A 57671-nucleotide genomic window follows, 5' to 3' on the forward strand; every position below is an offset into this window, starting at 1 on the left:
TTCAGAAGGCTCAAACACCTGACAGCTAAATATCATGTGAACGCAAATAGAGGCCTCCGCTTATCTATGATAACCGGAGGTCTCTATGAGTCATTTTGCCTATTCAATTGTTCTGCCGCACTCCATTCCCCGAGAATTCGCAAGTCAGTTGCTGAAATCGATACCTAAGCCTCAAAGTTAAAGTGTCCTTTCTTCTTAGTTATTGTCCATTTGATCAACCTTACGACAAGTCCCTCACTACTTTTCCTTTCCTAGGGTGATGACCTGCCTGAATCTGATTTCCCGCATGCTGGATGAACGAGTGGGACGTTCCTACACTTGGCTCCTGTCGTTTAGAACGCAAGTGAGTAGCATGCTTCGCTAACGTGGTCCAATGGACTATCCCCTCTCGTAGAAGATTATCAGGCTCTTCGCTGTTACTGCACCGTGTGGTGCAGGTTGTCCTTCCTGTCTGCCTTGAATTCATAATAGCCCATTATTAAAATATTGTAAATATTCAGATTATTCAATAATTGGTCTGAATACCCCTGTTTTTTTGTTTTTTCTTGAAAATGCTAACGCATTCGTGGAATTGCTTACATTGCTTTTTGGCGATCGAATTCTTTGAACCGAGTGCCTTGATACGTTAAATTTCCTCTATCCCCCTCGACCATATAGCCAAACTGTTGGCGGCCTATCCACAGCTCCATTCTGCTCCGATCCTCGAATTCAAAAGTAACAAAGTAAGAAGTGTTCGCATTTACGTTGCTGGAACCTCCTGAGAGTTGTATTCGTTTGGAAACAACCTTGCAGTATCGATCTTGAATGGGGGCATTGTTATTGGAGGTCCAGACCGAAAGCGATTTGATAATAAGGGATAGAAAAATGCCAACCGCGAGAATAAGGATGAGGATGAAGAGGATAAGGACAAGCGTACTTAAAGCTCCTTCATGTAATCCAGCTAGCACATGTAAGCACTCCTTCGCAGTAATAATGAATATTGAATAAATAGAATGGACGCCCTCCTAATTAGAGGAAACGTTTGACGAAACGGTAGCCGGTTTCATGAAAGCCGATAGGCGATTTGGCGAATCGGGAATGGTCAGAGGACTCTACGTCAGTAAGCCACATCATGCCAGAGCAGTTATGATCACTTGCAAGCTGTTCGGCATAGTTCCTTAATTGCTCTAGAGGGGCCTGGTTACTGTCGGGATCTTGCTGAAAGGAAATAACCGAGATTTCACTGAAAGTGACATTATGCGCTGTCTGGTCTCTGCGGATACGAAAGCTTAATGTGCCTAGTATGCGATTCTTTTCTTCATAGACATAGAGCAATTCATCCGGGTTATCGCGCATGTTATGCAGCCTGTTTTCAATATGTAAAGGGGAAATCATTTTGCCGGTGAGATGAGAAACGAGTGAACTGATCGCGGAGGTATCTTGGGATGTTGCTTCACGAATACATGTAGTCATAGGTATCCTTCTTTCTAATAACAAGTTATATTGTTAATTGTACCATATATTGGAACATTAGTTCTATATTTATGAAAAAAATGTCAATTTTTTACGTATTTAAATAAAGTAAACGATCGTAAAACTTTTGTTAAAAATGGTTACACCCCTATTCATGTGTAATGGCATGTAAAAAAGCGCAGCAAGAGTTCATCTTGTTGCGCTTTTTTAGTGGCATTTATCACTTAAGCTTGTGAGAGGATCGTGTTTAACGTCGTGCGATCGCTGGCTTGCACTAACTTGATCAGCAGTTCCTTGGCCGCGGCGTAATCATCCACGTGAAGAATCGACGCCGACGTGTGAATGTAGCGTGCGCATACCCCGATTACCGCGGATGGAATTCCGCTGCCTTGCACATGCACCTGCCCGGCATCTGTGCCGCCTTGTGAAATAAAGTACTGGTATGGGATCTTATGGGTCTCCGCCATATCCAGAATGAACTCGACCATCCCGCGGTGGGTAATCATCGTGGGATCGAAGATCCGCAGCAGCGCTCCGCGCCCTAGCTGCCCGAAAGCTTGGCGGTCGCCGGTCATATCCCCGGCGGCACTTGCATCCAGCCCGTAGAACAAGTCGGGCTGAATCATGTTCGTGGCCGTTCTGGCGCCGCGGAGGCCAACCTCTTCCTGTACGGTGGCACCCGCGTACAGGACATTCGGGAGCTTCGGCCCGCCGTGAAGCTCCTTCAAGAGCTCAATCGCGAGGCCGACGCCGTAGCGATTGTCCCAAGCCTTGGCCATAATCCGCTTCGGATTGGCCAGGGGTGTGAACGGGCAGATCGGCACGATCTGCTGCCCGAGCTTGATGCCGATGGCGATGGCATCGGCCTTATCTTCGGCGCCGATGTCAATGTACATCGTCTTGATGTCTGCGGGCTTGCTGCGCGCAGCTTCGTCCAGCAAGTGCACCGGCACGGAGCCGATCACACCGATGATCGGTCCGTTCTCCGTCATGATCTGCACGCGCTGCGCGGGCAGCACCTGACTGAACCAGCCGCCGAGCGGCTGGAACTTGACCGTGCCGTGCTCGGTGATGCCGTTCACGAGGAAGCCGACCTCATCGAAGTGGCCCGCCACCATGATGCGCGGCCCAGTTTCATCGCCGCGCACAACCCCGAAGAGGCTGCCGAGCGCGTCCTGCACGAACTCATCGGTATATTTGGCTAATTCGCCGCGTACAAAGGCACGGATCTCTCGCTCAAAACCAGGTGCTGCTTGCATTTCAGTTAACGTTTGAAAAAGTGCTAAAGTTTCAGCATTCATTAGGTTACCTCACTCACTTCCTAGGGACTGTAGGACAAATATGGAACTATTTTACCACAGTCTAATAAAGAACACTCAGACAAATGCATAGATGCCTATTTACAAAACTAATGACATTAGTTATTATACTAATATAAATAGTTAATGGAGGCGTTGAATATGAATATAACGCAAATCGGACATCTGTATCAGCTGGCTTTTATGCCGAGATTTTTCCCGGTGAATTGTTACTTCGTGGAGGAAGAATCCGAATTAACCTTGATTGATGCAGCTTTACCATTCAGTGTGAAAGGTATTCTGCAAGCAGCGAAGCAAATTGGGAAACCGATTACACGTATCGTTCTCACACATGCGCATGGGGATCATATCGGTGCACTAGACGGTTTGAAAAAAGAATTGCCTCATGCCCAAGTATACATCTCCAGAAGGGATGCGAAGTTGTTGGCAGGCAACGTGGAATTGGAGCCGGATGAGCTTCAAACTCCGATTAAAGGTGGCATTCCCAAAGGAATTCAGACGAAACCTGATGTGTTGTTGGCTGACGGGGATCGAATCGGTTCGTTGCAAGCATTCGCTGCACCTGGTCATACACCAGGCTCCATGGCTTTCCTCGATGTGCGGAGCCGTGCATTGATCGCCGGAGATGCTTTTCAGGTGAGGGGCGGGGTAGCGGTATCCGGTGTGGTCAAATGGAAGTTCCCGTTTCCTGCCATGGCGACGTGGAGTAAGGAAGCTTCCTTGGCGAGTGCGCGCAGATTGAGGGAGCTAGCGCCAAGCTTATTGGCAATCGGACATGGACGCATGATTGAGCAACCAGAAGCGGTGATGGATGCAGCACTGGAAGAAGCAACAGCGAAATTTCAAAGCGCAACAGCGACAATATAGTATAAAGGGGCACATTATGGCTACTCGACAAGGATTAGATGCAGAAACAGTCTTGCAAGCGGCGATAGAACTTGCAGATCAACAGGGGATTGAGCAGCTTTCGTTAGCTGCACTAGCGTCCAAACTAACGATCAAAACACCTTCCCTTTACAATCATATCAAGGGCTTGCCTGATCTACGAAAGCAGCTTTCTAAGCGAGGCCTTATCCTCGTGAAAGAAGCGATGATCGAAGCCGTGATTGGCAAAGCTGAGGACGAAGCCTTGTTGGCTGCAGGTGTAGCTTATGTGGATTTCGCTCGGAAACAGCCTGGGTTGTACGAGGCGATCTCCGCGCTGCCCGATTATGAAGATCCTGAACTGAAAGAGGTCGGTGCGGGGGTTGTGGGTTTCCTGCTCCGCATCCTTGCGCCGTACCGACTTAGTGAAGAAGATGCCCTGCATGTGGTGCGCGGCTTTCGGAGCATGGTGCATGGATTCGCCTCCCTCGAGCATCGGAATGGTTTCCGCATGGGTCTCGATCGGGACGAGAGCTTGCGTCGATTGTTGCAGACGTATTTGCGTGGGTTGCGTGGGGATGCGGCGGGCCAATAACGGTTAACTTAATGGAAAACATACAGTTAATTTGGCTGTAAATCATCAAGCTGGACAATTAGATGGAAAAAGTACAGTTAAAATCGCCAGATTTAGTGGATCTGGCGATTTGGGATGAAATTACCTACAGAAATGCATCTATTCTTGTTTACGGGAGATATTCGGACCAATTAACACCATATAATCCATTTAAATTAGTTGATGATACCTCAGGCGCAGCTGCGTGGGGAAGCTTGGGTTGTGGATAGAGAAGCGCAAGTACGTCCTGCTAGGGCTGCTTGCGCCTTTTTATGTATAGATGCGTGGCTCACATACCTCCACCGGCAGGCCAGAATCCACGAGGCCCGTATCGATGGCGCGCCATAAGTAGAGGGAACCGAAGCTGCGATAAGGCGCCCAGCCTTCGGCGGCGATGGCTAAGTAGTTTTTATCTGAGCGCTCGGGAAGCGCATGCAGCCAACGGGCAGCACGCTGCAGACCTGCATCGCCGAGCGAGAGAATGTCGGGTCGGCCTAAGGTGAAGATTAGGAACATTTCAGCGGTCCAGACGCCGATCCCTTTGACACTTGTTAGCTGCTTCAAAAGTTCTGTGGTATCTACATCCTGCAGTTGATCCAGCATGACTTCACCGTTCAATACCTTGGTGCTAAGGTCGCGGATGTAGCGGATTTTGGGATAGGAGACTCCGCATTGGCGGATGGCTTCCTCGTCTGTGGCTAGAATGTCCTCTGGAGTAATGGAAGGGATGAGTTGTTGGACTCTCGATTTGATCGTTAATGCGGCTTTGGCTGAGAGCTGTTGGGAAATGATCGACATAACGAGAGATTCGTAGGGGCGAAAGCTTGGCGTAAGTGTGAGCTCACCGATGAGCTCGATTAATCTAGCTAATTTCGGGTCCGCTTGCGATAGGGCGATAATGGCAGGGTGCTGGTTATGAAGGGCAATGGTCGTAGTAGGCACGGTAGGCTGTTGGTGCATAATGAATCCTCCTCGGAAAAAATCAGGTTCAACAACACATGCTCGCTACATATTCTCTCAAGAAGAAGTGGATGGCTTATCCAAATGGTCTCACTTTGAGTATAATGGAAGAAAGAATGAATGCCAAAGGGGCCGGAGCTGGTATGACAGAGGAGAAACGCATAGCGTCGAGAAGGAATGTGGGGATATTCGCACACGTTGATGCGGGGAAGACGACAACGACGGAACATTTGCTGTATGTGAGTGGTCGTATTCGGGCGCTAGGCAGTGTAGATACCGGGACGGCACAGACGGATTCTCTAGACGTGGAGCGTGAGCGTGGAATTTCGGTTCGCAGTGCAACGACAAGCCTAGTGTGGCAAAATACGTGGATCAACCTGGTAGATACACCAGGTCACGTCGATTTTTTGTCGGAGGTGGAGCGCTCCTTACGCGTGATGGACGGAGCGATTCTGATTATCTCCGCTGTAGAAGGCGTGCAGTCCCAGACGGAAATGATCTGGCACGCGCTGCAATCGCTTAAAATCCCAACGCTGCTGTATATGAATAAATTAGACCGTGTCGGGGCTGACCCCGAGCGCGTCTTGCAAGAGATTCATAAGCAGCTCACGGGGATGGCGGTGCCGATCTATGCACCGCTCGGCCTAGAGGACACGTTCCGCGGCGCGCATAACGTGCTGGATGACGCGCCGCCGGCAGACGGCGCACCACATGGATTCGACCTCGCAGCCGCGGTCGAAAAGCTCTCCGAGCTCGATGAGCCGCTGCTCACGAGCTATATCGAAGGTGCGCCCATCGCGGCGCACGAGGTCAAGACTACCCTGCAGCGATACGCGCGGCAGGGGGAGGCTTTCCCTTTGCTGGTCGGCGCCTCCAGCAAAGGTATTGGCATCCGAGAGCTGCTCGCAGCGATCCTCGATTACTTGCCTGAGCCGCACGGCGATGCGGAGCAGCCGCTGTCGGCTGTGGTCTTCAAAGTCGAGCGCGACAAGACCATGGGGCGCATGGCGTACGTCCGCCTCTACGAGGGGACGATTCGTAACCGGGACACCGTCATCAACGCCACGCAGGGCGTGGAGGAGAAGGTGACCCAGATTCGCCGCATTGAGGGGCGCAAAGCCGAAGATCTCGGGGTCGTCACGGCTGGCGACATCGCGGCCGTCTGCGGCTTGACGCAGGTGCGGATCGGCGATGTGCTCGGCCGGCCGGACAGCGTGCCGTCTGCGCCGCGCATGGCGGTGCCGCTGCTGACCGTGCAGGTGCACGCCGAGAGCGACGCGCAGTACCCTGCGCTCGTTGCGGCCCTGCAGGAGCTCACGGACGAAGATCCGCTGCTCGATCTGCAATGGCTGCAGGACGAGCGTGAGCTGCACGTCAAGGTCATGGGCGCGATCCAGCTCGAGATTCTGACGAGTCTCTTGAGTTCACGCTTTGGCCTAGCGGCAAGGTTCGACCAACCTTCCGTCATCTACAAAGAAACGCCTTCGCAAACCGGCGAAGGCTTCATTGCCTATACGATGCCCAAGCCTTGCTGGGCCATCTTACGGTTTCGCATCGAGCCTGGCGCGCCAGGCAGCGGGCTCGTGTACGAGTCCCAGGTACGCGGTGAGCAGCTGCTCGTGCAGTACCAGAATGAAGTGGCGCGCCGCGTGCCGGAGGCGCTGCAACAGGGGCTGCTCGGTTGGGAGGTCACCGATGTGAGGGTGACGCTCCTCGAAGGTGAGCATCATGTGTGGCACACCCATCCGCTCGATTTTGCCGTCGCGACGCCAATGGGCATCATGCAAGGCCTTGCGCATACAGGCACGACGCTGCTGGAGCCGATGCTCCAGGTGCGCATTACCGTGCCAGAGGAATTCGGCGGTAAGGTGCTGAGCGACCTCGTGCAGATGCGGGCAGCCTTTGATCCGCCTAGCATCGCGGGAGGGAGGTTCGTCCTTGAGGGGCGGTTGCCTGTGGCTACGTCCCTTGAATATCCCGTGAAGCTAAGCGCAATGTCGGGCGGGCGCGGCGTGATTACCTCATCTTTTGCAGGGTATCAGCCAAGCCCTCCCGATGTTCATGCAGAGCGCAAACGGCGCGGTGTGAACCCGCTTGATCAGTCGAAGTATATTTTGGCCGTACGCAAGGCTTTAGCTAATTAAACTCAGAAGGTGGTAACCACCGGCCATTGACACGGTATCCCCTCTTTCAGTAAAATACAAGTAAGTTAATATCATGTGACGGAGAAATGGAGACTCACTCGGATTGCCCTTTGAATAAGAGAAGGCAAATCTTGGTGAGTCTTTTTTCGTGGAAATATAGACGTTCAGGAAATTGAGGTGAAGCGCATGTCGCTGCAGGAACAGTGTATTTTACCAGCCATCCGTAAGATGAAGGATTTAGAGAAGCTCATGAAGTCGTCTTACACGTATATCGTGCTGCTTGACAGTCATATTGGCCAGCTCAAAAGCATTGTGGACCTGAGCCGGGCCCATGGGAAGAAGATGCTGCTTCATGCGGATTTGATCGAGGGACTGAAGAACGACGAGTTTGCGGCTGAATTTCTATGCCAAAGCATTCGCCCTGCAGGCATCATTTCGACGCGTGGCAATGTGATTACGAAGACAAGGCAGAACGGCTTGCTGGCGATACAACGGCTTTTTCTGCTGGATAGCTCGGCGCTGGACAAAAGCTACACCTTGCTCGAGCGCACGCAACCCGATTACATTGAGGTTATGCCAGGCGTCATTCCGCACATTATCCGAGAAGTGAAGGAGCGTTCGGGTATTCCGATTTTTGCAGGCGGACTGATTCGTTCCATTGAGGATGTGGAGGGGGCGCTTGCGGCAGGTGCGACGGCGGTGACGACCTCGAACCATGAACTCTGGAAGCATTACGATGGCGTGACAAGGAGGCATAATGAATCATGACAACAACGGGAACTAAGCCCTCATATATTCTTTCCCTTGATCAAGGGACAACAAGCTCTAGAGCGATTTTATTTGATCAAAAAGGAAGTATCGTGCATACCTCGCAGCAGGAGTTTAAGCAGTATTTTCCGAAACCAGGCTGGGTGGAGCATGATGCGAACGAAATTTGGCTGTCGATTCAAAGTGTGATTGCGACGCTGTTGTCCGAGTCTGGCGTGCAGCCTGCCGAGATTGCCGGAATCGGCATTACGAACCAGCGGGAGACAGCGGTTGTGTGGGATAAGCATACGGGGATGCCCGTCTACCATGCGATTGTGTGGCAGTCGCGCCAGACGGCGGACATTTGTGAAGAACTGAAAGCAGCAGGCCTAAGCGACTTGTTTCGTGAGCGGACGGGGCTGCTGATTGATGCGTATTTCTCCGCGACCAAAATCAAATGGATCCTCGACCACGTCGAGGGAGCTAGAGCGAGGGCCGAGCAGGGGGATCTGCTTTTTGGCACGATGGATACCTGGATTATTTGGAAGCTCACTGGCGGCAAGGCCCATGTTACGGATTACTCGAACGCTTCGCGGACACTCATTTACAACATTCATGAGCTGAAGTGGGATGAGGAGCTGATGAGGCATTTGAACATTCCAGCAGCGATGCTGCCGGAGGTTCGTTCTTCTTCCGAGGTGTATGGACATACGCAGGAAAGTTTATTTTTCGGAGCAGCGATTCCAATTGCAGGAGCGGCTGGTGATCAGCAAGCGGCTTTGTTCGGTCAAGCGTGTTTTGAAAAAGGCATGGCCAAAAACACTTACGGCACCGGCTGCTTCATGCTGATGAACACAGGAAATCATGCGATTCCGTCGCGCAGCGGCCTTTTGACGACCATTGCATGGGGCTTGAACGGGAAGGTTGAGTATGCGCTGGAAGGCAGTATTTTCGTAGCAGGTTCGGCGATTCAGTGGTTGCGAGATGGACTGCGCATGATCAAATCCGCGAAGGATTCTGAGGAATATGCCAAAAGAGTCGTGTCCACCGAAGGTGTGTACGTAGTTCCCGCATTTGTCGGGCTTGGGACACCTTATTGGGACAGTGATGTGCGCGGCGCGGTGTTCGGGCTGACACGGGGGACATCGAAGGAGCATTTTATCCGGGCAACGCTGGAATCTCTCGCCTATCAGACCAAAGACGTGCTGCAGGCAATGGAAGATGATTCAGGTATTGAGCTGACGAAGCTTAGGGTCGATGGCGGTGTAGTAAAAAATGATTTCCTCATGCAGTTCCAAAGTGACATGCTGGGTGTGAAGGTTGAGCGCCCGGTTATTAATGAAACGACGGCGCTGGGGGCGGCTTATTTGGCTGGACTAGCGGTTGGCTTCTGGCAAGATCAGGCGGAAATTGCCGCACAGTGGCAGGTGGATCGGGCTTTTGAGCAGGAAATGGCAGCGGATTTGCAAGAAACATTGTACAGCGGGTGGAAAAAGGCGGTAAATGCCGCAATTGCTTTTAAATAAAAGCATTGCGTGGTATACTACATGTAACAAGTTCATACTCGGTTGGAGACTAGGAGAAACCACAGCGGACCTAAACGTGCAAACGTGATAGGTAGGTTGTGGTTTTTTCATATTCATAAAAAGGGAGAGATTCACATGTCAACAGGTCAAATGGAAGCTGGACAACATACGAACGTAGCAAGAAATCCATTTAGCGGATTGCAAAGAAAAGAGACGCTGGAAGCGATGGCGCAGCAACAATTCGATGTGATTGTCATCGGTGGAGGGATTACCGGCGCAGGTATTGCGCTGGATGCACAGAGTCGCGGGCTTCGCACGGCGTTGATTGAGATGCAGGATTATGCTTCGGGGACGTCGAGTCGTTCGACGAAATTGGTGCATGGTGGTCTGCGATATTTGAAGCAGCTGGATGTCAAAGTAGTAGCCGAAGTCGGCAAGGAACGTGCGATTGTCTATGAAAATGGTCCTCATGTGACGACGCCTGAGTGGATGCTGTTGCCTTTCTACAAAGGAGGTACGTTCGGCAAACTTTCCACATCGCTCGGGCTGCGTGTTTATGATTTCTTGGCGGGAGTCAAACGTTCGGAACGACGCAAGATGTTCAGTCCAGACGTGACGTTGCAACACGAGCCTTTACTCAAGAAGAAGGATCTGAGAGGCGGCGGTTACTATGTGGAGTATCGTACGGATGATGCGCGGTTAACGATTGAGGTTATGAAAAAAGCGGTAGAACTCGGCGCGATGGCTGTAAATTATGCCAAAGTTGAGGAATTGATCGTGAAAGACGGCACCTTGGTTGGAGTACGGGTTGTGGATCAGCTGGCTGCCGGATCAGAGGGGAAAGATGTGAGCGGTCAAACCGCTTCTTATTCGCTATATGCGAGTAAAATCGTCAATGCGGCTGGGCCGTGGGTGGACACTCTTCGTGAAATGGATCGTTCGAAGCAGGGCAAAACGTTGCATTTGACCAAAGGGGTGCATTTGGTTTTTGATCAGAGCCGGTTCCCGCTGGGGCAGGCGATTTATTTCGATACGCCGGACGGGCGGATGGTGTTTGCGATCCCTCGCGATGGCAAAACCTATGTCGGCACGACCGACACGAACTACAAAGGGGATATTGCGAATCCCCGTATTACACTGGCTGATCGCGCCTACGTGCTTCGCGCCGCGAATGAGATGTTTCCGTCCCTCGGGTTGACGGAGGCCGACGTCGAATCGAGCTGGACCGGGCTGCGCCCGCTGATCCATCAGGAGGGCAAAGACCCTTCCGAGATTTCGCGTCGCGACGAAATCTTCGTGTCGGGCTCCGGCCTCATTTCGATGGCCGGGGGCAAGCTGACCGGCTACCGCAAAATGGCGGAGTCGGTCGTGAACCAGATCGCCGCCATGCTGGTGGCGGAGGGCAAGGTCTCGGCGGAGCTCCCGCCGAGCCGCACGAAGACGCTGCCGATATCCGGCGGCGATGTGGGCGGTTCCGCGCAGCTGGCGCCGTTCTTGCGCAGCAAGGTCAGCCAAGGCCTGCGGCTGGGGCTAAGCGAGCCTGAGACGATGCTGCTCGCACAGCGATACGGGTCCAACGTGGACACCGTATTCGTGCTGCTGGAGCAGTACAGGGATGAGGCGGCGCAGCGGGGCATGCCTGCCGCGGTGCTCGCTGCGCTCGTGTACGCGGTGGAGCGCGAGATGGTCGTGAAGCCGGCGGATTTCTTCATCCGCCGCACGGGCGCCCTCTTCTTCGACATCGCGTGGGCAAGGCAGTGGAAGGCTGCGGCGACGGCCTTCCTGGCGGAGCGCTTCGGTTGGAGCGAAGCGCAGACAGCGGCTTACGCCGCCGAGCTGGATCAGCTGCTCCATGAGGCGGTTCATCCGTTGGAAGCATAGAATAAAGATTGGTGAAAAGTCTTACGTAACTGATTACGTAAGACTTTTTTGTATATTTGTTACTATGCACAAGGATTGACTCTCCCAGCCTAGCTCAGCATCTCTTTAAAAATGTCGCTGAGGACAAATGAGACACAGGGAAGCATTGCCGAGTCCACCCTATCGTCACCTTCGAATAGATTTTGGAGCACGTACAGTTCGCTGTTATCTTGACGATGACGATAACGCTCTAACGTACGAGATTCCGTATCAATGATCCAATATTCCTGTACGCCATGTTTCGCATAGGATTTCATCTTAATCACCTTATCCCTGTTACGGGAGCCTGGCGAGAGAATTTCCACAACTAGATCTGGCGGTCCTTCAATTCCTCGGGTTGTCACGATATGCAACCGACTGCGGTGGATCATCATGATATCCGGCTGGAGTACAACCGTATCGCTTAAAATGACGTCAAGTGGAGCATCAAAAATCACATAGTCCGATTTGCAATGTTGTTTTAATACGAATTCCAATTCCCCGCTTACGGCTTGGTGTTTCGTAGATGGTCCTGGCGACATCATTTCCATAATCCCATCCACAATTTCATAACGCTTCCCATCATCCGGCATCGCTGCGTAAATCTCATAAGTCACGGGAAATTCCTTGATTCGATCCATTGCCTTCTTCTTAGTATCCATATTTTATCCACTCCTCCTAAACGAAAAGCACCTCATCAAAGAAACACGCTGTGTGTTTAACTTTGTGAGGTGCTTCCTCGAACGCTATGACTTCATTATCGTTTAATACAGTTTGGTTGTCAACGTCATTACTGGAACGAAAGAGGCTCAACATGTTCTTATTTTCCCCCTGCTATTGACACATACCTTCACTCTGTCTAATATGTATAAAAATACAATAAAATGAATAATTATTCTATTATTACACCTACTAAACCAATAAAGAAAGGGGACGACAAGTACATGACCTACACGACGCTGCTAGCCTTCGCCTTAGTTTCACTTGGTATGGTATGCACACCAGGTCCTAACATGATTTACTTGATTTCACGCTCAGTCACGCAGGGACGGATGGCGGGGATTATCTCACTATTAGGTGTTGTTCTTGCGTTCCTCGTTTACATCGTGACTACGATGTTAGGTCTTTCGGCGTTATTTATTGCGGCTCCGATGGTTTTTGACGCGGTTAAGCTGGCCGGAGCTGCATACTTACTATGGCTAGCTTGGCAGGCGGTTAAGCCAGGGGCTAGATCGGTGCTGACCGCTCGGGAGTTACCCGTTGACCCGCCTAAGAAGCTATTCCTCATGGGTTTCATGACCAATCTGCTCAATCCGAAAGCTGCGGTCTTGTATGTGTCGCTCCTTCCTCAGTTCGAGGACCCTGCTAAGGGCTCGTTACTGCTGCAAAGTGGGCTACTTGGACTTACGCAAATCACGGTGAGCTTTACAGTGAACCTCATCATTGTACTAACGGCAAGCCGAATCGCCGGATGGTTTGGCAAGCGACCGTTATGGCTGCAGATTCAGCGATGGCTGATGGGCAGTGTGTTGACGGGGTTGGCTGTGCGTCTCGCTTTCGAGCGGAGACCCTAAAACAAGAGAGACCAGCAGCAGCTTGCCGGGGGTCTCTTCATCGTTACCCCTAACTTCGCTTAAAAAAATCAATCACAAACTCACGGAAATGAATGGCGGCTTGAGAAAGGTAATGCTTGCGATTCCAGGCGATACCGAAGGTACGGTGGCAGTAGGGTTCTGTTATTTTTAACTGAACAGTATCAGGATTGGAAGCTCTTCTCCCTAGGGATAGTGGAAGGGTGAACGTAATGCCGAGCCCCATTTCGACTAACGTTTGAATAGCGCTGACTTCCTCAAGCTCGAATGCGATGCGGGGCTCAAACCCCGCCTGACGGCAGAAGCCATCTGTAATTTCCCGGAAATTCGCTTGAGAGGATAGCGAAATGAAAGGTTCATTTGCAGCTTCGATTAAGCGAATACTGTCTCTGGCGGCAAAGCGGTGCCCCTTCGGGACTGTCAAATACAGCTCTTCTTCGACGAGTGTAAGCCATTCAATATCCGGTCCGATTACCGGTGTAGAAGAGATACAGAAATCGATTTCGGCATTCTCGAGATCATTCTTCATTTCCAAGGCAGAAGCCAACTGTCGCTGGATGACTCGGACATGGGGGTGATGGGTCAGAAATTCCTTGAGAAGAGTCGGCAGTACATACGGGAGTGATACAAAAAGGGAAACGACGCCATGGTCGAGTCCAGCCATATCTTTGATCTCCCGTTCGCCTTCTTTCAACTCTAGGAAAGCTTGCTCAACGCGGCGGAGATAGGTCTTCCCGAAGGCATTCAATTTCACATGCCGACCTTGACGTTCGAACAAAGGGATACCTAACTTCTTCTCTAGCCGCTGGATAGAGTTGCTAAGGGAAGGCTGGGAGACATTGAGTTCTTTGGCCGCTTGAGTCATATGTTCAAGGCGTGCGACGGTCTGAAAATAATGAAGTTGTAGGAATTCCATGCTGATTCCTCGCTTTACACATAACTTTGATGTGATCATTCTATCATATAATATGTATTATACTTTATAAGTTTTCCCTCTTATACTAGTTCAACAGACAGAAAACCTTGGTGGAGAATGGAGCGCATATGTTGACTAGAGAGAGAATTTGGAGCAAAAATTTCGTTGTTGTATGTATGAGCAGCTTTTTCATGTTTCTCACTTTTTATATTCTTGCTACGGCATTTCCCCTATATGTGAAGGATGGTTTGCATGGTAGTCAGCAACAGATGGGGTTATCGATTACGATTTATGTCATCGGTGGGGTGTTGATTAGACCGTTCTCAGGACAGTGGGTGGATCGATATGGTAAAAAGAAGATGGCCATCATCGGAATGGTCATTTTCTTATTGGCTTGCATCAGCTACTTTGGTGCCAAAGGCATGTTCATGTTTATGCTAATTCGCCTAATTCACGGGATGAGTTATGCTATTGCTTCGACGGCGACGAGTACGATTGCATCGTCACTCGTACCCAACTCCCGTCAGGGCACGGGGATGGGGTATTTCAGCATGTTCATGAGCGTCGGGATGGTTATCGGGCCTGCGATGGGGTTGTTTTTGTGGAAAGATAAGAACATCCATGTGCTGCTTATAGCTATTTGTGTGATTGCCGCGCTCTCACTCCTCTTCACGCTAAGTATGCGAGTACCGAAGCAAGAGCAAGAAGCGTTGCAGGCAACTGTGCCTGAAGAACGGGAGAAACGACGCTTGCAATGGAGTGATTTTATCGAACCTAAGGCGCTGCCGATCTCGGTGGTCGGGTTTATTCTAGCTTTTGCCTATAGCTCGTTATCTGGCTTTATGTCCTCGTTTACGGTTGAAATTCATCAATCTCAAGTTGCAGGCACCTTCTTTGTCGTGTTTGCCCTGATGATTGTCGTGTTCCGGCCGCTGATTGGGAAAATATTTGACTCCTACAATGAACATTACCTGTATTACCCCGGGATTATCTTGTTTGCCGTAGGAATGCTGCTTTTAAGCCAAGCGCACTCCGGGGCGATGGTTTTGGTAGCTGGTGTCATTATGGGCGTGGGTTATGGGGCACTGCTGCCGTGTTTTCAGGCACTAGCGATGAAACTAGCCCCTGAGCACCGCAGAGGGAGTGCCACGGGGACATTTTTTCTGCTTTTTGACCTCGGGTACGGCTTAGGATCTTATGTCATGGGTATGATTGCTTCAGTATCGGATTATCGCATGATGTACGTCGTCGCAGGGCTCGTTCCCTTGCTATCTGCTGCTTTGTACTATGTGCTTCACCATCGCCCTCGCGCGAAGATATCACTTCATGAGCAAAATGTAAAGTTAGTCTAATTAGGCACTTAACTAATAACGTTTCTCTGAATAATAAGGGACAAGTGTATGTTGCACTTGTCTTTTTTTTGTCGTCAAGGTGTATAGTACATGAATCCATCCTCCAAGAAAGCGAGAAGAAGTCATAATTCTACAAAAGAAAATCAAAATAGTGGCAAAGTTGCCTAAGCCCCTTCTCCTATAATGAGAGCTATGAAGAAGACAAGGGAGGTTCAGATGAGGATGAATTTAGTAGAAGGAGATAATAGACTGCCATGAGTGAACAGCAGGCAAAACCCACGATTTATCCGGTCCTTTTTGCGATAGGCTCGGCTCATTTGATCAATGATGCGCTGCAAGCCGTCATTCCGGCTTCTTACCCGATCTTGAGGGATTCGCTGCATTTGTCGTTTACGCAAATAGGAATCATTACGTTCATCTTGTATTTTTCGTCTTCGGTAATGCAGCCTTTTGTCGGCATGTATGCGGATGCGCGACCTACGCCGAAATTACTGCCTATAGGCATGGCGATCGCCCTTCTAGGCATGCTGGGGCTGGCTTTTGCCCCGGGGTATGCGATGGTGCTCGCCGCTGTTGCCTGTGTAGGCGTGGCTTCGGCAATGTTCCACCCGGAGGGATCACGGATTTCATACTTGGCTGCCGGGCAGCGCAGAGGCTTGGCCCAATCCATCTTCCAGGTTGGAGGCAACACGGGCAACGCGCTTGCGCCGCTGATGACGGCACTGATCTTTTTCCCATATGGACAATTCGGAGCCATCTGGTTCACACTGCTAGCAGCTATAGGCATAGCTATTCAGTTGCGGGTTGCACGCTGGTATAGAGCGCATCTATCGCTCATTCCAGTGAAAAAGGGCAATGCCAACGCCAGGCCGATGGACGAAAAGCACAAGAAAGCGATCCGATATGCCATCATTCTGATTATTTTCATCGCTTTTGCCAGGTCATGGTTTGGATCTAGTATTTCGACCTATTTCGTATTCTATTTGATTGAGCATTTTCAAATATCCGTACCTACAGCGCAGCTGTATATATTCATTTATTTGGGAGCAGGTATTCTCGGAACATTCGTGGGAGGCCCGCTGTCAGACCGAATTGGCCGGAAAAATGTAATTTTGCTTTCACTGCTCGGCTCGGCTCCGTTCGCTATGCTGCTCCCGCATGCCAATGAGCTGTGGACTTATCCGTTATTATTTTTACTCGGTGTGCTCAATCATAGCAGTTTTTCTGTCACGGTAGTGTATGTGCAGGAGTTGGTACCTGGCAAGGTGGGAACCGTTTCGGGCTTGATTACAGGGCTTTCCTTCGGCATGGGGGCGATTGGCGCTGTAGCATTGGGAGGGCTGATTGACGCAACAAGTTTGACCCTGGTAATTACAGCCTGCTCGTTTATGCCGTTATTGGGCGGCATGGGCTTCCTGCTTCCATCTGATAAGAAGATTCGCGATTGGTCTGCCCAACAAATTTCAGTAGAGAGGTGAATGCGATGAACCACAATTCCTCGGTAGTCTCCATGGATAGACCGGTTTCCAAGCGACGTCTAGGATCGTTGCAGCGCAAAGAATCGTTTGCAGGTTTATTGTTCGTTAGTCCTATGATTCTAGGCGTTACGTTTTTAACGCTCATTCCTATTATAGCTACATTCCTGATAGCGTTCTCGGATTGGAACTTTATCATGGGGCTTAGCGGTTTCAAATGGGTTGGTTTTAGCAACTTCCAAACCCTGATGAGCGATGTCACATTTTTGAAGTCGATGAAAAATAATGCCATGTTCTTACTGACGGTCCCGATCTATATGGGGATTGCTCTGCTGCTCGCGATTCTGATCGAGAAGCATATTTATTTCAAAAGTTTTTTTAAAGTCGCTTTTTTCATGCCCTATATTTCTAGTGTGGTAGCTGTTGCGACGGTATGGATGGTGCTGTTCAATCCGTCTACAGGACCTGTAAATCAATTTCTGACCTCTATCGGCATTGATAATCCGCCCAAATGGATCGCAGATCCGTCCTACGCACTGCCTTCGCTAATGATGGTATCCGTATGGATATCGATTGGTTTTAATATGATCATTTATATTGCCGGATTGCAGGACATTCCCAAGGACCTGTATGAAGCGGCCGACATTGACGGTGCCAACGGTTGGGTGAAATTTCGGAGAATTACACTGCCGCTCTTATCGCCTACCTCTTTCTTTCTACTCGTCTCCGGCATCATTGCTACCTTTAAAGTATTCGATTTGATAGCCATCCTGACAAGAGGCGGACCGATGAGATCTACTTCGATGATGGTGTGGGACATGTATGAAATGGCTTTTGTGAATTTGAAAATAGGTTATGCCTCCTCGATGGCATCTGTTTTGTTCTTCTGCGTTTTGCTAATTACGATCCTGCAATGGTTCGGTCAAAAGAAATGGGTCAATTATTAGGAAGGAGGAAGCCTTGTGCAATCTGCCATGAATTACCGTAAAATAGTGCTCACTGTCATCATGTTTCTGTTCAGCTTGCTTTTTCTAATGCCCTTTTTCTGGATGATTTCGGCCTCGTTCAAGATTGAAGCGGATGTATTTAATTTTCCTATTGAATGGATTCCTGTCCACTGGAATGCTTGGGGAAATTACAAGGAGGTGTGGTTTGGTAATTATCCCTTCTATACGTACTATTGGAATTCCATTAAAATTAGTGTACTAACGACGCTGATCTCCTGCACGGTTTCCAGTTTGGCCGCCTATGGCTTCTCTAAGGTTCAATTTCCTGCAGGTAAGTGGCTGTTCTTAATCGTACTTGCCACCTATATGGTACCTGGGCAGGCTATTCTTATTCCGCAGTTTATTTTATACCGCTCCGCTGGTTTTTTTGATACCCATATGGGATTGATTATTCTTAATAGCTTTAGTGTGCTCGGTACGTTTATGTTGAGACAGTTTTTTATAGGCATCCACAACGAATACATTGAATCGGCCAAAATGGAAGGCGCGGGTCATTTCAGAATCTATTTAAGCATTGCGCTTCCCCTGGTGCGACCGGCTATAGCCACATATGCCATTCTGCGATTCATTTGGACGTGGAATGATTATCAGAATCCATTAATTTTCTTGCGAACAGATAAGTTGTATACGATTCAGCTCGCTATGCAGAAATTCTCAAGCATTAACGGAGAATTCTATTCCCTCATTATGGCTGCCGCAGTTTCAGCGATCTTCCCGCTGCTTATCGTTTTCCTGATAGGGCAGAAAAGTGTTATTGAAGGCATCTCAATGGGCGGCGTGAAAGGGTAGTTGGCGTAAACAAAGAGCGATTGGCGTTATAAAGTCAAAATAATCGGTAAAAAAGTCAATTCTCTTTTATAGAAGGAACAGAAGATCTTGTTACAATAATCGAGCAAGTAGTGGAAGCGCTATCACAAAACATGGAGGGGTACACTTGAAAAAGAATGTGTTCAAGGTTTTGCTTGTAGGAACTATGGCACTAAGTCTGCTTGTTGGTTGTTCCACCGGAAGTAAAACACAGTCCAATGAGGGGAACAGCACACCGTCTGGCGGGAAGTCGAAGGATGCGGTTACGATTCGGTTTTTGACGCACGGGATGGACTCGAACTATAACTGGAAGGAGACAATTCCGGCTTTTGAGAAGAAATTTCCCGATATTAAGATTGATCTGGTTCAACTTAGCGATAAAGGGGATACGGCTGAGGCGAATAAGAAGCTCGATTTGGCCGCTTCCTCCGGGGAAACGATGGATGTGTTGATGCTGACGGACCCAGCCAGCTTTGCGAAGCGGGTTGCCTTAGGGATTGCTGCGCCGATGGATGAGTTTATTGCCAAAGAAGGTTTTAAGGTTAGTGAAGAATATAAGGTAGATACCCAGCTTAACGGCAAGTATTACGCCCTTCCGACGAAGCTTACGCCTTGGTATGTTGTCTTGAACAAAGACCATTTGGATCAAGCGGGACTGAAAGTGCCTACGGATTGGACTTGGGACGAGTTCAGGGAATATGCCAAGAAACTGACCAAAGGCGAGGGTACAACGAAGCGTTACGGGGCTTTCTTCCACGGGCCGACGGATGGTGGATTCATGGAGTTTATGAAGCTGCAGTTAGGCAATCAACCGGATAATATGGAGTTCTTGAAAGCGGATGGCACCTCCAATCTCGATAGTCCATTATTTAGAAAGACGATTGAGCTTTACCTCAAAATGGAGAAAGAAGACAAATCTTTAACTCCGTATGACGAAAGGATATCGCAAAAGCTGCACTATCGTCCTGCTTTCTTCAACCAAACGACAAGCATGGTTCTGATGGGCAGCTGGTTTACTAGCGAGCTTGGCGGTACCGAGCAATTCCCGCTGAACTTCAACGTTGCTGTAGCGCCGTATCCAAAAAATGCGCCTGGCGATCCTAACGGCTACGCGCCGTATATCACAGATTACATGGCCATAGCGGCCAATTCCAAACATAAGGAAGAAGCGTATAAGTTCATTCGTTGGTATACAACAGAAGGACAAATCGTACAAGGCAAACAAATCCCATCATGGAGCAAAGTAAAGCCGGAGGAAATGGGGAAAATTGTCGATGTCATTCTGAGCAAAACGAAGAATCCGGAAAAGGTGGATAAAGCCTCTATTACGAACGTGATGACGGGTTATAAATCAGCCAAATCGATTCCTCCTGTGACGTATCAAGCAGAAATCAATAAAGCGATCAATGAGGAATTTGAATTGTTGATTTTTGGCAAGCAAGATATAGACACCATGATTAAAAAATCCAAAGATCGCGTTCAAAAATTGATTGATGCCAATAAAAAATAAGAAGCTATAATAGAAGCAAGTAGGAGGGGGTGCATTCTAGCCCTTCCTGGTGTCAATAAGGGAGGAATCGCAGATGTGGAAGTTGCTGGCTAGAATGATGCCACCCCGAACGCTTCGATTTAAACTGATGATTGCATCTGTTGTCTGCATCTTGATTCCGGCTTGTATAACGATGTCGGTCTACAATTATTTAACGCGGGACGCCGTTAAGGAACAAGCGGTATCCAATGCGGCGGAATCTCTAAAGCTGGTAGACGGCTACGTCACGAATCTACTCAAGTACATGCTGAATATTGCGAATTATATTCAAATGGATGCTGAAATTAATACGATTTTGAAGGAAGTTTCAGGAACGGGATATCAGGGAGACGATATTGAATATCGGAGATTTGCAGACAGGTATAAAATAACCAGCAAAATCACGAATATTACTTTCACAGGTGAGAAAAGTTATGTGACGATTTTATTGAAAAACGGGACGTATTATACGAATTACCCGCTGTATGAGTATGATCCGATGCAAACTTTTGAAGAGCCTTGGTTCGGTAAGTTGAAAGATTTGAGTGGGATTCAGTCCTACTGGGTGGGGACGGCGCCAACCGTGTTTTCAACGGAAAAATCATTGAAGAATGCCCACCAAATCTCTGTAGCCCGCACATTGCGAGGCGAGGGGCTCGATATTTACGGCTATGTCATTGTCACCATCATGGAAAATCAAGTGAACCAAATTTTTAATCGAATTGCTTCAGATCAGGGAACCTTGCTGCTGGATGAGTCGGATACCATCCTTTCCCAAAGGAACAGCGAACAGGTTGGATTGAAATTTCCCTATGTGAAGCAAGCAGCCGAACATGCTTCGGATATCATTCGTATTGAGAATGAAGATTACTTGCTGACTACGCTCCCGCTAAGCGTTACGGATTGGAAGCTTGTGTCATTAATTCCTTATAAAAAAGCGATTTTCAAAATCGATTCTATTTTTAAGAAAGTATTTATGTATCAAGTCATTTCATTTCTTGTATTTTTATTGCTGCTGTTGTATCTCCTGCAAGCCTTTACAAAACCGCTGGCGCATCTTGGTAGGGTGGCGGCGACGGTACGGCGAGGCAATTTGGAGGTTCGCTCGTTTATCCGGGGCAAAGATGAAATCGGAATCCTCGGCATGTCCATCGATCAAATGCTGGATCACATCAAAAACATGATTGCTGAAATTACAGTCACCCAGACGCGCAAGCGCAAGGCAGAGTTGGCCATGCTGCAGGTACAGATCAATCCGCATTTCTTGTTTAATGTCCTGAATTCGATTCGAATGAAGGTGCTGCGGAAAGGGGATGTGGAAAGCGCGCAAATGATAAGCTCACTCTCCAAGCTGCTGAGAATGACGATTTCTCAGGATCAAGATTTGATCTACTTTCACGAGGAAGTGGAGACCATCAAGGAGTACGTGCAATTAATGGATATGCGGCAAAAGGAAAAGGTGAATCTTGAAGTGGATGTGTCGCCGGATGTGCTTTTTCAGAAGGTGCCGAGATTCTTTTTACAGCCGATTATCGAAAATGCACTTATTCACGGGCTGAACCAATGCGCTGGAACGATTACGTTGAAGGCAGTTGTCAATGAACGCCAATTCGTCGTGATTGTTGAGGATAATGGGGAAGGTATGGAGCCCCACGTATTAGCCTCGCTTCGTCATACTGTGCTGACTGGCAAAGGCTTGGACACGGCGGAGGGAGAGGATGTATACCGCTTCTCCAGCGTAGGTCTGCCTAATGTATGGGAACGGATGAAGCTGACCTTTGGGGATGCTTTCGAAATGAAGATCGACAGTGAACGCGGAAATGGAAGCTGGGTAACGATGCTTTTTCCTAGGGAATTGGAGGGGCGTAGCGATGTATAAAGTGATGTTGGTGGATGATGACTATCCTGTTCTTGAATTATTATCGGAAGCCATTGCCTGGGAACGCCTCGATTTGCAGTTGACCAGTGTTCATGAGAATGGGATGAGCGCGCTGGAAGCGTGCGATGAGGACATGCCGGATATTATCATTACGGATATTGGCATGCCCAAGATGAACGGTCTGGACCTCATTCGTGAGCTGCAGCAGCGGAAACCGGATATTCGGGTCGCTATTCTGTCCTGCCATAGTGAATTTCATTATGCGCAGCAGGCTATGAAGCTGAATGTTCAGGACTACCTGCTGAAGGATACGCTGAATCCGGCAGATTTGGAGAAGCTGCTGTTGCAGTTCAAGGAGAAACTGGACCAAGAGCAACAGCAAGATCAGCTTCACACACATCTGCTTGATCTGGTTGATCGCAGCAAAGAGATGATGAAGGAGAAGTTTATTCGCAGCACAATCCATGAGCCTATTCTGGATGCCGCCAAATGGCAGGTGGAAGCCAAAGCCTTCGGTTTAAGCTTTCAGGGGCAAGTATGCCTGCCGGTCATGGGCTTCATCAGCAACTACCGAAGCGTTGCGCAGCGATTCGTATCCAACGATATTTTACGCTTTGCTGTCAACAATGTGATTCGAGAGGTCTTGGACAAAGAGCGTTCCGGGGCGATTCATGCCAGCTATGATGCCAAAGAATCCTATATGCTGTTTCTATATCCGCCAGGTCTTAAGGTGAATCCGTATGAGCAAACAAAGCGGACGATTCTTATGATACAAGGAGCACTGCGCCGTTTCTTAAAAATAACGATGACTTACTTGATTGGAACGATAAGCACCAACCCCGAAGAGCTGAAGCTGGGCCTTAGAGGGCTGCTGGGCAGCACGGCGCAGCGCTTCTATTTAGGCGAAGGGGAGATTGCTAGACAACAAGAGCGGGAGCTTGTCCCAGCCTACGTATTCTCTTACTACGATAAAGCCAATGAAGAGTTCAGGGACATTCTGGTCGATAAACAAGAAGCGTCCTTGCTGCCAACTGTTAAGCGCTGGATGAACGTATTCAAGGAGCAAACCTGTCCACCGGAGATGGTGAAGGATTGGGTATTGAAGCTGCTTCTGGATTTGAAACTGAAATTAGAGTCTTTGCAGCATTTCCGATCCACGTATTCCGTCGATGTGATGCACAAGGATATCCTGGAGATCGATACCATGACGGAATTGGAGCATTGGCTTATCGATTACTTCCACTCCGCCATATCGGTGACAGGGGAGATTATGGACCAGAGCAAGCGTCTGTCTGTGCTGAATGCCTTGCAATATGTGTCTATGAATTTGGATAAGCGCATCTCTCTGGAGGAAGTGGCCGAGCATCTGTTTCTGAATTCCAGCTACTTCAGCCGTTTGTTCAAGAAGGAAACCGGGGAAACCTTCATTGAGTATGTAACGCGAATGAAAATGGAAAGAGCGAAGGAACTGCTGGATATGACCAATGAGCCAATGTGTAAAATTTGCGAGCTGCTGGGATATGACAGTCAGAGCTATTTTATCAAAATATTCAAGTCTTATAATGGGCTGACCCCTGTTGAATACAGGAAGCTGAAATCATTTACTAGTGTCAAAGTGTAGATTAGAAATATGGGGTGGACTAACCATGACAAAATATGCATTTGTAACCGGCGCGGACCGGGGGTTGGGGTATGAGTTGGCGGTTCAGCTGTTAAAAAGGGGATACACTGTGTTCGCTGGACGATTTTTGCGCGATTGGGTCCAGCTCGACAAAGCGGTCTATGCCTATGACGGAAGGCTAATCGCGATTGATTTGGACGTATCGGATGACGAGAGTGTCAAGCAAGCCGCGATCAAGATCACTGGGTATACGAGCAAGCTGGATCTCGTTATTAATAATGCGGGTATCGCCAGCGGCAAGGACGATGAGATTTTTAGCGAGATCGATTTCAACGCGGTAATGGGTTTGTACAATGTGAATGCATTGGGTCCGTTACGTGTGACGAATGCGATCATATCCTTGTTAATGAATGGGGAAGACAAGCTGATCGTCAACATTTCTTCCGAAGCTGGACAGATTAATCAAACGTGGCGGGAGAGTTGGTATGGTTACTGCATGTCGAAGGCGGCATTAAACATCCAATCTAACATTGTTCATAATCAATTGAAGCATAAAGGCGGACGCGTTCTTGTCATTCATCCAGGCTGGATGAAGACGTACATGAGTGGTAAATTAAACGATTCAGCCGATGTCGCAGCGGAAGAAGCGGCTTCACAGATCGTAGAAACGCTCTTGCAGTATCAAAAAAACAAAGAAGTACTAACGCACCCGGCTTTCCTTGATTACAAGGCAGAGGAAATGAACTGGTAAGCAGATCGAAAGGGGCTTGTATGCATATGAACAACAACCAAAAAGCTTTATTGCTGGGGGACATCACAAACGCCAAATATCATCCGCTTCAAGCGGTAGCTGATGACATAACGGATGTGTTCCAGGATCATCTCAATGTGGAGATATCGGAGGACAGGGAAAAGCTAACGGTTGAACAGCTGAAAGCGTTCGATCTATTCATTTCCTATACCGATAGTTGGAAGATTCAGGTGACGCCAGAGCAAGTAGCAGGCGTATTAGCCTACGTAAGCGGCGGCGGCGGGCTACTTGTTATACATAATGGAGTATCGCTGCAAGCGAGATATGAGCTGAGTCAATTGATAGGCGCCAAATTTACAGGACATCCTCCCTATACATCCTTGGATTTCCACCTTACCTCCGCCGAACACGAAATTACGCAGGGGATTGAGTCCTTCTGCATGGATGAGGAGCCTTACCGTTACGACATGGATCCGTTGTCAGAGAAGACCGTGCTGCTCGAATATATGCATGAGGGCAAGAAGTGGCCTGCTGCCTGGGCGCATGAGTACGGTTTGGGCCGAGTTGTTTATCTCATGCCTGGGCACCATGTGGAATCATTCAAGCACCCGACGTACCGGAAGTTGATTCTTCAGGCCGGTCAATGGGCTTTGCGAAAGCAGCTTTAAGCATTAGGGGAAGCCAAGAGGAAGCTGTCACGAGAACGAGGAAGCCCAAAGAGCAGCATCGTTACCCACGTAAGGGCAATGGCTTCATTGCTTCCTACGTGGGTATTAAGGTTTCCATAAGAGAAAGAGAAGGTCTCAGTAAGCAGATTGAGGCTCTCTTTGGAAGTCCAATGCTGTGAGAAGATCCTCCATCCTGTTTGTATCAGGGGGGAGGGTCTTCAAACTCAACGAATTACAGCGTTGCACCTTTTCCACCATCGACATTCACTGCTGTGCCAGTGACATAAGAGGCGGCATCGGATACGAGGAACGTAATTACATTTGCCGCCTCCTGCGTATAGCCGATGCGTCCCAACGGAATTTGATGGTCGGGAAGCTGCGAGAATTGCTCCCAGGTAAGCTCAGGATGCTGGTTTTTCCAGCCCTTTTCGATCTGATCGCTTTGAATTAATCCTACGCAAACGGCATTCACGCGAATATGGTGGGAGGCCAGATCTTTACTCATTGCCTTGGTTAGCGCCAAGCCTGCTGCACGGCTGACCGAAGTGGGCAGCGATGACGCAGTAGGGGTTTTGGCGGAGGATGTAGACATGTTCACAATCGCTCCTTTGCCTGATTCTTTTAAGTAAGGCAGCGCTGCTTTTGAACAATGAATAGCGCCAAATAATTTCAAATCGAGATCCTGCGTCCAATCCTCGTGCGTAGCTTGCTCGAAAGGGCTGGCGGCGAAGGTGCCGGCATTATTGATCAAAATATCTAATCTCCCAAAGTGCCCCACGGTTTCCGCAACAGCTCTTTGACAATCGGCTTCGGATGAAACGTTCGCTTGAATATAGTGAACTTTCGCGCCGGTTTTCTCAGCGATCTTTGCTGCTGCGTTGCGCAGATCATCCTCATTGCGAGCGCAAATGGCTATATGGGCGCCTTCAGATGCTAGCGTTATCGCTGTCACCAATCCGATCCCCTTGCTTCCACCGGTAATCAGAGCTACTTTTCCTGCTAATCCCAAATCCATTTCATATCCCCCTATCGTTCATAGGCATTATGAATCTTCCATAAGAAGAATATACCTATCCTCTATATAATTATAGTAGGAATGAATTTCTTTCATTGTCTTTATTTTGATTATTCGTAGCAATATTTTTACTTTACCAGCAATCGTATCGTCCTATCGATGCTTCTTCACCTCCGGATTTAAGGTAAGTAGGTAAATAAAACTATAGGATCAGGAGCCCCGTGGTTGCTGAGGGTCCTTTTTCCATTGCCATGAAGGGCATAAATAAGTTGATTTTGCTCAAAATAAACCATGTTCGAGAATTGTTTGCAGAGGAGAAGGTTTTAATGAAACGAAAGTTCCTATTAGTAACGCTGCTCGTAACGATGATGTTCTCCTTCACTTTCATGCCGCTAGGTGCACATGCCGCCGCTGGGAAAGAGCCTAGTACTGCGATGTGCATGAGCGATGCGAAGGTGAAGCTTAAGCAAGATATGAGGAGACTTTGGGTCGATCATGTGGGCTGGACAGGAAGCTACATTGTTAGTGCGGTTGCAGGGCTAGAAGATCAGAAGGATGTACTGGCTAGGCTGCTGAAGAATCAACAAGACATCGGTGATGCGATCAAGCCTTACTATGGAGATGCGGCGGGTAATAAGCTGACTGAGCTGTTGAGGGAGCACATCCTGCTTGCTGGCGGGGTGCTGGATGCGGCTAAAGCTGGCAATCAGGCAGAGCTTGCGAAAATGAATAAAGAGTGGTTTCGGAACGCAGATGATATCGCCAAATTTCTAAGCGCCGCTAACCCGAACTGGTCACAGAAAGAACAACAAGACATGCTGTATGCACACTTACAGCTCGTTACCGACCAAGTCACCTCAAGGCTAAAAAAGGATTGGAAAGCGGACATCCTTGCTTCGGATAAAAATTCCGATCATATGACCATGTATGCAGATATGCTGTCGGACGGAATTATTAAGCAGTTCCCTGATAAGTTCAAATAAGTACGCGAACATTTTATATAAAATCCGTCCTAAGCTGATACTGGTGCATCCGGTATCAGCTTGTTTTATGCGTAATCGTGCGCTGGTTGGGGACGGCGTGCTATAATCGTGCCATATGAACGAGAGGAGAGGAAAGGTCGAAACTTGTCGACTTTTCGCGCCATATGGATATCAAAGAGCTCTTATCTTATTTAACCGAAGAGAATCTAATGCTGGTTCTGGACAAGTACCGTTCATTCGGTCCGTTGCCGGGACTGCTGCTTCCTTTTATGAAATCTTTCATTCCACCGCTTCCAACACTGGTGATCATTAGCGTAAATGCCGCTGTGTACGGGTTATGGCTCGGTTTTCTGTACTCATGGATCGGTATTGTGTGCGGTTGTTTGGTGACATTTGCAATTGTAAAAAAGGTGGCAGGCCACCCTTATCTCGTGCGCTGGTCGCAGAAACCGAACGTCCAAAAGAGTTTGAACTGGGCGCGGCGTCAAGCGTTTAATTATGTCTTTATCCTTAGTCTATTTCCCTTGGGGCCTTTCGTGGTCATTAACATGGCAGCAGGGCTGGTGCGGATGCGTTTCCGCTCTTTCTTAGTGGCGGTTGCTGCGGGGAAGGCAGTGATGGTCATGTCCGTTAGTTTTATTGGCTACGATCTGAAGCGGTTCATGGATCATCCCTATCAGCTTATTTATGTGGCCTTATTTATTGCGATTTCTCTATTTATTAGCAAAAAAGTAGAAAAGCGGTTTATGTGATTGATGCAACAGAATCCCCCGCCTTAGTACAGGGCTTGCTTCCCGATATAGAGGAGCGAAGCTTGAGCTGAGGCGGGGGCTTTGTGCATGGTAAGATTATACGTTGGAGTCGCTCCACACCTTGAAAGATAAGTTCGGATAGCTGGCGGCCAGCTCATCACTTTCTTGTTGCAGGAGACGGAAGTCAAACGGCTTGTGAAAGATATCGCGATCTGGCAAAAATGTCACAGTCGTTCCCGTTTCTTTCGTTACGCCCACCGTTTGAACCGCATTCTGAGGAATACCGTGCTTATATTGTTGTTGAAAAATGAAGCCATCCCGCTTGATCGTAACAGTAAGCTTGCTGGAAAGTGCGTTGACGATGGGCATGCTGATGCCTTTTTCACTGCCAGGGGAGAAGAGCAGGGCGCTTCCACACAAGTGGTTCATATCCGTCAGAACAGACTGCACACGCGGCAATTCTACACCAGGAAAAGCTTGAAGAGGTATGCCTCGGCCATTGTCAGATACCGTTATCGAGCCATCTTCATGCCAAATAAGATTAACCTCTGTACACGTGCCATGCTGGTGCTCTAAAAGGCAATTCTCCACAACCGCCCAAAGCAGCAGGTGCGGGTTATAAGCATCATCGGTTCCTCCCAGGTAGGCGGGGGCATTCGTCCTTGCCTCCGTCATGGCAATGTAGTCTGTAGTATCCATCAGATCGGAAGTCGCTGCCAGAAGTAAAAGCAGTGGAAGTACGCGATGTCCAGGGATCGCATAGGTTCCCCCTCGCTCCTCTTGAACGAGCAAATCCGCGCCAACTAAAGCTTTCATATGATGATAAAGCTGTCCCGTTGTTCCCATATTCAAGCGTTCCACAAGCTCAGGTCCCGTTAGTGGTTCCTGTAACACTAATCGTAAAATATCTAAACGCTGCTTGTGCGCAAGCGCTCCTAACACTTTGGCCGTTTTATCAACGTCCAGTTGGAGTAACTGGCTCACTTGTTTGTCCTGCGGCTCCCAGCGATAGTTTGCAGTAGCTCCTCGATATTGACCCGAATAAAATAAACGGCCTAGCCCAGCAGAAGCGGAGATTTCTTCGGCGTGCACGGTCGGCGGGGAGTGCTCTGCTGCATCCCGTTTCAGTAATTGCTGAACCAACTGTCCCAGTTGGTTCATTTGCGTCTTCAACGCATCTAGCTCAGTGCCATAGTCCCGTGTTGTGGTCAAGTGGATCACCTCATCTAAATTTTTTAATTACGTAATTACATAATAACATAATGGAGTTGTCCGATGGAAGGGGGAAAACGGGATAAGGGATATGAAATATGGAGTGCGCAAGATCTTCAAACAGCTAGCCTTAGGTGAGGACATAAGCAATTCGTTGTGCTCAGTATCAGAGTAAAAGCAACTTCATCCACAGTGACACCATCACCGAAAGCAACACCGTAAACTATGGTAACACTTCCAGCCAGAGTATCATCGTCATTCATAGTAACACCATCAGCGCGAGTAGCATCGTTACCTAGAGTAACACTTTCAACAACAGCAGAATCGTCAACCATACTAACCACCATCAGCCAAAGTAGCAGCATCACCTCTAGTAACACCATCATCTACTTTAATAACCCTCACCACAGTAGCATCGTCCCCACAGCAGCGCCATCAACAGAATGCCTCCATAACGCTGTGGATGATCAGCAAATTTTGAATAACTGGATTTTATGTAGCTAATTTTGCTGAGAAGCCGCCTTTGAGGTGATTAACTGGAAAAAGTACAGCTAAATTTGCACTTTAACGCCGGAATGTTGAGGAGTGGGAGGAAATAGATGGAGGTTTTCCATCTAAGATGGGAAAAAGCTCATAAACGAGCAAATTAACTGTACAAAATCCATCTAAAGTTGGGAGACCGCTGATCCTATAGCTAAAAAACCACAAAAAAAGACGTACCAACGCTTAATGCAGCGTTAGTTCGTCTTTTCCTTGCGTGTCCAACTCCGTGTACACGCGAATCTGATCTTGATAATCTATCGTAGCAAGCACGACGTGCGCCATATCCACCTGTAAAGTCTGCATCTGCGACTCCAGCCAAGCTAGATCCTTCCCTTGATCAGCGAGTAGCTTTTTATCATAGGCACCTTGTATAATCAGTGGCTTTATGAGGGAGAACGGATCGCTGGGGAGTGCTAAATCTTTGGTTGTCACCGTTTGATATGGGGGCTCAAGGAAGACAGAGACCATTCCGCCTGGCTCCCACAGAGAGAGCGCCACTTTCTCGATATCATCCACTTGTTGTTTACGAAGCTCAGAGAAGAGATGATCGACTGAGATTTTGGCTTTACGCAAAGCACCCATGCGAAGCTTGCCGTGTTCAATAAGCGTCAGCGGTGACGGTTCAAAGAGATGTTTGAGAAAGTTCCATTTGAGACTGAGCCAAGAGGTTAGGAGATAGAGCACGACGAGCGCAATGGTTGTGATCATGGAGCCTGTTAGACCTAGGTGCTCATCGGAGAGCGGGTGCGCCATGATATTGCCTAGAATGAGGGCGATGACGAAGTCGAGAAAACGCAGCTGAGAGATGGATCGTTGGCCTAAGGTTTTGGCGGTGATGAGTAGAAAAAAGTAGCCTACAACGGCACGTAAAATCCATTGCAACGTGGTCAGTGATTCTTGACTGCGAAAGAAGTCCAAGGGTCGTCACACTCCGAACATAAGGTAAATGCCCCCTATAACGTTCCCTTATAGGGGAGCAGCTATCCGCAGTCAGCAAGGGCGCATCCCGCCATGTGACGCTACGCGTCACTGGTTAGCCCTACCTGCTCCTCGCTCCAAGCCCAGAGCTGACGAGCTAGCGCCTCGTCCTTCGCTCTGGCAGCAACAGGCGCAATCTGCCGCCTGTAGTAGTACTCGCCGCTGACCGTACTGACGTCCGGGCTCGAAGCCAAGTACACCGCCGTATCCGCGCCCTGCGCCGGCGTCAAGAAAAATGGCCGCAGCATCGCATGCACGGCCTTCCCAAACCCGGTGTCGCGATCGACACCGATGCTTGTAGCCACGGCTCCCGGATGGAGCGAGTTGGCCGTGGCCGAAGTGCCTGCGAGCCGCTTCGCGAGCTCGCGGGTGAACAAAATATTCGCCAGCTTCGACTGGGCGTATCCGTTCCAGACCCGGAACCCTCGCTGCAGGTGAGGGTTCGCCCAATCGATGCGCCCGATTTTGTGGGCGCCAGAAGAGACATTAACGATCCGCCCCTGCGGAGCGCGGATGATCGCGTCCAGCAGAAGCTGGGTCAGCAGAAAATGCCCAAGATGGTTAACGCCCATCATGGCCTCGAAGCCATCTGCTGTGGTTTTCCGCTTCACGGTGACGACGCCCGCGTTATTCACGAGCAAATCCAACACGTCGTGTTTGGCTAGAAACGCCGCCGCAAAAGCGCGAATGCTCGCCAGCGAAGCGAGGTCGCAGAGCATGAGCTCGATGCGCTCAGAGCCGCTCTGGCGGCGCGCTTCAGTAAGCGCCTGCTCGCCTCTTGATTTGCTGCGGCAGAGCATGATGACGTTGGCGCCTTGTTTGGCCAATGCCACCGTCGTGGCAAGGCCCATGCCGGAGTTAGCTCCGGTAATGAGTACCGTTTTATTGTGCATCGCGGATCGCCTCCTTTTTTTCCAGTATAGCCCATGAGAAGAATTCCCGCATATCAGATTGCGCGAACGATGCTTCGTTGGATATTCCTATGTATGTTAAACTGGTTAGATAGCATTCAAACAGTGAAAGCGAGGAGCGTGCACAAGTGGAAGCGAAAAAAGCAGCAGCAGAGCTAGCGGTGGCGGAGATCCGTGAAGGGATGATCGTCGGTTTGGGGACAGGATCAACGGCCTATTGGGCGATTAAAGGTCTTGGTGAGCGGGTGCACAATGGCCTGAACATTCAGGCGGTCGCCACGTCCGAGGCCTCCGAGAACTTAGCGAAGGAATTGGGGATTCCGCTTATTGCATTTGCCAATATCTCAGAAATTGACGTCACGATAGATGGTGCAGATGAAGTGGACGCTGATTGGAACTTAATCAAAGGCGGGGGAGGTGCGCTGCTGCGGGAGAAAATCGTTGCATTTTCAAGTAGGAAGCTGATTATCGTGGTGGATGAAAGTAAAGTCGTTGCACAGCTTGGCGCATTTCCCCTACCTGTAGAGGTTGTAAAGTTTGGTTATGAATTGACGATCCGGAGGCTTCGAGCGCTTGGCTGCAAGCCTACAGTTAGAACTGCTGATCGTCAGCCATTCGTGACGGACAACGGGAACTATATCATCGATTGTGATTTCGGCAGCATACCGAATCCTGCTGGGCTGCATCAGGCAATCAACGGAATTCCGGGTGTTGTGGAGACTGGGCTTTTTGTCGGGATGGCGAAACAGGTGATCGTGGGGTATCAGAATGGTTCGGTGGAGAGGCTGTAGCATTTTCCTCTAATAATGGGTGAGATATAGGTATCAAAAAACTTATAAATGTATATCTTATGTATATACAATTATAAGGCGGTGGGATATACTTGGCCTATATGAAGGGAAAGGACATGATCTTGATGACAACTGCTACGCTCAGTAAGTGGGGGAACAGTAGTGCAGTCCGTATTCCAAACCAATTAATAAAACATCTCAACCTAGAAGAGGGCGCCGAACTTGAAATTAGTGTAACAGCGGATAACGATATATTGCTTCGGCCTATAAAAAAGCAACAGGATTCAAATGTAGAGCTGCAAGCACATTTAAAAAGTCTTCTTTCAAAAATAAAACAGGATTCACCTCGCCATGATGAAATTGACTTAGGCATTGAAGGAGACGAATTGATTTGATCACTCCAGCCCGTGCTGACCTAGTGTGGTTAGACTTCGACCCTCAAGCTGGTCGTGAACAAGCTGGCCGCCGTCCCGCAATTGTTTTGTCCGATACTGATTTCAATGAATTGACTGGATTTGCGCTAGTGTGTCCAATTACTAACCAAGTAAAAGGGTATGCTTTTGAAGTACCTCTTCCAGAAGGACTCCCTTTCACTGGTGTTGTTTTAACGGATCAATTGAAGAGTTTAGATGTAAAGAAACGTAAGGTGAAAGTTGTTGGAAGTGTTTCAGTTGACTCCGCTTGTATGACAGAGATACTACGTAATGTGCGAGCTATTTTAGCGTAAGTTACCTAGGATTGATAAGGTAATTAAAAAGAGTTGTCCATCAAGTAGAGAAAAAATACTTGTTGAGACAACTCTTTTCGTATTTCTTTTTATAAATATCCTTAACTATTTACCTATCACCCTACACCAACGGCTGCATCCCCATCTCAACCCAGCTTTCTCGTGTCGGGCCATAAATGTCGGGAACGCGCAATCCAGCTTGGCGCATCAAGACGATCATTTCACCGCGATGGTGAATTTCATGGGAGATGAGCACGCGCAATGTTAGTCCATTAGGCCACTGATCGCCATACATATCGCTGGTCTCAAACAACTTTGCGTCAGTCCATTGCGACGGAATCGCTTCGATGGCTGCGGCAGCGGAAGAACGGTAGGTGTCTGCGATGGTTTGGGCAGAAGCGGGAGCAAGCTCTTCCCCTTCAGGTGCAGCGAAAGTCAGTCCTGTGCGGGATAGCATCTCGTGAACCGTTGTGGCGATGTGCCAAGCGATTTGTCCAAGCGAACGGAGTTCAGGTGTGATTTTCTGAGCAAGGGAAGCGTCTGTCAGGACGTCCATAACACGTTGGGTACCTTGTGCTTCACGGGTATATTCAGTTACAAAATCTTCAATCATCTTAATCATGGGGGTTGTCCTCCTCAAATTGGGTCGCCAGGGAAACTGGCATCGTAAGTAGAAGCTTTGGTTTATTCGCATTCCTGTATGAATACGTCATTTGCAGGAGCAGAGTTTCATTGAAACCTGCCTATGGTTGAGTTGATGCCTTGAATGTCATGCACACCTCATATCCCCAGTATAGACAATCATTGCTGACAACAGAATGTCAGTGAGTCGGGTAGAGGGCAACAATTTTCTCAGCTTTCTCTCTGATCGTAGCTGCGATATGTGCGGGTTCTAGAATGCGTAAGCTTGGACCATAGCTGAGCAGCATGCCATGCAGCCAAGGTTCATCGGGCTGTGTCGCTCTAATCATCAGTGTTCCGTCAGGCTGCAGGGTGACATCCTCCGGTCGGAAATAGTCTTCAACCTGCGCCCTCACATTCGGCTGCGCGTGCAGTACGAGTGTAATCAGGGTAGAGGAGTCCCTACGGCCTAGGCGATAGTCGAGTCGATCCAACGTTTCTTGCTTGCGTTCGAATGTTTGGGAGAGTACATCAACGTTATGCATGCGCGATAGTCGGAATACTCGGAAATCCGCACGCAGCAAGCAGTAACCGTACAGATACCAGCCGAAGCCTTTAACCACGATGCCCATGGGCTCAACGGTTCGCACGGACGATTCGCTTTGTGAGGAGAGATAAGAGAAAGTAATGAGCCGTGTCTCCTTGACTGCGGTGCGAAGTGCTGTAAGCTGTGCTGTATTCTGATGGCCATTGCCCCATGGATTCATGTCGAGGATGAGCTGGTTGCCGAGATGGGCTGCAGCAGGTTGCTCGGATTTGGCAACGAGCGCACCGACCTTATCCAACAGATTGCTGATTTCTTGGTCGGGGACGGAAGCGTGAATTCCTTTGAGGCCAGTAATGATGGATTGCAGCTCTTCCAAAGACAGGAACTGACGATCCAGCCGGTATTGGTCCATGATTTCATACCCCCCGCTGAGTCCTGAATAGGAAACAACCGGAATGCCCGCCTGATTAATAGCCTCCACATCCCGGTAAATGGTGCGCAGTGACACCTCGAATCGCTCCGAAAGCTCTTTGGCGCTTATCCGGCGACGATTGAGCAGCAGCATGGTAATGGCGAGTAAACGATCTATTTTCAAAAAGGAACACCTCATTAATTCTTGTCGTATTCTTCATTCCGTATTCCATTATACAGATGTAAATCGGTTGTTGCCGCATAGCTTATGGAAAAATTTGAAATAATAAACCGAATTGAATTCTAGGATGGGAAGTGCGAACCATGTCTCGGTTTAGAAAAAGTTTGGTAATCCCACTGCGCGCAGCAACAATGGGGATGCTCTTGAGCGGTGTTTTGAGTTTTGGTGGATCGGCAGAGGCCTACACGCAAGCGGTTCCTCCACCGCCATCCCAAGTTGCGCCTCCACAGAGTGGACAGGGTCAGCTTATCCAGACGCGTGAGATTGATGTCACGGGTGACGGCAAGCCGGATATGGTCTCCCTCGTCGGTTTGAAATCGGACATGAACAGCCCTTATTATGACAAGCTGTTTATCTCCGTCGTCGGACAAGGTCAGGCGCAGGTCGTGATTCCGCTGGAAGGCGGATATAATCCGAAGATGGATTTCTGCGATTTTATCCATGACAATCTGCCCCAGATCTATGTGACTTCCGATACCGGCGGCAGTGGCGGGTTTACTTCGAATTATATGTATTCGCTCAAAAATAACGTGCCTACCCAGATCCCGATGCCGGAACCGTTGCATGTGAAAGCGACCTTCAAGAATAATTATAAGGTAAAGATGAAGATCGAGGAGACAGGGAAATCGTTCACTCTGGATATTGCCGATCGCAAGGAGGCTTACGAGCAATTCGGCATTTACAATCAGGGGAAAATTGTGAAACCGATCATTGTCAATGTGGATGCCTACAGTCTGCTGAAGCCTGTCGATGTGGATCGGGACGGGTTCTGTGAGCTGAAAGGTGTTCAGCGCATCACAGGTATCGCGAATGCTGACACATTAGGCTATGTCACATCCGTGTGGAAATGGCACAAAGGCCAATGGAAGCTGAAAGAAGCAGCTGTTACGCAAACCTTGGCGACCAGCATGGTGCGTGCACCGAGTCTTGAAGACGAAGACTAGATGCGAAAAAGACCGCTCTTACACGGAATTCATTCCATGTAGGGCGGTCTTTCAGTCTTGTGAGGCTTAAGCCCAGTTCCCATTGTGGAATAGGGGTTCGCGCGTACCATCTGCTTTAATTCCGTCAATCGCCATATCCTTGGAACCAATCATGAAATCCACGTGGATTAAGCTTTTGTTATAACCATTTGCTTCAAGCTCCTCGGCACTCATCGTCGTGCCGCCTTCAATCGTGAACGGGTAGGCATTGCCGAGTGCGATGTGACAGGAAGCATTCTCATCGAAAAGTGTGTTGTAGTAGATGAGTCCTGATTGCGAGATCGGTGAATCATAGGGAACGAGTGCCACTTCACCCAAATAACGAGCACCTTCATCCATATTCAGCATGTTGTTCAGTACTTCTTGCCCCACTTCTGCAGTTGCCTCGACGACGCGGCCATCCTTGAAGGTTAGGGAGAAGCCATCAATCAATGAACCTTGGTAGCTAAGCGGCAGCGTGCTGCGAACGGTACCGTTCGTGCCATTACGTGCTGGCATCGTAAATACTTCCTCTGTCGGAATGTTAGGTACGAAGAAAATGCCACTCTCCGTCTCACTGCCTGCAGCAACCCATTGATGCTTAGGTGCCAGTTCTATGTAAAGGTCGGTACCTGGTGCTTGGAAATGAAGCTGCTGATACTTCTGCTGATTCAGCATATTCTGCTTGGCGGTCAATGTAGCGATATGCTCTTTCCATGCGGCAACAGGATCCGCTTTATCGACGCGCGTCAGCTTGAAAATCTGCTCCCATAGCTGTGTAATCCGCTCGGATTCACTCAAATTCGGGAATACTTTCGCTGACCATTCGGCCGTTGGATAAGAGACCATCAACCAGTTGACTTTGTTGTTGCGCATATAGGAAAGGAAGCCTGCACGGGCAGTCGCTGCTGCTTTACTGGACATCGCGACGCGTTCGGGGGCGACTTCTTTAAACAAGTCCGAATTAGGCGCATAAATGGACAAGAAAGCAGCGCCGCCCTTCGCCATTTCTTCCATGCCCGTTGCCCGCCACATCGGGTAAGTTTGCAGAGTGTCATCGGAAGCATTTTTGAGGCGGAGCGCCTTCACTTCATCGTCATCCCAATCGACAACTACGTCTTTCGCGCCTGCTTCATAAGCTTTCTTCGTCAGCTTGCGGACGAAATCCGCACAAGCAATTGGCGTCGTAATGACGACGGTTTGATCCTTTTGTACATTTAATCCGACGCGTATCGCAAGCTCTGCATATTGGTCTAAGTAATGCTCGAATGATTCCATCTCTATGTCTCCTTTATATTTGAGTACCATTAATGTATGATAGAAAATAAAACTTTAACCCGCGGGAGAAAGGCTGGGCACATATGGAAACGAAAAACGCTGAAACAAACGTAAGCGCAATATCAAATTTCATTAAGAACATTGTAAACGAAGATTTGAAATCAGGCAAAGTCAGTCAGGTCGTGACCCGATTTCCCCCGGAGCCGAACGGTTACCTTCATATAGGACATGCAAAGGCGATATGCACGAACTTTGAAATCGCAGATGATTTCAATGGGTTAACGAACCTTCGATTTGATGACACGAATCCGGTCAAAGAAGATGTCGAATATGTGGAGTCCATTAAACAAGACGTAGAATGGCTAGGTTTTAAATGGGACGGGCTTTTCTTCGCTTCGGACTATTTTGAAGAAATGTATAGCCGAGCATTAATCTTGATTCGCAAAGGGCTAGCTTATGTCGATGACCAATCGGCGGATCAAATCCGTGAAACGCGTGGAACACTGACGCAAGGAGGAACAAACAGCCCTTATCGTGAACGTACGATCGAGGAGAATTTGTCCCTATTCGAGCGTATGCGTGCGGGTGAATTCAAAGACGGCGAGCGTGTGCTGCGTGCCAAAATTGATATGTCAGCACCGAATATTAATCTGAGAGATCCGGTCATTTACCGTATCCTTCACGCACATCACCATAATACAGGAGATGCATGGTGCATCTACCCGATGTACACGTATGCACACCCGCTGGAAGATGCGATTGAAGGTGTAACCCACTCGCTTTGTTCGAGTGAGTTCGAGGATCAACGACCGTTCTACGACTGGGTGATCCGTGAGTGTGAGATGCCGAATGTGCCGAGACAATATGAATTTGCACGTATCTCCCTTATGAATACCGTCACGAGTAAAAGAAAGCTGAAACAACTCGTCGACGAGAAAGCTGTTGACGGTTGGGATGACCCACGTATGCCGACCATATCGGGTCTGCGCCGTAGGGGCCTTACAGCAGAGTCGATTCGCAACTTTGTTCGTGAACTTGGCGTATCCAAAGGCGGCGGTGGCAGTGTTGTTGACACTCGCATGCTGGATCACTTCGTCCGCGAGGATCTGAAGCTGAAGGCGCTGCGCACGATGGGCGTGCTGAATCCGCTCAAAGTCGTCATCACTAACTATCCAGAGGATAGCGTGGAGATGCTGGAAGCGGAGAATAATTCCGAGAACCCGGAAATGGGTAATCGCATGATTCCTTTCTCCCGCGAGATCTACATCGAGCAAGATGATTTCATGGAAAATCCACCGGCTAAATATTTCCGGTTATTTCCCGGCAACGAAGTGCGTTTGAAGAACGCCTACTTCATCAAATGCAACGACTTCATCAAGGATGCCGATGGCAACGTGGTTGAGTTGCACTGCACTTATGATGTCGAGACCAAGAGCGGCAGTGGCTTCACTGGCCGTAAAGTCAAAGGCACGATCCACTGGGTGGATGCAAAAAGCGCCGTACCCGCGGAATTCCGTCTGTACGAGCCACTGATCTTGGACGATGAGGAAGGCGATGAAGAGACATCGTTCATGGACAAAGTGAACCCGAACTCCTTGCAAATCGTGCAAGGCTTCGTGGAAGACAACATGAAGAATGTGAGCCCGCAAGAAAAATTCCAGTTCTTCCGCCACGGCTACTTCAACGTGGATCCGAAGTACACGACACCGGGTCATCCCGTGTTCAACTTGATCGTTTCGTTGAAAAGCTCGTTCGTGGTGTAACGAACGTTGAACTGAACCCCCTAGCGGATGCTTGGGGGTTTTGGTTTTTTTAGTATCAGCCACACGCCAACCTACACCGCACACACCTACAGTAACGACATCCTCCACAAATATGCCCCTCCACTACCACCCCTCCACTACCAAACCACTACTAATACGCACCACCACGAATACGTACCACCACTACCACTAACCTCCGCTAACCCAAAACGCTACCATCCCCGACCACCCCACAAAAGTGCAAAAGAGCATCCTTTCTGGGACTTTTTATCCGAAAAAGGTAGTAAAGATGCAAAAAGGCACTTATTTATGGCAAAATGGCCCGAAATCGAAGTTTTCAAGGGAAAAGGATGCCTTTTTGCACGCATTTCTGTCAACGAGGGGATTTGCGGGAAAAAGGTTGCCTATTTGCAGTTTTCAGCCAAAGTGAAGGAGTTTCCAAGCATTTCGCGAATGCGTATAAGGAAATATTTGTGAAAATAAAGCGGCTTGAGGAGGCGCACATGAAGACGACGATTTATATGGTTAGACACGCAGAATCTCCCTATAATGAAGGAACTGAAAGAACCAGGGGACTTACTCCCAAGGGGAAAATAGACGCGGAAGCTATCACGAAAATTTTAAAAGACGAAGAAATTAATAGGCTGATATCTAGCCCCTATGCACGAGCAATTTTAACCCTAGAGGGGTTGGCTAAAGAACTAGAACAAGAGATTGTGATCGTTGAGGATCTTCGGGAAAGGCATTTTTCTAGTGAAGATACTCTGATTCCTACAGAAGATTTCATGTCAGAGATGAAGCGGATGTTTGATGATTTTGATTATGCTTACCCAGGTGGAGAATCTAATAGAGCCTGCCAACAAAGAGCGGTGGCTGTAATGAACACTATTTTAGAAGAAAATAAGGGTAAGAAGATTGCCATCGGCACGCATGGGAATGTGATGACATTAATGATGAATCACTTTGATGCGACATATGGACTTGATTTCATGAATCAGACCCGGAAGCCTGACATATATAAAATGCAATTTAATGACTTCGTATTAGAGGAAGTGACGAGACTCTAGGCGTGAATGGGGATGCCACCCGAAAGCAATTAGAAATTTTTCCTTCACAATTTCCCCGTACACTAACAGAATAACGGTTTCATTCAAGGAGTGTGCCCCTCGTGACAACGGTATTAGTCGTAGATGATGATCTGAATATATGTAAAATAACGAAGCTCTATCTGGAGAAAAATGGCTTCGAGGTAACGACTGCGAACGACGGCGAGCAGGCGCTCGCTCGGTTCAAGGAGCTGCAGCCCGATTTCATCGTGCTGGATATTATGCTGCCGAAGCGCGACGGGTGGTCGGTCTGTCAGATGATCCGCGCACAAAGCGATGTGCCGATTCTGATGCTGACGGCGCGAGGCCACGTGGATGAGCGTGTAGAAGGCTTACGAATGGGAGCCGACGACTATTTGGTGAAGCCTTTTGACCCGAATGAGCTAGTCGCACGGGTAACGACGATCCTTCGTCGGACGGGGCTTCGCACCCAAGTGGCGCCTGCAGCACACGTATATGAAGTCGGCAGTCTGCGCATTGATAGCCTAGGTCATGAAGTGACCGTCGAGGGACAGGTGGTGCCACTGCCGAAGAAGGAGTACGAGTTGCTGCTGTTCTTCGTGAGGAATCCGAATCAAGTGTTTACCCGCGAGGATCTGATCGCGAAGATCTGGGGGTGGGACTTTGAAGGTGAGGATCGGGTGGTTGATTTATATATCAAACGATTAAGACAGAAGCTCACAGCAGGAAAAGAGGACTGGAGTATCCGCACAGTTTGGGGTGTCGGGTATAAGTTCGAGGGACCTGGCGTATGCTGAATTCCTTCTACCGCAAGCTGCTGTTCATCTATATAGCGATTACGGTGGTGTCGATTCTAGCGATTTCGGGTGCGATTGGGTACACGATGAAGCAGAAGACGTACGACCGCAGCGAGAAACTTCTATTGGAAAAAGTGGAGCAAGTGGAGGAGCTGGCGAAGGATCTGTTCGACAATTCGACAACTCAGAAGGATTTCCGCAAGCAAATCAATGCGATGGAGAAAACCTCGAATGTCCGCGTTTCGGTGGTTCGTCATCCTAGAGCGACTTTGGATAAAATCCAAGCTGTAGGCGAAGTTCCTGCCCGGCTTGGCTGGGTGGAGAAGGTGCTCTCCGGTAACCCGGTGACGGTGAAGAGTACTTTTGCCCAGAATAGCTCTGTCAAAATGCTGATCGTCGGACGTCCTGTCCTACAGGACAGTCGGGTAGTTGGGGCGATTTTCCTGTATACGCCGATTGAGAACATTCAAGGCACAATTAAGGAGATTAATCGCGCCATTTATATATCTGCTCTCGTAGTAGCACTGTTGGCTATCGCGGTTCTTTACTTTGTATCGCGGCACTTTGTGAAGCCTCTGCAGCAGATGAGCAAGACGGCAGAGGCGTTGGCACTTGGGGATTTTAGCGGCAGGGTACCTGTACGCGGCAAAGACGAAATCGCCTCGCTGTCAGGATCGCTTAACCGGATGGCCGGCAAGTTGCAGAAGGTCGAAGATGGCCGCAAGCGGTTTCTCTCCGAAATTTCTCACGAGCTGAGGACGCCGTTGACGACGATTCGTGCTTCTCTGCAAGGCATCACCGATGGGGTGGTAGAGCCCCAAGATGCGAAGGAATTCATCGATATCTCCCTCCAGGAGACACTCCGTTTAAGCCATTTGGTGGATGATCTGCTGGAGTTGTCTTCATTTGAGGAGAAGCAGGTGAAGTTGACGATGCAAACCGTTGATCTGCCAGAATTGATCGGCCACGTGGTGACGCAGCTGAAGATGAAGGCGAGGGGCAAGGGGATTGAGCTCAGTGCCGAGGTGGAAGGGGCATATACCGTCCATGCTGACGCAGATCGACTACGGCAAGTATTCATTAACTTGCTGGATAATTCGATCAATCACATTTCAGAGGGCTCCCAAGCGGGGATTCGCGTGAAGGCCGTCAGGCAGGAGCGTTGGATCGAAGCATGGGATGATGGGCAGGGTATCTCTCCGGAGAAACTGCCCTATCTGTTTGATCGGTTCTACAAAGCAGACGAAAGCCGCAATCGCTCTGGCGCAGGGCTAGGTTTGACGATTTGTAAGCACATTATCGAAGCGCATGGCGGTACGATTCGTGCCGAGTCGCAGCTGGGGGCTGGGACGGTTTTCAAAATCTTTTTGCCACCTGCATAAATATCCCCGCATGACAAACTTATGACATAACTCTGAGCTAAGATAGGGTTCGTAAGGTACAGGGGAACGCCCCCATAACGAATCGAGGAGTGATGTCATATGTTGAAGAAGAAGTTAGCAGCAATCGTATTGGTTGGTGCGATCGTCTGTTCCGTTCCAGTAGCGGCTTTCGCTGAAAATGTACAAGGAAATACAACAGCATCATCGGCAACTAAGTTTCATCCTATGAAACAACTGTTGGAAGAGAAGGCTCAAGCTTTTGGCATAGCGACGGATGGGAAGACTGGCAAGGAAATCCATGCGGCGTTAAAGGCTGCCAAAGAGGCCAAGAAAGCAGCGAAACAAGCGAAAGTCGCCGCAGCTGTGAACAAGAGAGCAGCTAAACTAGGCATCTCCACAGATGGTAAAACGACTGAGCAAGTGTATGCAGAGATCAAGAGCGCGCTGCAAGCCAAATGGGCGAAAAAAACTGCGAAGTAAGTTAGGCCCATACAGCGATAAAACTGCCCTGAGCGAATGAACTCAGGGCTGCTTTTCATTACAATAGATCAAATGCCATTAAATCTCGCGCCATCGTGATTCGACCACCATAGATGTCCCCCATGCCTTCTGTATAGGCAGCCTCCGCCTCCTCAGTGGCTGCAGGAGCAGGGATGTGATGGGTAAGCACCAGATGAGCCACACCTGCTTCACGGGCGATTCCGGCTACTTCCAGCGTCGTAGAATGATACTTAGCCGGATTGGATAGGCCAATGGTCTGCTCAGGGAATTTGGCAATTAGCGCGTCCAGCCACACTTTGTTGTAAGATTCATGAACCAGTAAATCAACGCCTCGGCTATGTTTGATCATATTGTCGACGGGGATGGTATCCCCTGAAATGACGACCGACTTCCCGTTGAACTCGATTTTATAAGCAATAGCTGGATCAACAGGTTTATGATCGACTTCGAATGCGGTGACTTTAACGCCGCCCTGGTCATATACAATACCCTCATTGCTTTCAAAATAACGAATGTCCGCCCCTTCACCAGCGGAGAAGTTATAGTTCACTCGAAGATTCACGTCGAAGTCGAAAGACGCTCTCATTTTGCCGATAATCTCCTTCGTTGTGATGGGCCCGTAGACGTTCATTGGCCCTTTCCGCCCCTCAAATACCCGGTCCGCGATTACATGTGTCCGCCAGCTCGTGATGAAGACATCGAAAAATCCGGAGTTATGATCGCTATGATGATGCGTAAAAAAGACATCCGAAATCCGCTGCGGCATGATCCCTGCCTTAATCAGTTGATCTACAGTTGCGCCTCCGCAATCGAATAGAAACGCTTTATCTCCTGCGAGTATAGCGACGCCTGCCTTCGCCCTTCCGTAAAAAGCTCTCGGTGTGCCCGTGCCCAGAATGACGACTTTAATGTGCTCATGGTAATCCGGCAATAGGTTCTCTTGTGGTTGTATAAACATAGGAAAGCCTCCTTAGTTGCGTAAGATTATTTCTCTTTCTTAACTTCATTTAGAAGCGATAAATCCAAGAATTTACTGAAATCCAACTCTTCTGCTTTCACTTTTAAGTACCCGGCATCAAAGGAAGTTTTGGCCTGCTCATTAATGTCCTCTAACGTGATATCTTCGGTTAATTTCAAATGGTCGATGGCTGCTTTGATAAGCGCGGGCTCCATCCCTTTACCGGTTAACTGCTTCAATTCATCGCTAATCTGCTCGTAGGCTTTGTTCGGATTTTGCCCAATGAAATCGATCGCTTGTTTGTTGGCTTTCACGGCTTTCTTGGCCAGGTCACGGTGATCCTTCAGAAACGTATCGCTGGCTACGAGAATCGTTAACGGGTAATTTCCGTCTTTAGGAGGGATTTTGTTCCAGTCTACCAAAATCGTACCGGTGCCCTCTTGGATGATCTGTGTACCCCAAGGTTCTGCAATTAATGTCGCGTCCACTTCTTTCTGACGGATCGCGACTAGCGTATCGGCTGGCGCCCGCGTCACGATTTGTACGCCTGACGTATCGCTCGAGACCTTCAATCCTTCTTGTTTGAGCAGCAAACGAAGCGATAGATCTGGTGTGCCGCCTTTGGCAGCTACGGCTACTGTTTTGCCGACGAGATCTTTCACGGAGTTGATCCCTGCATCCTTGCGGGCAACTAATACCGCGCCGCCGTTATTGGCGCCAGCAATGACTCTGATATTTTTGCTTTTCAAATATTGATTGATGACTGGACCTGGGCCGACGTAGCCGATATCAATCTGATCAGTCGCAATGGCTGTTGCGAAATCTGCTCCATTGTCAAAAGCCGTAACGTCAATCTTGACATTTTTACCAAAAGCGTCTTGAAAATAGTTGTTTTGCAGGGCGATGAATCCCGGAGCATGGGTGACATTTTTCAGAATGCCAATTTTTACAGTCGTAGTTACAGCGCTTGAAGCAGCTTCCTTACTCTGGCCGCACGCGGACAAGACCAAGGATACCAATAGGATTAAACTCATAATCCAACCTAATTTTTTCACGCGAATTCCCCCTTATACGGTTCTAGTTATTTATTTCTTAAGCTGAAAACGAAGCACAATGCGATCCTCTAGTTGTTTGAAACAGAAATGGTCCGAAATGGTACCGAGCACGGCGATGATGATGACGACGCACAGAATGGTTGCCGTATCGCCAAGTCCGCGTCCGTCCTGTAACATCTGCCCTAGCCCAACGCCCTTAGCGATGAGTTCGCCAGCTACAAGTGCCCGCCAAGCGAAGGCCCAGGCCACGCGTATTCCCGTAATCCAATGGGGAAATGCTGCCGGCAGCTGCACTTGAAAGAACAAGCGGTACCCGCTGCCTGTTCCCAGCATTTGCGCAGCTCGCAGATGAATCGGCGAAATATTCATGATCCCTGTTCGGCTGGCCATCGACATCGTCCATGTGGCGCCAATGGTCGTAATGAAAATGACCGCAGTGTCATTGAGTCCGAACCAGATAATCGCGAAGGGCAGCCATGCGATACTTGGTACGGTCTGGAGGGCCACAACGACAAAGCCGAAGGTTTCGTCAAAATACCGATAGCGAGCGAATAGATAACCTAATAACGTCCCGAGCCCAATGGAAATGGCAAATGAGATGAGTAAACGACGGAGACTAGCTCCTATGGCATTTAAGAGATGACCGTGAACAAACCCATCATAGAAAGCCTGGAAGGTTTGCAATGGTGAGGGGAACTTCCACCCCCACTGGAAAATTCTAAATCCCAACTCCCATATGATCAGCAGCAGAATTAGAAATAGCGTTCTTCTTAAGGCTGTATGCATGGCCAAGCTCCTCTCTGACTACTTTCTCGAGCTCATCCGTCAGAGCTTCCATAATTCTATTTTCCAACGCATGGATGAGTGGGTCGCTGATTTGATGAGGCCTTGCAGCCTGTACGGCAAATTCCTTCTTGACCCTGCCTGGTTGCGTCGCCATCACAACAACACGGTCGGATAACATGACGGCTTCGCGAATGTTGTGCGTAATAAACAAGATGGTTTTACCTGTTTTAAGCCAAATTTCTTCCAAATCCTTGAGTAAAATAAAGCGGGTTTGCTCATCCAGTGCCGCAAAGGGCTCATCCATTAAGAGAATTTCAGGATCCATAACGAGCGCTCTGGCAATCGCTACTCTTTGCTTCATCCCGCCAGACAGCTCATGCGGATAACGGTCGATGAATTTGCTTAAGTGCACGGCTTTAATTTGCTCAGTTGCAAGCGCATAGCGATCTTTCTTAGATAGACCTTTCTGCTTCAAACCAAAGGCCACATTATCGAGCACCGTGAGCCAAGGGAACAAGCCGTGTTCTTGGAAAACGACAATCCGATCGGCTCCTGGCGCAGTAACCTTGTGCCCACCCACCGTAATCGTTCCACTGCTCACATGTTCGAATCCGGCAATTAGATTGAGCAGCGTAGACTTCCCGCAGCCTGAAGGTCCCACCACGGAGACGAATTCTCCCTTTCTGATAGTGAGAGAAACGTCGTCTAAAGCCGTGTAGGAATGGCCTTTTTGCTGCGAAAAGGATTTGCTCACATTACTTATCGTGATCATATGGTCAACCTCCAGGGGGATACTCGTCTATATATCTGTGAAGAAAGAGTTCGGATGATAAACAACGATCTTCTTTTTAGCATAATCGATGAGTCCTTTATCGCGCCATTTATTCAATGTTTCCGTGACGGTTTGCCTGCTGCAGCCAATGACATACGAGATCTCTTCATGACTGAGCGGCACCTGAACTTCAAGCTTCACGTCCGTCCTTGTGCCCAGCTGCAGGAGGAACCAAGCGAGCCTCCAGGCGACGGGGCGGGAGATTAAGGTTTCGACCATTCGCTGTGTTTGCAGGAGTCTTCGAGCACCTAGAACGGCCACGGAATAGGAAAACTCCGCATTCTCCTTGGCCAACTCGAGAAACTTTCGACTGTCTAGTGTAATTATTTCGCTGTCCATAAGACACTTGGCGTAGCGTTTCCGCACCATATTCGTCAACACCTCCGCATTGCCGAAAACTTCCCCCTCATAGCGAAGAAATAAAGTAATTCCTTGCCCCTCCTCGGACGTTTGGGAGATCTTAATTAATCCTGAAGCGACATAATAAGCACCGCTGGGCAAATCGTTTTCCTGAAAAACAAACTCATTTTTTCGGTAAGTATGACTAATGCCATGTTTTCGAAAAGCTTCAACCATGACTTCCTTTGTAGGGTCTTTGTCCCCAAGGTCAGCAAGCTCATGTAATTGGTCCATAGGATCATTCCCCTATTCATATTCCTCAAATTATGCAGTTCTTTTAATGCCGAGTATTCCAATCAGTTATATGTATATTATCACATGATTTCATGCTAGAATGTCGGATTCCCGACAAAATAAAAAATATCGTGAATGGATTTAGTGAGACTCTTGGTAATTCATTCATCTAAAAGCATTTTTCTTGCTATACTAAATCCATAGTCTGGAAATTGTTGGGCAGAAGCCTGTAGGGAGGTCGCCATGCTCTTCTTCTCCAAATTCTTATTGCGTCTAATCCGTTGGAACAATCTGTTTGTTTTTGGCGTGGCTGTTGTGTTCATTGGAGGAAGCGCCTTGTTAGCGTACGAGCTTGAACCGAGCACTTTCGAGACCAGATTCAACGGCTTGTGGTGGGTGATGACGACTGTAACGACCGTTGGATATGGTGACTTTTATCCACACACAGTTGCAGGCAAATGCTTAGGAATCGTCGTCTATATCTTTGGTATTGGGCTCATTTCCATAACGATTAGTAAAGTCGTGGATGCTTTATTTGTGTATCAGCGGATGAAGGAGGAAGGGAAATTGAAATTTGTGGGGGAGAACCATTTTGTCATCATTGATTGGAGTCAGCATGCGGAGAATGCCATTAACGAGATTCTGAACTCCGATCCCCTTGTAGAGGTTGTGCTTATAGCTGCACTGGACAAATCGCCAATTGTGCATGACCGCGTGCATTATGTGCTTGGCAACCCGCAGCTCGTGGCGACACTCGAAATGGCGAATACATCGAAGGCAAGAGCAGTCTTCATCTTCGCTGATGAGGTGACGCAGTTCCAGCATACGGTTCGAGATCCTGCCTTCGTCGATGGCAAAACCTTGCTAGTCGCAACGACCATCGAGCGCAACTATAACCATGTCTACACGATCGTGGAGATTCGCGATAAGCACAATCTGCCCAACTTCCAGCATATTCGCATCGATGAATTCATTTTTGGCAGTGAGACGATTTCCCAGCTCGCGGTACGCTCGGCGTTCAATCCTGGCAGCTCGAAGATCCTTACGCAGCTGCTGACGCGCACGCCTCAAGGCGAGGATCTCTACGAGATTCCTACACAGGCGAAGTGGGTGACGTTCCATGATGCTTTTCAGGATTTGTTGCAAAAGGGAGCTACACTAATCTCAGATGGGGAGCATCTGAATATCAACAAGAGGCTCCATGAAGAGATTCCGCAGGGGGCAAGGCTGTTCGTTATTTGTGATAAGGAAACGTACGGAAGGTTGACGAAGAAATAGAAGAAGAGCCAGAGGCGGGGGCCTCGGGGCTCTTTTTTTGGTCAGAAGTGATCGGTCCATTCTAGTTAAGTGGGCATCAAGTGGCTATGTCTTGGAGTGAGTGTGTTGTACGTAATAACGGGATTTTATACAGTTAATTATATGGGAATTCCCAATTTTGTAGGAATAACTGTAAAATATACATGTAATTTCAAGAATTCACTTCAGAAACGGCAGAAATTTAAAAATTAGCTACATATTTTCCAGTTAATCTTCAAATTGCAGCTAAAGTGGGGAAAATAACTGGAGTTTTTCCAGCTATTGAAAATATTCGGCCGCAAGAGCCTCACACTAAACACCCAAGCGTAATTGCTTCACCTTTTTCACATCAAATATCTAAAATATACATACAAACTCGACAGAACAATCGAGATAAGCATCAGCGGAAATCCATATTTCAAATACTTCACAAAGGTGATCGGATACCCCTCTTTGCCGGCTAATCCCGCGACGATCAAGTTCGCACTCGCCCCGATCAGCGTACCATTACCGCCCAAACAAGCGCCCAAAGCCAGACTCCACCACAGTGGTTCTAAATTATCCACGCCGAGAGTCCCCATTTCCTGAATCAATGGAATCATCGTGGCTACGAATGGAATGTTGTCGAGGAACGCGGATGCGATGGCACTCAGCCATAGAATCAGCATCGACGTTGCGAGCTCATTACCGCCTGTTAATTCAATCGCATGGACAGCTAATTGTGTAATTACACCTGTTTCTACAAGTCCTGATACGAGTACGAACAGACCGACAAAGAAGAAAATCGTAGGCCACTCGATACTCGCAAAAGCCGGCTCCAGCATATGCTCACCCGTCAGGAGAAGCAGTAGGAATGCACCGCTTAGTGCTACCGTAGCCGATTCCAGATGCAAGCTCTGATGCAGGAAGAAGCCGAGAATGGTGAGCGCTAGCACGATGAGACATTTCCAAAGCAGCTTATGATCCGTCAGCATAGCCTTCTCATCCATCTCCATGATGCTCTGTTGCAGCTCTGGTGTAGACTTGATTTGCTTACCGAAGAGGACAAGGAACAGAGGGATATACGCCACCATAATAATAATTGCGATAGGTGCTAGGTTATTGATGAACGCCATGAACGTAAGCTCTTTCACAGCGCTGCCAATCATGATATTCGGCGGATCGCCGATCAGCGTCGCTGTTCCTCCAACATTGGATGCAATAATTTGTGTAAAAAGAAACGGAAATGGATTCACACGAAGCTGCCTCGTGATACTCAAGGTGACTGGGACCATGAGAAGGACGGTCGTCACATTATCTAGAAAGGCAGAGCACACCGCTGTGATCACTACGAGTGCGACCAATATTCGCCGCGGCTGTCCCTTGGCGAGTTTTGCCGCCTTCACCGCGACATACTTGAATAGCCCCGTCTCCGCTGTAATGCCTACGATAATCATCATGCCGATAAGCAGGCCCAACGTGTTGAAGTCGATGTGGTGCAGGGCGGTCTCTTGACTCACAATGCCAAAAACAATCATAAGCACCGCGCCGATCATAGCGATAATGGTGCGGTGAATTTTCTCGGAAATGATAATCGCATAGATCAGTAAGAAGATGCCGATTGCCCAGTAAGCTTGTAATTCCACTAAATCTGCCTCCATTTAACGTTATTTCATGATTTCCAGTATTGTCCTGAATTATGTGTGAGGAAGGACCTCTTTGAAAAAGACAAAAAGAGCCCGCTTTTGGCAGGCTCCTCCGGGTCAATCCTATATAGGGTAACTATACCGTCTCCCATGGGAGTTGTAAAGATAAAGTCGTGAGTAGCATCGTGGAACAAATCGAAAGAGTATCTTTAACCTCGAATAAGTGGCTCGATGACGTATGTTGAACTCGCTTGAGGCGCAGCTACTTGCTCGCCGCGCACGACCCAACCATGGGAGAGCACGGCAGTCAGGCGTTGATGCTGCTCCGCGGTAAGACTTGCAACGACCGCTTCGTGACCGGGTTCGAGCTGCAACTCAGCCTCCTGGCCGAAAACGACTAGAATCCAGCTGGCGATGCCGCGCAGTGTATTGTATTTGATCTGGTAACCTTGACGAACGGCTTGCTCGAACGTAGCGAGATCCTCATTCGCGAGTTCGGTTAAGCGCGTATAGTCGAATTGAAACTTGCTTTCATCCACTGGAAGCTGGCCATCTTGGACCCGCTGAAGCAGCTTGTCTGCGGAAGCTTCTAGGGTCTTGAGTGATTCTAGGATGAGTGCATCCCATTGCGACAGTTTAACTAGGTTAGTTTCGGGCGTTGGCATGGGTATTCGCTCCTATCTGTGCGATATGGTTTGTATGAAAGAGACTGCCTAACCGTCCTATCGACGATGAGGCAGTCTGGCTGAATTACTTGCTGGATTTGCTGGCGTTATACTTGCTCAAGAAATCCTTCGCTTTAGCAGGGTCTGCTTTGAGCTCTAATCCCGTTTTGACTAGCGGGCTTAATGTAGAGATCGCTTTAAACTTATTGTTCTTGTAGTACGCAAGGAACTCGTCTTGATTGATGGAATACAGCACAGCTTTTCTCAAATCAGCGCTTTTGGCAATCTCACGGTTCTTAGTGTTGAACAATAGGTAGGACACAGCGTTACTAGGGATCGTTTGGAGTGAAAGCTTAGTATCCGCTTTGACAACGTCGAACTTAACTTCGGACACGCCGTAGTACAAGTGAATCTCGCCGCTTCTTAGCGCTGACAAGGAAGCTTCAGCATCTTTGATGAAACGGATTTTGATGGAGTCTACTTTCGGCTCGTATTTCGTCCCCTTCATGTAACCTGGGTTTTTGTAGAAGACAGCTTCATAGTCCGTTTTGTAAGAAAGAATGTAAGGTCCGCTTGTTGCCAACGTATTGTTGTATTTCGCGCCTTCCGTAATCGTCGCTTGGTCACCGTACGCGATGTCTTTATTAACGTCATATTTGGCTACATCGTACGTATTGATGCTTTCAACTTGCTTTTTGGAGACGATACCCGCTGATTGATGAGCTAAATAGTTCAATACTTGCGGGAATGGTTCCGTCGTTGTCAACTTGACAACTTGATATTTACCTTCTTTATTGCTTGCTTGCTTTTTATCCGCTACAAGGGAGGAAATTTTAGCGTCTAGACCTTTTTCCAAACTTGATTTGATAGTGTCGGAGCCACCGGATACTTTAACGGATTCAAGCACGGCAGGGTCTGTTACAAGCTCTACATTTTTAATATGTTCATGCAAAGTAAATGTACGGTGATTCGGTACCGAATTTTTATCCTTAGCACGGTTTAGTGAGAAAATAACATCTTCAGCACCAACGCGTTCACCAGAGTCAACCGCTAGCTTATTCTTAACTTGAGCGAAATCGATGTCGTCACGAAGCAAGAAGTAATAGTCTGAATTGCCGTTTGCAATCGCAAAGTTATGCGAAAGAGAGCCTTCCGCCGTTAGCTTGTCATCATCTGTCAAGTTGAGCAGACGTACATACATGTTCGTGTTGATAATATTGATCGAACCGTCATTCCCTTTGATCGGATCAAGCGATGTTAGAGAAGGAAGTGTTGATTGCAGAACGATCGGGTCTTTGGCACGTTTAGCCGTATCTTTAAAATCTAGTTCTTCCCAAGGCAGGGAGCGTGATTTCGAGAGACGTACAGACTCTTTTTTCAAAACATCTTGATTAAACGCTTGTGCTTTGAGTGAATTGTAGAGCGGTGCAATGTAGGCTTTATCAAGGACTAATTGCTGTTCGAATTTCTTGTATGTTTCTGTGTACTGCTCTGCTGTTTGCCCTGCAGCCTGATCAATCAGCTTGTCGATCTCTGGATCGGACATAATGCTGTAGTCACCACCTGTTTTGAAAAGGGAACGTACCGCATAGTCCGGGTTACCTGTAACCGTGGTCCAACTGGACAAGGCAGCGTCGAAGTTGCCTGCATCTTGTTGCGCTTTGAACGTACCGTAATCCGGCTGGATGTTTAACTTAACATTAAAACCGTTCTTCGTAAGCTGATCGCGCACGATGTTAAGGTCTGTTTCATTGGAGCTCATACCGAGCAGTTCGATGTCAACAGGGGTAGTATTCGCTGCAGCTGTTGCTCCTGCTGATGGTGTAGGTGACGCTGCTGCGTCATCTTTGGTTGTGAAATTGCATCCGCTTAGCATCATAGAGACACCGAGGAGAACGGGGATGACGACCTTGCTTTTCTTAATCATTGATTGACCCTCCTAATAAAATTAAGTGTGTATGAACGCACATTCATTCCATATCCTTCTGTGTTGTAGTAACGTGAGAATTCATGGAGTAAGAATGAAGATTCCAAGTAGTTGCTGTAATACTTGCTTAATCCAGCTTAGGATCAAGCGCGTCGCGAAGGCCGTCTCCAAGAAAGTTGAAGGACAGCACGAGTGCGATGATCGCCAGACCAGGGTAGATGGCCGTATAGGCATGAGTTTCCAGGTAGGAACTTCCCACCTTCAGAATATTCCCCCACTCGGGGATATGCGGCTCGACGCCGAGTCCGAGGTAGCTTAAGCTGCTCGTTGAGATGATGGCTCCGCCGACCGTTAGCGTAGACTTAACAATCATCGGTGCAATGGAGTTCGGGATAATATGTCTGAGCAAAATAATGAAATCGCCTGCGCCGAAAGCGCGCGCGGCTTGCACATATTCAAGCGTAGTGACGAGCATCACGTTGGCTCGCATGGTTCGAGCATACGTAGGGATGGCCCCGATGCTCAGCGCCAGAATGAGATTGACCGTGCTGGCACCGAATGCTGCGATGATTGCGATGGCTAGCAGGATCCCTGGAATGGCGTACAAGATATCAAGCGCTCGCATGATGAGATTGTCCGTGCTGCGTCCGTAGTAGCCCGATATTGCGCCCAGCGCCCCTCCAACAATGACGGGGATCAAGGTGGAGAGGATACCGACGAAGAGCGAGATACGCGCACCGAAGACGATGCGAGAGAACAGACATCGACCGAAGTTGTCCGTACCGAGCGGATAGGTAAGGCTTGGCGATTGCAGGATAGCTCCGTAATTATTGTCGATTGCCATCCCGTAGTCAAAAGTTAAATAACTGCACAACGAGATTGAAATTAGGAAGCCGATGAACCACAGACCTAGCATAGACGTAGAGCTGCGGGACAGCCGATCAACAACTTCATTCAATTTGGTGCCCGATGTATCATTCCTGTTCTTAAGTTTAGACATTAACAGGATGCCAAGCGCAAGAGCGAACACATTGCCCGTTAGAGCAGTTGCAAGCAGCAACACCGCGACGACCCACAACCACTTGGGCAGCATGTGCTCATCTGCAAATCGGGCGATCAGAAGCAGCGCAAGTAGTTGAATGGCTCCCGCAACTATAATGAGGGCCATGCCCGGTACGAACAAGTTAGATACATACGGTTTGAAGACGTTTAGAGCTGAGACGGCGAAGACGAACAGGGTCGTCAACAAAGCGTAGAACGAGAGAATATACGCTGCGTTCTTCTTGCGTTTGATAAGCTGAAACGCAGCTGTAACGATGAAAATATTAGCGGTCAGCAAGCTGAGCAATAACAGGTAGCCTAACCAACGAGTGGTGCGGCGTATCTCGCCATAGCGGAGCAAATCTCTGCGAATTAACGCCATAGTTCCTAGTTGAAGAAGTGCAAAGACCAAATAAGAGACAAAGGCAGCGAAAACGGCTGAATGCACAGCCAAGTGAGCTCCTTCGAAGCTGTTGATCAACAATACCAGGGCCAAACTTAAGGAGGCTATCCCCGCAAAGCTGGCCTGTCCGTATTCGGAGCAGGTACGTAATCTGAAATGAATATCTTGTTTTGTAAGTGTCGATGTGGTCACGTGGTCACCTGCTAGTATTGTTTCATTTTGGAACGGATTCTTGGATCAATAAAGGCGTATAGAATGTCAATGATGACATTGACGATAGAAATTGTGATAGCTGTATAGACGACGCCACCCATAATGGCGGGAATATCCGGAATGAACTGCTTGTCCACGATATAGCTTCCAATCCCGTTGATATTGAAAACTTTCTCCGTTACAGCTGCTCCGCCGAGCATCGCACCGAACTGAAGTCCGATGACTGTAATAATCGGGATTAGCGCATTACCTACGGCGTGCTTCCAAAGCACCTGGCTGCGAGATAACCCTTTGGCCCGGGCGGTCGTAATATAATCCTCGTGGATGACCTCCAGTGTAGAAGAACGCGTCATCCGAGCAACTGCCGCCGTAAGGCCTGTTCCTAATACAACAATCGGCATGATCATCGTTAGTGCATTTTGCGGACTATAGGTAGCGGGAAGCCAATGCAGCTTGATTGAGAAATTCAGGATGAGGACGAGCCCTTGCCAGAAGTTAGGGATCGACAATCCGATTAGTGCAATCAGCATGAACGTATAGTCGAAGAAGGAATTCGGCCGAGTGGCAGATATCAAACCGATCGGGAGTGCGATCAGCACCGCTACAATCGTGGATATGACGGTTAGCGTCAGTGTCACGGGAAATTTCGCGGCGATGGAGGTGGTGACGTCTTCACTTCCTGCAAACGATTTGCCTAGATCGAATGTCAGAATACCACGAAACGTATGCCAAAGCTGAGTGAGATAAGGTTGATCAAGCCCATAAAGCTGATTAAACTTAGCAATCTGCTCGGCTGTAGCGGTTTCCCCAATAATATTGGCAGCGGGATTCATTGGCGATAAATAGAGAATGGTAAAGACGAGAAAGGCTACACCAAAAATGACGAAAATGGTCATCACAAGCCGTTCAGCGATATATTTAAAATAAGCGTTATTATAGATCAACATAAGAATGTACATGAGAACGCCGGGAATAATGGATATAGCAAGAAACGCCGGGTGCCGGATTAATCGTGTAAATGTATCGGCATACGTTGCCTGCGAACTGCCTTTCCCATCCTGCTCAGCATCAAGGTGACGCAATAACGCTTCTCTGAACTTGATTGTCCCGATTCGTTTAGCTTCGCGATGCAGTTTCTCGGGTGTGACGTTCTGTTCGAAGAACCGATGCTTGCGCTGGAGTTGTTCTTGGGCCTCCGTGATCAACTGATCGCGATATCCAGAGGAAATCCATTGCTGTTCTAACTTGTCCAAATTTGCCCTGTGCATACTCTTCTTCTTACTGGATAAGTAGACGCCATAGATGATTAGATGCAAGGGCGCTCCGGCTAGTACTAGCAGAAAGCGATAAGTTGGATGCAATAGCATTTTAGTAAAAAGGTTCCCGAGTCGGTCGACTAGAGGTGTATCGATAGCTGAGGTGTGCCCGGTCAAGTTCGTATGCTCCTTTGTCGGTCAGTTTATATTGCATTATTCCGATCGATATAGTAGATTTTAAGAGTGGCAGCTAAAAATGTCAATGGTCAATAATAGTTTCATTTATTTGAAATATACATTTTTTTTATAGTTGCGATTCGAATAGCTTATATTTTAACATGTAACTACGAATGATAGAAACTTTCTTTTCAAGTTTATCCCAACTCGAAGGTGATTATATGACATCCATATTAGAAGTGAAGCAATTATCTGTCTCTTTCTATGCTCGCGATAAAGAAGTAGAAGCGGTTCGTAACGTGAGTTTCTCGGTCCGCGAAGGCGAGACACTGGGAATCGTCGGTGAATCCGGCAGCGGGAAGAGTGTTACTGCACGTACAATCATGAGGTTACTGCCCTCGCCGCCTTCCATGGTGAAGGGGGGAGAGGTTCTCTTCCATGGGCAGAATCTCGCTGATAAGTCAGATCACGAGATGGAGCAGATTCGCGGCCGCGATATCGGCATGATCTTCCAAGATCCGATGTCCTCATTGAACCCGACGATGCGCATCGGTCGGCAGATTGAAGAGAGTTTGATCAAGCATCGGAGGCTTGGCAAGGAAGAAGCACAGCGGGAAGCAATTGAGATGCTGAAGCTGGTTGGGATCCCTTACCCAGAAGCACGCTACTTACAGTATCCCCATGAGTTTTCCGGTGGTATGCGTCAACGTGTAATGATTGCTATCGCACTTGCTTGTCGACCATCGCTGCTGATTGCGGACGAGCCCACGACTTCGCTCGACGTCACAATTCAGGCGCAGATTTTGCACCAGATGAAGGAGATTCAACGCAAGCTCGGCACATCGATCATCTTGATTACGCATGATCTAGGTGTCGTAGCCGGCATGTGCGACCGGGTCGTGGTCATGAAGGATGGCGAGGTTGTCGAGACGGGCACAACAGAGGAAATATTCTCGGCACCGAAGCATCCCTACACGGTGCGTCTATTGAACGCACTGCCAAGGCTCGACGAGAAAAAGAAACCTAAGCTAGTTTCCGCTGTCACGCGTTCAGCAGATGACCGCCCCCTACTGGAGGTCCGGTCGCTTAGACAGCATTTCAATTTAGGCAAAGGCCAGATCATCAAAGCGGTCAACGATGTCAGCTTTGATATCCGTGCCGGGGAGACGTTAGGCGTTGTAGGAGAATCAGGCTGCGGCAAATCTACTACCGGGCGAACGATCCTGCGGTTAAACGAGGCGACAGGCGGCGAGGTGCTGTACAAGGGGATCTCGCTTAATCAGCTATCCCGTAGGGAGATGAAGACAATGCGCCGCTACATGCAGATGATCTTCCAAGATCCGTATGCCTCCCTGAACCCCCGTATGCGCGTTGCTGACATCATCGGTGAGGCGTTGGACCTTCACAGCATGACGAAGAGCAAGGGGGAGCGGCAATATCGGATCGAGGAGCTGCTTGAGATGGTTGGTCTTAGCCCCTCGCATGCGATGCGCTACCCGCATGAGTTCTCCGGCGGGCAGCGGCAGCGGATCGGCATTGCTCGAACACTGGCGGTTGAGCCTGAGTTTATCGTTTGCGACGAGCCGTTGTCGGCTCTCGATGTTTCCATTCAGGCGCAGATCGTTAAGCTGCTAGAAGAGCTGCAACAGCGATTAGGGCTGACGTACCTATTCATCGCTCATGACCTCTCGATGGTTAAACATATCAGCGACCGTGTAGCCGTGATGTACAAAGGTAAAATTGTTGAACTCGCAGAGAGCGAAGAGTTGTATGCGAATCCGATGCACGCGTATACCAAGTCGTTGCTCGCGGCAATTCCAGTCCCTGATCCGGCAGTGGAGTCCCGTAAAGCGTTCGTCCCCCTCTTGGATTCCTCCATACAAGATCCGTACGGGTTAGAGCGGTCGCGGTTCGTCGAAGTGACGCCTGGCCATTGGTTGGCTGTCAACGAATGATAAGGAAAGCGCGTCCCTCCTTGAAGGGGACGCGCTTTTTTATGAATAACTGGATTTTCTGCAGCTAATTCCAAAGAAATAACGTCTTTTTGCATAATAACTGGATTTCCTCCCGTTATTTCAGGTCAACAGGGCCAAATATGACATTTCGAACAAGATTAGATGTAGGAAATCCAGTTAAACTCCCGAAAGGCTAGTTTTATCCTGAAATAGATGTAGGAAATCCAGTTAATCGCCATGCGAAGAT

General features: G+C 48.6%; 55 protein-coding genes (1 of these 55 running past the window's edge). 31 read left to right on the plus strand and 24 right to left on the minus strand.

What is annotated here, in order from left to right; translation table 11 throughout:
- Positions 1–29 carry the end of a sensor histidine kinase gene (locus AC58PV_RS15020; protein ID WP_497433023.1) on the plus strand. Its footprint begins 1135 nt before the window's first position, so the window shows 29 of its 1164 coding nt (coding positions 1136–1164); the start codon falls outside the window, past its left edge; its stop codon occupies positions 27–29.
- A 546-nt stretch (positions 30–575) separates the two neighbouring features.
- Here the strand turns inward: AC58PV_RS15020 and AC58PV_RS15025 are convergent.
- From AC58PV_RS15025 to AC58PV_RS15035, 3 genes are all read right to left on the minus strand, one after another.
- On the minus strand, positions 576–947 hold the full coding sequence (locus AC58PV_RS15025) for a DUF2500 domain-containing protein (RefSeq protein ID WP_497433024.1): 372 nt from the start codon (positions 945–947) through the stop codon (positions 576–578).
- Positions 948–1008: 61 nt separating this feature from the next.
- Positions 1009–1452, minus strand: a complete 444-nt coding sequence (locus tag AC58PV_RS15030) for a GNAT family N-acetyltransferase (RefSeq protein ID WP_497433025.1) — start codon at positions 1450–1452, stop codon at positions 1009–1011.
- A gap of 224 nt (positions 1453–1676) precedes the next feature.
- Entirely contained in the window at positions 1677–2753 is a 1077-nt protein-coding gene (locus tag AC58PV_RS15035) for a M42 family metallopeptidase (protein ID WP_497433026.1), read from the minus strand.
- Positions 2754–2912: 159 nt separating this feature from the next.
- Here AC58PV_RS15035 and AC58PV_RS15040 point away from each other — a divergent pair, with 159 nt between their 5' ends.
- The 3 genes from AC58PV_RS15040 (at position 2913) to AC58PV_RS15050 (ending at position 4478) form a co-directional block, all read left to right on the plus strand.
- On the plus strand, positions 2913–3638 hold the full coding sequence (locus tag AC58PV_RS15040) for an MBL fold metallo-hydrolase (RefSeq protein WP_497433027.1): 726 nt from the start codon (positions 2913–2915) through the stop codon (positions 3636–3638).
- 16 nt (positions 3639–3654) lie between these two features.
- Positions 3655–4230 (plus strand): TetR/AcrR family transcriptional regulator, encoded by a 576-nt coding sequence (locus AC58PV_RS15045; RefSeq protein ID WP_497433028.1) that lies wholly within the window; start codon positions 3655–3657, stop codon positions 4228–4230.
- 62 nt (positions 4231–4292) lie between these two features.
- Positions 4293–4478 carry a hypothetical protein gene (locus AC58PV_RS15050; RefSeq protein ID WP_497433029.1) on the plus strand — a complete coding sequence of 62 codons (186 nt, stop codon included), beginning with the start codon at positions 4293–4295 and terminating at the stop codon, positions 4476–4478.
- A gap of 40 nt (positions 4479–4518) precedes the next feature.
- Here AC58PV_RS15050 and AC58PV_RS15055 read toward each other — a convergent pair whose 3' ends face one another.
- Positions 4519–5208: a DNA-3-methyladenine glycosylase family protein gene (locus tag AC58PV_RS15055; RefSeq protein WP_497433030.1), complete on the minus strand. Its 690-nt coding sequence runs from the start codon at positions 5206–5208 to the stop codon at positions 4519–4521.
- A gap of 143 nt (positions 5209–5351) precedes the next feature.
- Here AC58PV_RS15055 and AC58PV_RS15060 point away from each other — a divergent pair, with 143 nt between their 5' ends.
- The 4 genes from AC58PV_RS15060 (at position 5352) to AC58PV_RS15075 (ending at position 11506) form a co-directional block, all read left to right on the plus strand.
- Positions 5352–7352 carry a GTP-binding protein gene (locus AC58PV_RS15060; RefSeq protein ID WP_497433031.1) on the plus strand — a complete coding sequence of 667 codons (2001 nt, stop codon included), beginning with the start codon at positions 5352–5354 and terminating at the stop codon, positions 7350–7352.
- 186 nt (positions 7353–7538) lie between these two features.
- Complete coding sequence (locus AC58PV_RS15065; RefSeq protein WP_497433032.1) at positions 7539–8120, plus strand: glycerol-3-phosphate responsive antiterminator; 582 nt, start codon at positions 7539–7541, stop codon at positions 8118–8120.
- Positions 8117–9625, plus strand: a complete 1509-nt coding sequence (glpK, locus tag AC58PV_RS15070; RefSeq protein WP_497433033.1) for a glycerol kinase GlpK — start codon at positions 8117–8119, stop codon at positions 9623–9625. The genes AC58PV_RS15065 and glpK overlap by 4 nt, the downstream gene beginning before the upstream one ends.
- Positions 9626–9760: 135 nt before the next feature.
- Positions 9761–11506, plus strand: a complete 1746-nt coding sequence (locus tag AC58PV_RS15075) for a glycerol-3-phosphate dehydrogenase/oxidase (protein ID WP_497433034.1) — start codon at positions 9761–9763, stop codon at positions 11504–11506.
- 89 nt (positions 11507–11595) lie between these two features.
- On the opposite strand, the gene AC58PV_RS15080 is transcribed toward AC58PV_RS15075, so the two are convergent.
- Entirely contained in the window at positions 11596–12186 is a 591-nt protein-coding gene (locus AC58PV_RS15080; protein ID WP_497433035.1) for a Uma2 family endonuclease, read from the minus strand.
- A 282-nt stretch (positions 12187–12468) separates the two neighbouring features.
- Here AC58PV_RS15080 and AC58PV_RS15085 point away from each other — a divergent pair, with 282 nt between their 5' ends.
- Complete coding sequence (locus AC58PV_RS15085; RefSeq protein ID WP_497433036.1) at positions 12469–13098, plus strand: LysE family translocator; 630 nt, start codon at positions 12469–12471, stop codon at positions 13096–13098.
- A gap of 49 nt (positions 13099–13147) precedes the next feature.
- On the opposite strand, the gene AC58PV_RS15090 is transcribed toward AC58PV_RS15085, so the two are convergent.
- Positions 13148–14032: a LysR family transcriptional regulator gene (locus tag AC58PV_RS15090; protein WP_497433037.1), complete on the minus strand. Its 885-nt coding sequence runs from the start codon at positions 14030–14032 to the stop codon at positions 13148–13150.
- Positions 14033–14160: 128 nt separating this feature from the next.
- Between AC58PV_RS15090 and AC58PV_RS15095 the strand changes: the two genes are divergently transcribed.
- The 9 genes from AC58PV_RS15095 (at position 14161) to AC58PV_RS15135 (ending at position 25120) form a co-directional block, all read left to right on the plus strand.
- A complete protein-coding gene (locus tag AC58PV_RS15095; protein WP_497433038.1) occupies positions 14161–15384 on the plus strand; it encodes an MFS transporter in 1224 nt (407 codons plus the stop codon).
- 254 nt (positions 15385–15638) lie between these two features.
- Entirely contained in the window at positions 15639–16862 is a 1224-nt protein-coding gene (locus tag AC58PV_RS15100) for an MFS transporter (protein WP_497433039.1), read from the plus strand.
- 5 nt (positions 16863–16867) lie between these two features.
- Positions 16868–17806, plus strand: coding sequence for a carbohydrate ABC transporter permease (locus AC58PV_RS15105; RefSeq protein WP_238167823.1), 939 nt, complete (start codon positions 16868–16870; stop codon positions 17804–17806).
- Positions 17807–17833: 27 nt separating this feature from the next.
- Positions 17834–18655, plus strand: coding sequence for a carbohydrate ABC transporter permease (locus AC58PV_RS15110; RefSeq protein ID WP_497433113.1), 822 nt, complete (start codon positions 17834–17836; stop codon positions 18653–18655).
- A gap of 145 nt (positions 18656–18800) precedes the next feature.
- Positions 18801–20183: an ABC transporter substrate-binding protein gene (locus tag AC58PV_RS15115; protein ID WP_497433040.1), complete on the plus strand. Its 1383-nt coding sequence runs from the start codon at positions 18801–18803 to the stop codon at positions 20181–20183.
- Positions 20184–20256: 73 nt separating this feature from the next.
- Positions 20257–22080, plus strand: coding sequence for a cache domain-containing sensor histidine kinase (locus AC58PV_RS15120; protein ID WP_497433041.1), 1824 nt, complete (start codon positions 20257–20259; stop codon positions 22078–22080).
- Positions 22073–23701 carry a response regulator transcription factor gene (locus AC58PV_RS15125; RefSeq protein WP_497433042.1) on the plus strand — a complete coding sequence of 543 codons (1629 nt, stop codon included), beginning with the start codon at positions 22073–22075 and terminating at the stop codon, positions 23699–23701. Before AC58PV_RS15120 ends, AC58PV_RS15125 begins: the two co-directional genes overlap by 8 nt.
- Positions 23702–23726: 25 nt before the next feature.
- Positions 23727–24452, plus strand: a complete 726-nt coding sequence (locus AC58PV_RS15130; RefSeq protein ID WP_497433043.1) for an SDR family NAD(P)-dependent oxidoreductase — start codon at positions 23727–23729, stop codon at positions 24450–24452.
- Positions 24453–24478: 26 nt separating this feature from the next.
- Entirely contained in the window at positions 24479–25120 is a 642-nt protein-coding gene (locus AC58PV_RS15135; RefSeq protein WP_497433044.1) for a ThuA domain-containing protein, read from the plus strand.
- 232 nt (positions 25121–25352) lie between these two features.
- Here the strand turns inward: AC58PV_RS15135 and AC58PV_RS15140 are convergent, their stop codons facing one another.
- Positions 25353–26135 (minus strand): SDR family NAD(P)-dependent oxidoreductase, encoded by a 783-nt coding sequence (locus AC58PV_RS15140; RefSeq protein WP_497433045.1) that lies wholly within the window; start codon positions 26133–26135, stop codon positions 25353–25355.
- Positions 26136–26461: 326 nt separating this feature from the next.
- Here AC58PV_RS15140 and AC58PV_RS15145 point away from each other — a divergent pair, with 326 nt between their 5' ends.
- Together AC58PV_RS15145 and AC58PV_RS15150 are read left to right on the plus strand one after the other, a co-directional pair.
- Entirely contained in the window at positions 26462–27118 is a 657-nt protein-coding gene (locus AC58PV_RS15145; RefSeq protein ID WP_497433046.1) for a glycosyltransferase, read from the plus strand.
- Between the two features lie 164 nt (positions 27119–27282).
- Positions 27283–27870, plus strand: a complete 588-nt coding sequence (locus AC58PV_RS15150) for a TVP38/TMEM64 family protein (protein WP_173119656.1) — start codon at positions 27283–27285, stop codon at positions 27868–27870.
- Positions 27871–27966: 96 nt separating this feature from the next.
- Here the strand turns inward: AC58PV_RS15150 and AC58PV_RS15155 are convergent, their stop codons facing one another.
- The 4 genes from AC58PV_RS15155 to AC58PV_RS15170 form a co-directional block, all read right to left on the minus strand.
- Positions 27967–29082 (minus strand): ATP-binding protein, encoded by a 1116-nt coding sequence (locus tag AC58PV_RS15155; RefSeq protein ID WP_497433047.1) that lies wholly within the window; start codon positions 29080–29082, stop codon positions 27967–27969.
- A gap of 116 nt (positions 29083–29198) precedes the next feature.
- On the minus strand, positions 29199–29468 hold the full coding sequence (locus tag AC58PV_RS15160; protein ID WP_497433048.1) for a hypothetical protein: 270 nt from the start codon (positions 29466–29468) through the stop codon (positions 29199–29201).
- 340 nt (positions 29469–29808) lie between these two features.
- Complete coding sequence (locus AC58PV_RS15165; protein WP_497433049.1) at positions 29809–30543, minus strand: DUF421 domain-containing protein; 735 nt, start codon at positions 30541–30543, stop codon at positions 29809–29811.
- A 101-nt stretch (positions 30544–30644) separates the two neighbouring features.
- Entirely contained in the window at positions 30645–31496 is an 852-nt protein-coding gene (locus AC58PV_RS15170) for an SDR family oxidoreductase (protein WP_497433050.1), read from the minus strand.
- Between the two features lie 146 nt (positions 31497–31642).
- Here AC58PV_RS15170 and rpiA point away from each other — a divergent pair, with 146 nt between their 5' ends.
- From rpiA to AC58PV_RS15185, 3 genes are all read left to right on the plus strand, one after another.
- Entirely contained in the window at positions 31643–32305 is a 663-nt protein-coding gene (rpiA, locus tag AC58PV_RS15175) for a ribose-5-phosphate isomerase RpiA (protein WP_497433051.1), read from the plus strand.
- Between the two features lie 116 nt (positions 32306–32421).
- Positions 32422–32700, plus strand: a complete 279-nt coding sequence (locus AC58PV_RS15180) for an AbrB/MazE/SpoVT family DNA-binding domain-containing protein (RefSeq protein WP_497433052.1) — start codon at positions 32422–32424, stop codon at positions 32698–32700.
- Positions 32697–33032 carry a type II toxin-antitoxin system PemK/MazF family toxin gene (locus tag AC58PV_RS15185; RefSeq protein ID WP_497433053.1) on the plus strand — a complete coding sequence of 112 codons (336 nt, stop codon included), beginning with the start codon at positions 32697–32699 and terminating at the stop codon, positions 33030–33032. The genes AC58PV_RS15180 and AC58PV_RS15185 overlap by 4 nt, the downstream gene beginning before the upstream one ends.
- Before the next feature lie 121 nt (positions 33033–33153).
- Here the strand turns inward: AC58PV_RS15185 and AC58PV_RS15190 are convergent, their stop codons facing one another.
- The gene (locus AC58PV_RS15190; RefSeq protein WP_497433054.1) at positions 33154–33654 is read right to left on the minus strand and encodes a DinB family protein; all 501 of its coding nucleotides are present in this window, start codon (positions 33652–33654) and stop codon (positions 33154–33156) included.
- Positions 33655–33853: 199 nt separating this feature from the next.
- Positions 33854–34795, minus strand: coding sequence for a helix-turn-helix transcriptional regulator (locus AC58PV_RS15195; RefSeq protein WP_497433055.1), 942 nt, complete (start codon positions 34793–34795; stop codon positions 33854–33856).
- A 140-nt stretch (positions 34796–34935) separates the two neighbouring features.
- Here AC58PV_RS15195 and AC58PV_RS15200 point away from each other — a divergent pair, with 140 nt between their 5' ends.
- On the plus strand, positions 34936–35796 hold the full coding sequence (locus AC58PV_RS15200; protein WP_497433056.1) for a YybI family spore inner coat protein: 861 nt from the start codon (positions 34936–34938) through the stop codon (positions 35794–35796).
- 66 nt (positions 35797–35862) lie between these two features.
- Here AC58PV_RS15200 and AC58PV_RS15205 read toward each other — a convergent pair whose 3' ends face one another.
- Entirely contained in the window at positions 35863–37092 is a 1230-nt protein-coding gene (locus tag AC58PV_RS15205) for an aminopeptidase (protein ID WP_497433057.1), read from the minus strand.
- A gap of 83 nt (positions 37093–37175) precedes the next feature.
- Here AC58PV_RS15205 and AC58PV_RS15210 point away from each other — a divergent pair, with 83 nt between their 5' ends.
- The 5 genes from AC58PV_RS15210 to AC58PV_RS15230 all read left to right on the plus strand — a co-directional run bounded on the left by AC58PV_RS15210 (position 37176) and on the right by AC58PV_RS15230 (position 42581).
- The gene (locus AC58PV_RS15210; RefSeq protein ID WP_497433058.1) at positions 37176–38855 is read left to right on the plus strand and encodes a glutamine--tRNA ligase/YqeY domain fusion protein; all 1680 of its coding nucleotides are present in this window, start codon (positions 37176–37178) and stop codon (positions 38853–38855) included.
- 503 nt (positions 38856–39358) lie between these two features.
- Positions 39359–39922, plus strand: a complete 564-nt coding sequence (locus AC58PV_RS15215; RefSeq protein ID WP_497433059.1) for a histidine phosphatase family protein — start codon at positions 39359–39361, stop codon at positions 39920–39922.
- 101 nt (positions 39923–40023) lie between these two features.
- Positions 40024–40719: a response regulator transcription factor gene (locus AC58PV_RS15220; RefSeq protein ID WP_497433060.1), complete on the plus strand. Its 696-nt coding sequence runs from the start codon at positions 40024–40026 to the stop codon at positions 40717–40719.
- A complete protein-coding gene (locus AC58PV_RS15225) occupies positions 40713–42101 on the plus strand; it encodes a sensor histidine kinase (protein WP_497433061.1) in 1389 nt (462 codons plus the stop codon). The genes AC58PV_RS15220 and AC58PV_RS15225 overlap by 7 nt, the downstream gene beginning before the upstream one ends.
- Positions 42102–42200: 99 nt before the next feature.
- A complete protein-coding gene (locus AC58PV_RS15230; RefSeq protein ID WP_497433062.1) occupies positions 42201–42581 on the plus strand; it encodes a hypothetical protein in 381 nt (126 codons plus the stop codon).
- Between the two features lie 58 nt (positions 42582–42639).
- On the opposite strand, the gene AC58PV_RS15235 is transcribed toward AC58PV_RS15230, so the two are convergent.
- Genes AC58PV_RS15235 through AC58PV_RS15255 form a run of 5 tightly spaced genes read right to left on the minus strand, consistent with a single transcriptional unit; the run spans position 42640 to position 46866 of the window.
- On the minus strand, positions 42640–43560 hold the full coding sequence (locus AC58PV_RS15235; RefSeq protein WP_497433063.1) for an MBL fold metallo-hydrolase: 921 nt from the start codon (positions 43558–43560) through the stop codon (positions 42640–42642).
- A 26-nt stretch (positions 43561–43586) separates the two neighbouring features.
- Positions 43587–44615 (minus strand): ABC transporter substrate-binding protein, encoded by a 1029-nt coding sequence (locus tag AC58PV_RS15240; RefSeq protein ID WP_497433064.1) that lies wholly within the window; start codon positions 44613–44615, stop codon positions 43587–43589.
- Positions 44616–44645: 30 nt separating this feature from the next.
- Positions 44646–45401 (minus strand): ABC transporter permease, encoded by a 756-nt coding sequence (locus tag AC58PV_RS15245; RefSeq protein ID WP_497433065.1) that lies wholly within the window; start codon positions 45399–45401, stop codon positions 44646–44648.
- Complete coding sequence (locus AC58PV_RS15250) at positions 45334–46173, minus strand: ABC transporter ATP-binding protein (protein WP_497433066.1); 840 nt, start codon at positions 46171–46173, stop codon at positions 45334–45336. Before AC58PV_RS15250 ends, AC58PV_RS15245 begins: the two co-directional genes overlap by 68 nt.
- A gap of 27 nt (positions 46174–46200) precedes the next feature.
- Positions 46201–46866 (minus strand): Crp/Fnr family transcriptional regulator, encoded by a 666-nt coding sequence (locus AC58PV_RS15255; protein ID WP_497433067.1) that lies wholly within the window; start codon positions 46864–46866, stop codon positions 46201–46203.
- A 243-nt stretch (positions 46867–47109) separates the two neighbouring features.
- Here AC58PV_RS15255 and AC58PV_RS15260 point away from each other — a divergent pair, with 243 nt between their 5' ends.
- Entirely contained in the window at positions 47110–48144 is a 1035-nt protein-coding gene (locus tag AC58PV_RS15260) for a potassium channel family protein (RefSeq protein ID WP_497433068.1), read from the plus strand.
- Positions 48145–48506: 362 nt separating this feature from the next.
- Here AC58PV_RS15260 and AC58PV_RS15265 read toward each other — a convergent pair whose 3' ends face one another.
- The 5 genes from AC58PV_RS15265 to AC58PV_RS15285 all read right to left on the minus strand — a co-directional run bounded on the left by AC58PV_RS15265 (position 48507) and on the right by AC58PV_RS15285 (position 55469).
- Positions 48507–49787 carry an ArsB/NhaD family transporter gene (locus tag AC58PV_RS15265; protein WP_497433069.1) on the minus strand — a complete coding sequence of 427 codons (1281 nt, stop codon included), beginning with the start codon at positions 49785–49787 and terminating at the stop codon, positions 48507–48509.
- A 209-nt stretch (positions 49788–49996) separates the two neighbouring features.
- Positions 49997–50452, minus strand: coding sequence for a hypothetical protein (locus tag AC58PV_RS15270; RefSeq protein WP_497433070.1), 456 nt, complete (start codon positions 50450–50452; stop codon positions 49997–49999).
- An 85-nt stretch (positions 50453–50537) separates the two neighbouring features.
- Complete coding sequence (locus AC58PV_RS15275) at positions 50538–52379, minus strand: ABC transporter substrate-binding protein (protein WP_497433071.1); 1842 nt, start codon at positions 52377–52379, stop codon at positions 50538–50540.
- A 127-nt stretch (positions 52380–52506) separates the two neighbouring features.
- On the minus strand, positions 52507–54015 hold the full coding sequence (locus AC58PV_RS15280; protein ID WP_497433072.1) for an ABC transporter permease: 1509 nt from the start codon (positions 54013–54015) through the stop codon (positions 52507–52509).
- An 11-nt stretch (positions 54016–54026) separates the two neighbouring features.
- Positions 54027–55469 carry an ABC transporter permease gene (locus AC58PV_RS15285; protein WP_497433073.1) on the minus strand — a complete coding sequence of 481 codons (1443 nt, stop codon included), beginning with the start codon at positions 55467–55469 and terminating at the stop codon, positions 54027–54029.
- 221 nt (positions 55470–55690) lie between these two features.
- On the opposite strand from AC58PV_RS15285, the gene AC58PV_RS15290 reads away from it, so the two are divergent.
- Entirely contained in the window at positions 55691–57424 is a 1734-nt protein-coding gene (locus AC58PV_RS15290) for an ABC transporter ATP-binding protein (protein ID WP_497433074.1), read from the plus strand.
- Positions 57425–57671: the final 247 nt, after the last annotated feature.

It is taken from the genome of Paenibacillus sp. J22FR83, assembly GCF_059691955.1.

What these genes read in the sequence shown, in the direction of transcription:
- AC58PV_RS15030 (WP_497433025.1), bottom strand. Translation starts at nt 1,452, where the DNA reads ATGACTACATGTATTCGTGAAGCAACATCCCAAGATACCTCCGCGATC.
- AC58PV_RS15040 (WP_497433027.1), top strand. Translation starts at nt 2,913, where the DNA reads ATGAATATAACGCAAATCGGACATCTGTATCAGCTGGCTTTTATGCCG.
- AC58PV_RS15205 (WP_497433057.1), bottom strand. Translation starts at nt 37,092, where the DNA reads ATGGAATCATTCGAGCATTACTTAGACCAATATGCAGAGCTTGCGATA.
- AC58PV_RS15245 (WP_497433065.1), bottom strand. Translation starts at nt 45,401, where the DNA reads ATGCATACAGCCTTAAGAAGAACGCTATTTCTAATTCTGCTGCTGATC.
- AC58PV_RS15250 (WP_497433066.1), bottom strand. Translation starts at nt 46,173, where the DNA reads ATGATCACGATAAGTAATGTGAGCAAATCCTTTTCGCAGCAAAAAGGC.
- AC58PV_RS15200 (WP_497433056.1), top strand. Translation starts at nt 34,936, where the DNA reads ATGTCTCGGTTTAGAAAAAGTTTGGTAATCCCACTGCGCGCAGCAACA.
- AC58PV_RS15275 (WP_497433071.1), bottom strand. Translation starts at nt 52,379, where the DNA reads ATGATTAAGAAAAGCAAGGTCGTCATCCCCGTTCTCCTCGGTGTCTCT.
- AC58PV_RS15210 (WP_497433058.1), top strand. Translation starts at nt 37,176, where the DNA reads ATGGAAACGAAAAACGCTGAAACAAACGTAAGCGCAATATCAAATTTC.
- AC58PV_RS15085 (WP_497433036.1), top strand. Translation starts at nt 12,469, where the DNA reads ATGACCTACACGACGCTGCTAGCCTTCGCCTTAGTTTCACTTGGTATG.
- AC58PV_RS15060 (WP_497433031.1), top strand. Translation starts at nt 5,352, where the DNA reads ATGACAGAGGAGAAACGCATAGCGTCGAGAAGGAATGTGGGGATATTC.
- AC58PV_RS15120 (WP_497433041.1), top strand. Translation starts at nt 20,257, where the DNA reads ATGTGGAAGTTGCTGGCTAGAATGATGCCACCCCGAACGCTTCGATTT.
- AC58PV_RS15090 (WP_497433037.1), bottom strand. Translation starts at nt 14,032, where the DNA reads ATGGAATTCCTACAACTTCATTATTTTCAGACCGTCGCACGCCTTGAA.
- AC58PV_RS15100 (WP_497433039.1), top strand. Translation starts at nt 15,639, where the DNA reads ATGAGTGAACAGCAGGCAAAACCCACGATTTATCCGGTCCTTTTTGCG.
- AC58PV_RS15045 (WP_497433028.1), top strand. Translation starts at nt 3,655, where the DNA reads ATGGCTACTCGACAAGGATTAGATGCAGAAACAGTCTTGCAAGCGGCG.
- AC58PV_RS15105 (WP_238167823.1), top strand. Translation starts at nt 16,868, where the DNA reads ATGAACCACAATTCCTCGGTAGTCTCCATGGATAGACCGGTTTCCAAG.
- AC58PV_RS15135 (WP_497433044.1), top strand. Translation starts at nt 24,479, where the DNA reads ATGAACAACAACCAAAAAGCTTTATTGCTGGGGGACATCACAAACGCC.
- AC58PV_RS15110 (WP_497433113.1), top strand. Translation starts at nt 17,834, where the DNA reads ATGAATTACCGTAAAATAGTGCTCACTGTCATCATGTTTCTGTTCAGC.
- AC58PV_RS15065 (WP_497433032.1), top strand. Translation starts at nt 7,539, where the DNA reads ATGTCGCTGCAGGAACAGTGTATTTTACCAGCCATCCGTAAGATGAAG.
- AC58PV_RS15080 (WP_497433035.1), bottom strand. Translation starts at nt 12,186, where the DNA reads ATGGATACTAAGAAGAAGGCAATGGATCGAATCAAGGAATTTCCCGTG.
- glpK (WP_497433033.1), top strand. Translation starts at nt 8,117, where the DNA reads ATGACAACAACGGGAACTAAGCCCTCATATATTCTTTCCCTTGATCAA.
- AC58PV_RS15140 (WP_497433045.1), bottom strand. Translation starts at nt 26,135, where the DNA reads ATGGATTTGGGATTAGCAGGAAAAGTAGCTCTGATTACCGGTGGAAGC.
- AC58PV_RS15235 (WP_497433063.1), bottom strand. Translation starts at nt 43,560, where the DNA reads ATGTTTATACAACCACAAGAGAACCTATTGCCGGATTACCATGAGCAC.
- AC58PV_RS15290 (WP_497433074.1), top strand. Translation starts at nt 55,691, where the DNA reads ATGACATCCATATTAGAAGTGAAGCAATTATCTGTCTCTTTCTATGCT.
- AC58PV_RS15125 (WP_497433042.1), top strand. Translation starts at nt 22,073, where the DNA reads ATGTATAAAGTGATGTTGGTGGATGATGACTATCCTGTTCTTGAATTA.
- AC58PV_RS15145 (WP_497433046.1), top strand. Translation starts at nt 26,462, where the DNA reads ATGAAACGAAAGTTCCTATTAGTAACGCTGCTCGTAACGATGATGTTC.
- AC58PV_RS15075 (WP_497433034.1), top strand. Translation starts at nt 9,761, where the DNA reads ATGTCAACAGGTCAAATGGAAGCTGGACAACATACGAACGTAGCAAGA.
- AC58PV_RS15255 (WP_497433067.1), bottom strand. Translation starts at nt 46,866, where the DNA reads ATGGACCAATTACATGAGCTTGCTGACCTTGGGGACAAAGACCCTACA.
- AC58PV_RS15095 (WP_497433038.1), top strand. Translation starts at nt 14,161, where the DNA reads ATGTTGACTAGAGAGAGAATTTGGAGCAAAAATTTCGTTGTTGTATGT.
- AC58PV_RS15225 (WP_497433061.1), top strand. Translation starts at nt 40,713, where the DNA reads ATGCTGAATTCCTTCTACCGCAAGCTGCTGTTCATCTATATAGCGATT.
- AC58PV_RS15230 (WP_497433062.1), top strand. Translation starts at nt 42,201, where the DNA reads ATGTTGAAGAAGAAGTTAGCAGCAATCGTATTGGTTGGTGCGATCGTC.
- AC58PV_RS15260 (WP_497433068.1), top strand. Translation starts at nt 47,110, where the DNA reads ATGCTCTTCTTCTCCAAATTCTTATTGCGTCTAATCCGTTGGAACAAT.
- AC58PV_RS15160 (WP_497433048.1), bottom strand. Translation starts at nt 29,468, where the DNA reads ATGATGGTGTTACTAGAGGTGATGCTGCTACTTTGGCTGATGGTGGTT.
- AC58PV_RS15150 (WP_173119656.1), top strand. Translation starts at nt 27,283, where the DNA reads ATGGATATCAAAGAGCTCTTATCTTATTTAACCGAAGAGAATCTAATG.
- AC58PV_RS15190 (WP_497433054.1), bottom strand. Translation starts at nt 33,654, where the DNA reads ATGATTAAGATGATTGAAGATTTTGTAACTGAATATACCCGTGAAGCA.
- AC58PV_RS15170 (WP_497433050.1), bottom strand. Translation starts at nt 31,496, where the DNA reads ATGCACAATAAAACGGTACTCATTACCGGAGCTAACTCCGGCATGGGC.
- AC58PV_RS15035 (WP_497433026.1), bottom strand. Translation starts at nt 2,753, where the DNA reads ATGAATGCTGAAACTTTAGCACTTTTTCAAACGTTAACTGAAATGCAA.
- AC58PV_RS15055 (WP_497433030.1), bottom strand. Translation starts at nt 5,208, where the DNA reads ATGCACCAACAGCCTACCGTGCCTACTACGACCATTGCCCTTCATAAC.
- AC58PV_RS15270 (WP_497433070.1), bottom strand. Translation starts at nt 50,452, where the DNA reads ATGCCAACGCCCGAAACTAACCTAGTTAAACTGTCGCAATGGGATGCA.
- AC58PV_RS15215 (WP_497433059.1), top strand. Translation starts at nt 39,359, where the DNA reads ATGAAGACGACGATTTATATGGTTAGACACGCAGAATCTCCCTATAAT.
- AC58PV_RS15130 (WP_497433043.1), top strand. Translation starts at nt 23,727, where the DNA reads ATGACAAAATATGCATTTGTAACCGGCGCGGACCGGGGGTTGGGGTAT.
- AC58PV_RS15180 (WP_497433052.1), top strand. Translation starts at nt 32,422, where the DNA reads ATGATCTTGATGACAACTGCTACGCTCAGTAAGTGGGGGAACAGTAGT.
- AC58PV_RS15050 (WP_497433029.1), top strand. Translation starts at nt 4,293, where the DNA reads ATGGAAAAAGTACAGTTAAAATCGCCAGATTTAGTGGATCTGGCGATT.